At 72.3% G+C, this 56,411-nt stretch carries 50 protein-coding genes and 1 riboswitch (1 of these 51 running past the window's edge); of the genes, 33 read left to right on the top strand and 17 right to left on the bottom strand.

What is annotated here, in order from left to right:
* Positions 1–261 carry the 5' portion of a hypothetical protein gene (locus PJ985_RS06395; protein WP_271682593.1) on the bottom strand. 1,341 nt of this gene lie to the left of the window's left edge, so only the first 261 of its 1,602 coding nucleotides appear in the window; it begins with the start codon at positions 259–261; the stop codon falls past the left edge of the window.
* Between the two features lie 194 nt (positions 262–455).
* Between PJ985_RS06395 and hutU the strand changes: the two genes are divergently transcribed.
* The 4 genes from hutU to hutI are packed head-to-tail and all read left to right on the top strand — an operon-like array spanning position 456 to position 6,052.
* Entirely contained in the window at positions 456–2,183 is a 1,728-nt protein-coding gene (gene hutU / locus PJ985_RS06390; RefSeq protein WP_271682592.1) for a urocanate hydratase, read from the top strand.
* A 32-nt stretch (positions 2,184–2,215) separates the two neighbouring features.
* Complete coding sequence (locus PJ985_RS06385; protein WP_271682881.1) at positions 2,216–3,403, top strand: allantoate amidohydrolase; 1,188 nt, start codon at positions 2,216–2,218, stop codon at positions 3,401–3,403.
* Positions 3,391–4,752, top strand: coding sequence for a formimidoylglutamate deiminase (locus tag PJ985_RS06380; protein WP_271682591.1), 1,362 nt, complete (start codon positions 3,391–3,393; stop codon positions 4,750–4,752). Before PJ985_RS06385 ends, PJ985_RS06380 begins: the two co-directional genes overlap by 13 nt.
* A 40-nt stretch (positions 4,753–4,792) precedes the next feature.
* The gene (gene hutI / locus PJ985_RS06375) at positions 4,793–6,052 is read left to right on the top strand and encodes an imidazolonepropionase (protein ID WP_271682590.1); all 1,260 of its coding nucleotides are present in this window, start codon (positions 4,793–4,795) and stop codon (positions 6,050–6,052) included.
* A gap of 90 nt (positions 6,053–6,142) precedes the next feature.
* Here hutI and PJ985_RS06370 read toward each other — a convergent pair whose 3' ends face one another.
* Both PJ985_RS06370 and PJ985_RS06365 read right to left on the bottom strand, forming a co-directional pair.
* Positions 6,143–6,820 carry an MOSC domain-containing protein gene (locus PJ985_RS06370; protein ID WP_271682589.1) on the bottom strand — a complete coding sequence of 226 codons (678 nt, stop codon included), beginning with the start codon at positions 6,818–6,820 and terminating at the stop codon, positions 6,143–6,145.
* Positions 6,821–6,972: 152 nt separating this feature from the next.
* Positions 6,973–7,920 carry an RNA polymerase sigma factor SigF gene (locus PJ985_RS06365; RefSeq protein WP_271682588.1) on the bottom strand — a complete coding sequence of 316 codons (948 nt, stop codon included), beginning with the start codon at positions 7,918–7,920 and terminating at the stop codon, positions 6,973–6,975.
* 247 nt (positions 7,921–8,167) lie between these two features.
* On the opposite strand from PJ985_RS06365, the gene PJ985_RS06360 reads away from it, so the two are divergent.
* The 4 genes from PJ985_RS06360 to PJ985_RS06345 all read left to right on the top strand — a co-directional run bounded on the left by PJ985_RS06360 (position 8,168) and on the right by PJ985_RS06345 (position 11,361).
* Positions 8,168–8,548, top strand: coding sequence for an STAS domain-containing protein (locus tag PJ985_RS06360; RefSeq protein ID WP_271682587.1), 381 nt, complete (start codon positions 8,168–8,170; stop codon positions 8,546–8,548).
* Positions 8,549–8,724: 176 nt separating this feature from the next.
* Complete coding sequence (locus PJ985_RS06355) at positions 8,725–9,219, top strand: ATP-binding protein (protein ID WP_271682586.1); 495 nt, start codon at positions 8,725–8,727, stop codon at positions 9,217–9,219.
* Positions 9,220–9,353: 134 nt separating this feature from the next.
* Positions 9,354–10,031, top strand: a complete 678-nt coding sequence (locus PJ985_RS06350; protein ID WP_271682585.1) for a response regulator transcription factor — start codon at positions 9,354–9,356, stop codon at positions 10,029–10,031.
* 94 nt (positions 10,032–10,125) lie between these two features.
* Entirely contained in the window at positions 10,126–11,361 is a 1,236-nt protein-coding gene (locus PJ985_RS06345) for an ATP-binding protein (RefSeq protein WP_271682584.1), read from the top strand.
* 68 nt (positions 11,362–11,429) lie between these two features.
* Here PJ985_RS06345 and PJ985_RS06340 read toward each other — a convergent pair whose 3' ends face one another.
* Positions 11,430–11,969, bottom strand: a complete 540-nt coding sequence (locus PJ985_RS06340) for a GtrA family protein (protein WP_271682583.1) — start codon at positions 11,967–11,969, stop codon at positions 11,430–11,432.
* Positions 11,970–12,012: 43 nt separating this feature from the next.
* On the opposite strand from PJ985_RS06340, the gene PJ985_RS06335 reads away from it, so the two are divergent.
* From PJ985_RS06335 to PJ985_RS06320, 4 genes are all read left to right on the top strand, one after another.
* Positions 12,013–13,284, top strand: coding sequence for a 5-(carboxyamino)imidazole ribonucleotide synthase (locus tag PJ985_RS06335; protein ID WP_271682582.1), 1,272 nt, complete (start codon positions 12,013–12,015; stop codon positions 13,282–13,284).
* Positions 13,281–13,811 carry a 5-(carboxyamino)imidazole ribonucleotide mutase gene (gene purE / locus PJ985_RS06330; RefSeq protein ID WP_271682581.1) on the top strand — a complete coding sequence of 177 codons (531 nt, stop codon included), beginning with the start codon at positions 13,281–13,283 and terminating at the stop codon, positions 13,809–13,811. Before PJ985_RS06335 ends, purE begins: the two co-directional genes overlap by 4 nt.
* 409 nt (positions 13,812–14,220) lie before the next feature.
* Positions 14,221–14,430, top strand: a riboswitch (cyclic di-AMP (ydaO/yuaA leader).
* A gap of 3 nt (positions 14,431–14,433) precedes the next feature.
* Positions 14,434–15,513 carry a M23 family metallopeptidase gene (locus PJ985_RS06325; protein ID WP_271682580.1) on the top strand — a complete coding sequence of 360 codons (1,080 nt, stop codon included), beginning with the start codon at positions 14,434–14,436 and terminating at the stop codon, positions 15,511–15,513.
* Between the two features lie 114 nt (positions 15,514–15,627).
* Positions 15,628–16,827: a CapA family protein gene (locus PJ985_RS06320; protein WP_271682579.1), complete on the top strand. Its 1,200-nt coding sequence runs from the start codon at positions 15,628–15,630 to the stop codon at positions 16,825–16,827.
* A gap of 66 nt (positions 16,828–16,893) precedes the next feature.
* Here the strand turns inward: PJ985_RS06320 and PJ985_RS06315 are convergent, their stop codons facing one another.
* A complete protein-coding gene (locus PJ985_RS06315; protein ID WP_271682578.1) occupies positions 16,894–17,730 on the bottom strand; it encodes an ABC transporter permease in 837 nt (278 codons plus the stop codon).
* The gene (locus PJ985_RS06310) at positions 17,727–18,692 is read right to left on the bottom strand and encodes an ATP-binding cassette domain-containing protein (protein ID WP_271682577.1); all 966 of its coding nucleotides are present in this window, start codon (positions 18,690–18,692) and stop codon (positions 17,727–17,729) included. Before PJ985_RS06310 ends, PJ985_RS06315 begins: the two co-directional genes overlap by 4 nt.
* Before the next feature lie 109 nt (positions 18,693–18,801).
* Here PJ985_RS06310 and PJ985_RS06305 point away from each other — a divergent pair, with 109 nt between their 5' ends.
* Positions 18,802–19,560, top strand: coding sequence for a TetR/AcrR family transcriptional regulator (locus PJ985_RS06305; RefSeq protein WP_271682576.1), 759 nt, complete (start codon positions 18,802–18,804; stop codon positions 19,558–19,560).
* 493 nt (positions 19,561–20,053) lie between these two features.
* A complete protein-coding gene (locus PJ985_RS06300; RefSeq protein ID WP_271682575.1) occupies positions 20,054–20,224 on the top strand; it encodes a hydrophobic protein in 171 nt (56 codons plus the stop codon).
* Between the two features lie 128 nt (positions 20,225–20,352).
* On the opposite strand, the gene PJ985_RS06295 is transcribed toward PJ985_RS06300, so the two are convergent.
* On the bottom strand, positions 20,353–21,510 hold the full coding sequence (locus PJ985_RS06295) for an acyl-CoA dehydrogenase family protein (RefSeq protein WP_271682574.1): 1,158 nt from the start codon (positions 21,508–21,510) through the stop codon (positions 20,353–20,355).
* A gap of 180 nt (positions 21,511–21,690) precedes the next feature.
* Here PJ985_RS06295 and PJ985_RS06290 point away from each other — a divergent pair, with 180 nt between their 5' ends.
* Positions 21,691–23,031 (top strand): UDP-glucose dehydrogenase family protein, encoded by a 1,341-nt coding sequence (locus PJ985_RS06290; RefSeq protein WP_271682573.1) that lies wholly within the window; start codon positions 21,691–21,693, stop codon positions 23,029–23,031.
* 118 nt (positions 23,032–23,149) lie between these two features.
* Here PJ985_RS06290 and PJ985_RS06285 read toward each other — a convergent pair whose 3' ends face one another.
* On the bottom strand, positions 23,150–23,692 hold the full coding sequence (locus PJ985_RS06285; RefSeq protein WP_271682572.1) for a CGNR zinc finger domain-containing protein: 543 nt from the start codon (positions 23,690–23,692) through the stop codon (positions 23,150–23,152).
* 88 nt (positions 23,693–23,780) lie between these two features.
* On the opposite strand from PJ985_RS06285, the gene PJ985_RS06280 reads away from it, so the two are divergent.
* On the top strand, positions 23,781–24,134 hold the full coding sequence (locus PJ985_RS06280; RefSeq protein ID WP_271682571.1) for a VOC family protein: 354 nt from the start codon (positions 23,781–23,783) through the stop codon (positions 24,132–24,134).
* 218 nt (positions 24,135–24,352) lie between these two features.
* Here PJ985_RS06280 and PJ985_RS06275 read toward each other — a convergent pair whose 3' ends face one another.
* On the bottom strand, positions 24,353–25,600 hold the full coding sequence (locus tag PJ985_RS06275; protein WP_271682570.1) for an LCP family protein: 1,248 nt from the start codon (positions 25,598–25,600) through the stop codon (positions 24,353–24,355).
* A 127-nt stretch (positions 25,601–25,727) separates the two neighbouring features.
* Here PJ985_RS06275 and PJ985_RS06270 point away from each other — a divergent pair, with 127 nt between their 5' ends.
* Positions 25,728–26,279: an acyl-CoA thioesterase gene (locus PJ985_RS06270; RefSeq protein WP_271682569.1), complete on the top strand. Its 552-nt coding sequence runs from the start codon at positions 25,728–25,730 to the stop codon at positions 26,277–26,279.
* 57 nt (positions 26,280–26,336) lie between these two features.
* On the opposite strand, the gene PJ985_RS06265 is transcribed toward PJ985_RS06270, so the two are convergent.
* On the bottom strand, positions 26,337–27,242 hold the full coding sequence (locus PJ985_RS06265) for a DNA-3-methyladenine glycosylase family protein (protein ID WP_271682568.1): 906 nt from the start codon (positions 27,240–27,242) through the stop codon (positions 26,337–26,339).
* 33 nt (positions 27,243–27,275) lie between these two features.
* Positions 27,276–28,724 (bottom strand): peptidoglycan recognition protein family protein, encoded by a 1,449-nt coding sequence (locus tag PJ985_RS06260; RefSeq protein ID WP_271682567.1) that lies wholly within the window; start codon positions 28,722–28,724, stop codon positions 27,276–27,278.
* Positions 28,725–28,862: 138 nt separating this feature from the next.
* On the opposite strand from PJ985_RS06260, the gene PJ985_RS06255 reads away from it, so the two are divergent.
* The 4 genes from PJ985_RS06255 to PJ985_RS06240 all read left to right on the top strand — a co-directional run bounded on the left by PJ985_RS06255 (position 28,863) and on the right by PJ985_RS06240 (position 34,607).
* Positions 28,863–29,615 (top strand): TIGR03089 family protein, encoded by a 753-nt coding sequence (locus PJ985_RS06255; RefSeq protein ID WP_271682566.1) that lies wholly within the window; start codon positions 28,863–28,865, stop codon positions 29,613–29,615.
* Between the two features lie 39 nt (positions 29,616–29,654).
* Positions 29,655–30,839, top strand: a complete 1,185-nt coding sequence (locus PJ985_RS06250; protein WP_271682565.1) for an LCP family protein — start codon at positions 29,655–29,657, stop codon at positions 30,837–30,839.
* A gap of 527 nt (positions 30,840–31,366) precedes the next feature.
* Positions 31,367–32,785 (top strand): LCP family protein, encoded by a 1,419-nt coding sequence (locus tag PJ985_RS06245; RefSeq protein WP_333909835.1) that lies wholly within the window; start codon positions 31,367–31,369, stop codon positions 32,783–32,785.
* 52 nt (positions 32,786–32,837) lie between these two features.
* The gene (locus PJ985_RS06240; protein WP_271682563.1) at positions 32,838–34,607 is read left to right on the top strand and encodes an LCP family protein; all 1,770 of its coding nucleotides are present in this window, start codon (positions 32,838–32,840) and stop codon (positions 34,605–34,607) included.
* A gap of 56 nt (positions 34,608–34,663) precedes the next feature.
* Here PJ985_RS06240 and PJ985_RS06235 read toward each other — a convergent pair whose 3' ends face one another.
* Positions 34,664–35,677 (bottom strand): glycosyltransferase family 2 protein, encoded by a 1,014-nt coding sequence (locus tag PJ985_RS06235; protein ID WP_271682562.1) that lies wholly within the window; start codon positions 35,675–35,677, stop codon positions 34,664–34,666.
* A 146-nt stretch (positions 35,678–35,823) separates the two neighbouring features.
* Here PJ985_RS06235 and PJ985_RS06230 point away from each other — a divergent pair, with 146 nt between their 5' ends.
* A complete protein-coding gene (locus tag PJ985_RS06230; protein ID WP_271682561.1) occupies positions 35,824–37,269 on the top strand; it encodes an LCP family protein in 1,446 nt (481 codons plus the stop codon).
* 24 nt (positions 37,270–37,293) lie between these two features.
* On the opposite strand, the gene PJ985_RS06225 is transcribed toward PJ985_RS06230, so the two are convergent.
* From PJ985_RS06225 to PJ985_RS06215, 3 genes are read right to left on the bottom strand one after another with little or no spacing between them, the layout of a single operon-like run.
* A complete protein-coding gene (locus tag PJ985_RS06225; protein ID WP_271682560.1) occupies positions 37,294–38,664 on the bottom strand; it encodes a coenzyme F420-0:L-glutamate ligase in 1,371 nt (456 codons plus the stop codon).
* Positions 38,661–39,626, bottom strand: coding sequence for a 2-phospho-L-lactate transferase (cofD, locus tag PJ985_RS06220; protein ID WP_271682559.1), 966 nt, complete (start codon positions 39,624–39,626; stop codon positions 38,661–38,663). The genes PJ985_RS06225 and cofD overlap by 4 nt, the downstream gene beginning before the upstream one ends.
* A gap of 12 nt (positions 39,627–39,638) precedes the next feature.
* The gene (locus PJ985_RS06215; RefSeq protein WP_271682880.1) at positions 39,639–40,166 is read right to left on the bottom strand and encodes a cysteine dioxygenase; all 528 of its coding nucleotides are present in this window, start codon (positions 40,164–40,166) and stop codon (positions 39,639–39,641) included.
* Between the two features lie 516 nt (positions 40,167–40,682).
* On the opposite strand from PJ985_RS06215, the gene PJ985_RS06210 reads away from it, so the two are divergent.
* From PJ985_RS06210 to PJ985_RS06200, 3 genes are all read left to right on the top strand, one after another.
* The gene (locus PJ985_RS06210; protein WP_004952403.1) at positions 40,683–40,946 is read left to right on the top strand and encodes a WhiB family transcriptional regulator; all 264 of its coding nucleotides are present in this window, start codon (positions 40,683–40,685) and stop codon (positions 40,944–40,946) included.
* Positions 40,947–41,027: 81 nt separating this feature from the next.
* A complete protein-coding gene (locus tag PJ985_RS06205) occupies positions 41,028–44,651 on the top strand; it encodes a glycosyltransferase family 2 protein (protein WP_271682558.1) in 3,624 nt (1,207 codons plus the stop codon).
* Entirely contained in the window at positions 44,648–46,258 is a 1,611-nt protein-coding gene (locus PJ985_RS06200) for a DUF5719 family protein (RefSeq protein ID WP_271682557.1), read from the top strand. Before PJ985_RS06205 ends, PJ985_RS06200 begins: the two co-directional genes overlap by 4 nt.
* Positions 46,259–46,318: 60 nt before the next feature.
* Here the strand turns inward: PJ985_RS06200 and PJ985_RS06195 are convergent, their stop codons facing one another.
* Positions 46,319–46,774 (bottom strand): metallopeptidase family protein, encoded by a 456-nt coding sequence (locus PJ985_RS06195; RefSeq protein WP_271682556.1) that lies wholly within the window; start codon positions 46,772–46,774, stop codon positions 46,319–46,321.
* A 146-nt stretch (positions 46,775–46,920) separates the two neighbouring features.
* Here PJ985_RS06195 and PJ985_RS06190 point away from each other — a divergent pair, with 146 nt between their 5' ends.
* From PJ985_RS06190 to PJ985_RS06160, 7 genes are all read left to right on the top strand, one after another.
* Positions 46,921–47,307 carry a DUF3499 domain-containing protein gene (locus tag PJ985_RS06190; RefSeq protein WP_443033426.1) on the top strand — a complete coding sequence of 129 codons (387 nt, stop codon included), beginning with the start codon at positions 46,921–46,923 and terminating at the stop codon, positions 47,305–47,307.
* 72 nt (positions 47,308–47,379) lie between these two features.
* Positions 47,380–48,735, top strand: coding sequence for a phosphomannomutase/phosphoglucomutase (locus tag PJ985_RS06185; RefSeq protein ID WP_271682554.1), 1,356 nt, complete (start codon positions 47,380–47,382; stop codon positions 48,733–48,735).
* A gap of 209 nt (positions 48,736–48,944) precedes the next feature.
* Entirely contained in the window at positions 48,945–49,124 is a 180-nt protein-coding gene (locus PJ985_RS06180) for a Trm112 family protein (protein ID WP_271682553.1), read from the top strand.
* A gap of 32 nt (positions 49,125–49,156) precedes the next feature.
* A complete protein-coding gene (locus tag PJ985_RS06175) occupies positions 49,157–50,311 on the top strand; it encodes an SIS domain-containing protein (protein WP_271682552.1) in 1,155 nt (384 codons plus the stop codon).
* Between the two features lie 100 nt (positions 50,312–50,411).
* Positions 50,412–51,623: a mannose-6-phosphate isomerase, class I gene (gene manA / locus PJ985_RS06170; RefSeq protein WP_271682551.1), complete on the top strand. Its 1,212-nt coding sequence runs from the start codon at positions 50,412–50,414 to the stop codon at positions 51,621–51,623.
* A 316-nt stretch (positions 51,624–51,939) separates the two neighbouring features.
* On the top strand, positions 51,940–53,394 hold the full coding sequence (gene ahcY, locus PJ985_RS06165; protein ID WP_271682550.1) for an adenosylhomocysteinase: 1,455 nt from the start codon (positions 51,940–51,942) through the stop codon (positions 53,392–53,394).
* A 124-nt stretch (positions 53,395–53,518) separates the two neighbouring features.
* Positions 53,519–54,142, top strand: coding sequence for a hypothetical protein (locus PJ985_RS06160; RefSeq protein ID WP_271682549.1), 624 nt, complete (start codon positions 53,519–53,521; stop codon positions 54,140–54,142).
* Here the strand turns inward: PJ985_RS06160 and PJ985_RS06155 are convergent.
* Positions 54,126–55,085, bottom strand: a complete 960-nt coding sequence (locus tag PJ985_RS06155) for an RDD family protein (RefSeq protein ID WP_271682548.1) — start codon at positions 55,083–55,085, stop codon at positions 54,126–54,128. The two genes, PJ985_RS06160 and PJ985_RS06155, sit on opposite strands and share 17 nt — an antisense overlap.
* Positions 55,086–55,205: 120 nt before the next feature.
* On the opposite strand from PJ985_RS06155, the gene PJ985_RS06150 reads away from it, so the two are divergent.
* Positions 55,206–56,213 (top strand): stage II sporulation protein M, encoded by a 1,008-nt coding sequence (locus tag PJ985_RS06150; RefSeq protein ID WP_271682547.1) that lies wholly within the window; start codon positions 55,206–55,208, stop codon positions 56,211–56,213.
* Positions 56,214–56,411 lie beyond the last annotated feature (198 nt).

Here is a 56,411-nt window from a genome sequence, read left to right as displayed (position 1 = left end):
CAGGGCGACGAAGGCGGGGACCGACGGCGCGCGGGTCAGCAGGACCCGCAGGTCTGCATGGAGGTCGGCGGGGGGCAGCGCCACGAAGTGCGGCAGCCCCGGCCACTGGGGCAGGGCCCCGGCGAGCGCGAGCAGCACCACGACCACGGAGACCGCGGCGAGTGGCCACAGCTGAGGGGTGTCCCGCTCCTCCCGCGCGCCGGCGAGGCCACGTCCGAGCTTGGTCGTCAGGTCCACCTCGGTGGGGTAGCCGTCCGGCACCGGGCGAAACTCCCGGCCGAGGCGCCCGGCCCGCGGCGGCGGCTTGTTGACTGAAGATATTCAGTCCGTACAGTGAGTGAATACGAGCCGGTCAGTCCGGTCAGCCGGTCCTCGTGCGGCGCCTCCGTCGCGCGGTGCCCGGGCCGTCGTACAGATCCGTCGTACCGAGTCGTTCAGAGTGGAAGGCAGCGGCCATGTCAGGACCCCGCCCCGTGCGCGCGCCGCGCGGCAGCGAGCTCAGCGCCCAGGGATGGCCGCAGGAAGCGGCGCTGCGGATGCTGCAGAACAACCTCGACCCGGAGGTCGCCGAGCACCCCGACCAGCTGGTGGTCTACGGCGGCACCGGCAAGGCGGCCCGCGACTGGCAGTCCTTCGACGCGATGGTGCGCACCCTGCGGACGCTCCGTGGCGACGAGACGATGCTCGTCCAGTCCGGCCGCCCGGTCGGCGTCATGACCACCCACGAGTGGGCGCCGCGGGTGCTGATCGCCAACTCCCACCTGGTCGGTGACTGGGCCAACTGGGAGGAGTTCCGGCGCCTGGAGCAGCTGGGTCTGACCATGTACGGGCAGATGACGGCCGGCTCCTGGATCTACATCGGCACCCAGGGCATCCTGCAGGGCACCTACGAGACCTTCGCCGCGGTGGCCGAGAAGCGGTTCGGCGGCTCCCTGGCCGGAACCGTCACGCTGACCGCCGGGCTCGGCGGCATGGGCGGCGCCCAGCCGCTGGCCGTCACGATGAACGGCGGCGTGGCCCTGTGCATCGACTGCGACCCGCGGGCCATCGAGCGCCGCATCGCCCACGGCTACCTGGACGTGCGGGCCGACTCGCCGGAGCACGCGCTGCGGCTGGCCGCCGAGGCCCGGCAGCAGCGCCGGCCGCTCTCCATCGGCGTGCTGGGCAACGCGGCCGACCTGGTGCCCCGCCTGCTGGAACAGAACGCCCCCGTCGACATCGTCACCGACCAGACCAGCGCCCACGACCCCCTGGCCTACCTCCCCCTGGGCGTCGACTTCGCCGACATGGCCGCCTTCGCGACGAAGGACCCCGCCGGCTTCACCCTGCGGGCCCGCGAGTCGATGGCCCGGCACGTCGAGGCCATGGTCGGCTTCCAGGACGCCGGAGCGGAAGTCTTCGACTACGGCAACTCGATCCGCGGCGAGGCACAGCTGGCCGGGTACGGACGGGCCTTCGACTTCCCCGGCTTCGTGCCCGCCTACATCCGGCCGCTGTTCTGCGAGGGCAAGGGCCCGTTCCGCTGGGCGGCACTCAGCGGGGACCCACGCGACATCGCCACCACCGACCGGGAGATCCGGAAGCTCTTCCCGGAGAACGAGTCGCTGGCCCGCTGGATCGCGCTGGCCGGCGAGCGGGTGCGATTCCAGGGCCTGCCCGCCCGGATCTGCTGGCTCGGCCAGGGCGAACGGGCCGTGGCGGGCGAGCGGTTCAACGACCTGGTGGCGAGCGGTGAGCTCGCCGCCCCGCTGGCCATCGGCCGCGACCACCTGGACTGCGGCTCGGTCGCCTCGCCCTACCGGGAGACCGAGGGCATGCGGGACGGGTCGGACGCCATCGCCGACTGGCCGCTGCTCAACGCCATGGTCAATGTGGCCTCCGGCGCCTCCTGGGTGTCCCTCCATCACGGGGGAGGGGTCGGCATGGGCCGCTCCCTGCACGCCGGGCAGGTGTCCGTGGCGGACGGCACCGCGCTCGCCGGGCAGAAGCTCCACCGGGTGCTGACCAACGACCCCGGCACGGGCGTCATCCGGCACGTGGACGCGGGATACGAGCGGGCGGAGGAGGTCGCCACCGAGCACGGCGTGCGGATCCCCATGCGGGAGGATGCCGCCGCAGCGTCCGGAGCCGACGGGGCCGACCCGGTCCGCGGAGCCGGCGGCGCCTCGGGAGCGCGGGAGTGACCGCCGCCCGCCCGCCCGCCTCCTTCCAGGAAATGTGGCGGGAGCTGAGCCCGGTCGGCCGCACCTCCGGCGGCGGCTGCCGGAGATTCGCCTGGACCCCGGCTGATGCCGAGTGCCGGGACTGGTTCCGGGAGCAGGCCGCCGCCCGCGGTCTCACCCACGAGGTGGACCGCAATGGCAACCAGTGGGCCTGGCTCGGCGACCCGGACGCCGGAGACGCCGTGGTCACCGGCTCCCACCTGGACTCGGTGCCGGACGGCGGCGCGTTCGACGGGCCGCTCGGGGTGGTCTCCGCCTTCGCCGCGCTGGACGAGCTGCTGGCCCGCGGCGCCCGGCCCGTCCGGCCGCTCGCGGTCGTCAACTTCGTCGACGAGGAGGGAGCCCGGTTCGGACTGGCCTGCGTCGGGTCCCGGCTCACCGCCGGCCGGCTCACCCCCGCGCACGCGCGCGCCCTGCGGGACGCCGACGGCGTCACGCTGGCCCGCGCCATGGAGCTGGCCGGCCACGACCCCGCGGCACTCGGCCCCGACCCCGCGCGGCTGGCCGGAATCAAAGCCTTCGTGGAGCTGCACATCGAGCAGGGGCGCGCGCTGGCCGGCACCGCCCACCCGGTCGGCGTGGCCTCGGTGATCTGGCCGCACGGCCGCTGGCGCTTCGACTTCCGCGGCGAGGCCAACCACGCGGGCACCACCGCGCTGGAGGACCGCCGGGACCCGATGCTGACCTACGCCAACACGGTGCTCGCCGCCCGCAAGAAAGCCCGGCTCGCCGGGGCGCTCGCCACCTTCGGGAAGGTGGCCGTCGAGCCGAACGGCGTCAACGCCGTGCCCTCCCTGGTACAGGGCTGGCTCGACTCCCGCGCCGCCGACCAGGAGACCCTGGACAGCGTGGTTGCCGAGATCGAGCGGGCCGCCGCCGAGCGCGGCGCCCGCGACGGCGTGCGGGTGGCCGTGGAGCGGGAGTCCTTCACCCCCGTCGTGGAGTTCGCGCACGCCCTGCGCGACCGGATCGGCGGCCTTCTCGGGGACGTGCCGCTGCTGCCCACCGGCGCGGGGCACGACGCCGGGATCCTGTCCGCCTCGGTGCCCACCGCCATGCTCTACGTGCGCAACCCCACCGGCGTTTCCCACTCGCCCGCCGAGTTCGCCGAGGAGGACGACTGCGTGGCCGGAGTGAGCGCACTCGCCGACGTCCTGGAGGACCTGGCGTGCCGCCCGTGACCGGCGGCCCGGTCGGCCCCGCCTACTGGGCCGAGTACGCCTGGATCGACGGCATCGTCGAGGCCGGAGTGGCCCTGGAGACGGCGGACGGCCGGCTCTCCGCCGTCCGCACCGGCGTGCCCGCTCCGCCCGCCGGCAGCGTCACGCTGCGCGGACTGACCGTGCCCGGCCTGGCCAACACCCACTCGCACGCCTTCCACCGCGCGCTGCGCGGTGCCGTCCAGGTCGGCGGCGGCACCTTCTGGACCTGGCGCGAGCTGATGTACCGGGTGGCGTCCAAGCTCACCCCCGACACGTACTTCGCGCTCGCCCGCGCCGTCTACGCCGAGATGGCCCTGGCCGGAATCACCGCCGTCGGGGAGTTCCACTACCTGCACCACGGCCCCGGCGGCACCCGCTACGACGACCCCAACGCCATGGGCCACGCGCTCCTCGCCGCCGCCGCCGAAGCCGGCATCCGGATCACCCTGCTGGACACCTGCTACCTGTCCGCCGGCTTCGGGGATCCCCCCACCCCGCCCCAGCGGCGCTTCAGCGACGGCACCGCCGACGCCTGGGCGGAACGCGCGGGCGCCCTGCGGGAGGGCCCCGGGGTGCGCATCGGCGCCGCCGTCCACTCGGTGCGCGCGGTGCCCGCGGACGCGCTGGCCACCGTCGCCCGGTGGGCCCGGGAACGACAGGCGCCACTGCACGTCCACCTGTCCGAGCAGCCGGCCGAGAACGACGCCTGCCGGGCCGCCCACGGCCGCACGCCCACCCGGCTGCTCGCCGACCACGGGGTGCTCGGCCCCGGCACCACCGCCGTGCACGCCACCCACCTCACCGCGGAGGACGTCCGGCTGCTCGGCGGCGCCGCCACCGGCGTCTGCATGTGCCCCACCACCGAACGGGACCTGGCCGACGGCATCGGCCCCGCCGCCCGCGTGCAGCAGGCGGGCAGCCCGCTCTCCCTGGGCAGCGACAGCCACGCCGTCATCGACCTGTTCGAGGAGGCCCGGGCACTGGAGCTGAACGAGCGGCTGCGCACCCGCAGCCGCGGCCACTGGACCGGCTCCCAGCTGCTGCGCGCCGCCACCGAGACCGGCCACGCGGCGCTGGGCCGGCCCGATGCCGGGCGGCTGGAGGCCGGGCTGCTCGCCGACTTCACCACCGTCGCCCTGGACTCCGTGCGCACCGCGGGCCCGCCGCCCCGGCTGGCCGTCGAGGCGGCGGTGTTCGCGGCGACCGGCGCGGACGTCCGGCACACCGTGGTCGGCGGCCGGCACCTCGTCCGCGACGGCACCCACCGGCTGATCCCCGACGTACCGCGCGCCCTGGCCGAGACCATCGCCGCCACCGGCGGCCCCTGACCGCCCGGCCGGAATCCCGGCCGGGCAAGGAGAACACCCCGTGACGACGCCGCCCACCGCCACACCTCCCGCCACCACCACCCTCCTCACCGACATCGGGCACCTGGTCACCAACGATCCGTCCCTCGGTGCGGGCCCGCTCGGCGTGCTGCGGAACGCCGCGGTGGTCCTCGACGGTGACCGCGTCGCCTGGACCGGCCCCGCACGGGACGCGCCCGCCGCCGACCGGCATCAGGACGCGGCGGGCCGGGCCGTCATCCCCGGCTTCGTCGACCCGCACTCCCACCTGCTGTTCGCCGGGGACCGCACCGAGGAGTTCAGCGCCCGGATGTCCGGCCGGCCCTACACCGCGGGCGGCATCCGGACCACCGTCTCGGCCACCCGCGCGGCCACCGACGAGCAGCTGGCCGCCGGCCTCGCCGCCCACCTGCGGGAGATGCTCCGGCAGGGCACCACCACCGTGGAGACCAAGTCCGGCTACGGCCTGACCGTCCGGGACGAGGCCCGGGCCCTGCGGGTGGCCGCCGCGCAGACCGAGGAGGTCACCTACCTGGGGGCGCACATCGTCGCCCCCGAGTACGCCGCCGACCCCGCCGGCTACGTGGACCTGGTCACCGGCCCGATGCTGGACGCGTGCGCCCCCCACGCCCGCTGGATCGACGTCTTCTGCGAGCGCGGTGCCTTCGACGGCGACCAGGCCCGGGCGGTGCTGACCGCCGGGCAGGCCCGCGGCCTCACCGCCCGCGTGCACGCCAACCAGCTCGGCCCCGGCCCCGGTGTGCGGCTGGCCGTCGAACTCGGCGCTGCCTCCGCCGACCACTGCACGCATCTCACCGACGCCGACGTGGACGCCCTCGCCCAGTCCGCCGGGACCACGGTCGCCACCCTGCTGCCGGGATGCGAGTTCTCCACGCGGTCCCCGTACCCCGATGCCCGCCGGCTGCTGGACGCCGGTGTCACCGTCGCGCTGTCCACGGACTGCAACCCCGGCTCGTCCTACACCAGCTCCCTGCCGTTCTGCATCGCCGTGGCGGTCCGCGAGATGGGCATGACCCCCGGAGAAGCCCTGTGGTCCGCCACCGCCGGGGCCGCCGCGGCCCTGCGCCGCCCGGACCTCGGCCGTATCGCCCCCGGCGCCCGCGCCGACCTGGTGCTGCTCGACGCGCCCTCGCCCGTCCACCTCGCCTACCGGCCCGGCGTGCCGCTCGTCACGGATGTCTGGCAGCGCGGCCGGCATGTGGTGGGGAGCGCGGGCCCGGGAACCGCGCACCCCGCCCCGGCCGGCCGCATGCCGCAGTGACCCGGCGGGTCCGCCGGGTCACCCCGCCGCAGTGCCCGCCGCCCGGAGGGCTCGTGCCGCAGGACCGGCGGCCGTCTGCCGGGCACGGGGTCAGGAACCCTCGGCTGCCCACTTCCGGGCCTGTTCCCGCGCCTCCACGTGCAGTGCCGAGCCCGCCGCGCCGACCCTGGGCCGCAGCTCCGGCGCGGTGGTGACAGCTCGGAAGAAGAACGCCACCGACACCTCGTGGTCCGGGCGGTGCACCACCTCCAGTGCGTCACCGGCGGCGATCCGGCCCGGCGTGAGCACCCGGAAGTACGCTCCGGGGGCCGCGTCCTGGGTGAACCGCCTGACCCAGCCCCGCTCACCGAGCCATCCGGCGAACGTCCGGCACGGGATGCGCGGTGAGGTGGCCTCGATCACCAGGTCCGGCCCGATCCGCCAGCGCTCCCCGATCCGGGCGTCGTTGACGTCGACACCCGCGGTGGTCAGGTTCTCGCCGAACGCGCCGGCCGGCAGCTCCCGGCCGAGCACCTCCGCCCAGCGGTCCAGGTCCTCCCGGGCGAAGGCGTAGACGGCCTGGTCGTCACCGCCGTGATGGACCTTGTCACCGATGAAGTCCCCCTCGAGCCCGCTGTCCGCGGTGCCCTTCGGGCCCGGGGCGGCGACCCGCACCGGGCCGGCGGCCGGGCGCTTGTCGATGCCGGTCCGGAAGCCCGCGGACTTGGTGTACTCCGGTTCCACGCGCGGGCGGGCGAGGTTCACGGACAGCACCTTCGCAGAAGACATGTGCGGCACCTTAACCGCCCGGGTGATGCCACGGCGCCCCCATTTCCGCCCGGCCCGGGACCTCCGGTCCGACGGCGCGCACGGCTGAGGGGCCGCCCGGTTGCGTGGGCAGCCCCTCAGCCGGACGCGACGTCCTCGGCGGCGCGTCCCCCTCACTCGTCGACCATCAGCCCCCGGCGGAGCTTGCTCAGCGTCCGGGCCAGCAGCCGCGACACGTGCATCTGGGAGATGCCGAGCTCCTCGCCGATCTCCGACTGCGTCATGTTCGCGACGAAGCGGAGCGAGAGTATCCGGCGGTCGCGCGGTGAGAGCTCTGCGATCAGCGGCTTGAGGGACTCCACGTACTCGATGCCCTCCAGCCCGTGGTCCTCGTAACCGATGCGGTCCGCGAGGGCGCCCTCGGTGTCGTCCTCCTCCGGCTGGGCGTCCAGCGAGCTGGCCGTGTAGGCGTTGGACGCGGCCATGCCCTCCACGACCTCCTCCGGGCTCAGGTCCAGCCGCTCGGCGAGCTCCGCGACGGTCGGGGCCCGGTCCAGGCGCTGGGCCAGCTCGTCACCCGCCTTCGCCAGGTCCAGCCGCAGCTCCTGCAGCCGGCGGGGCACCCGCACGGACCAGGAGGTGTCCCGGAAGAACCGCTTTATCTCGCCGACGATGGTCGGCATCGCAAAGGTGGGGAACTCCACACCGCGACCGGGCTCGAACCGGTCGATCGCCTTGATCAGCCCGATCGTGCCGACCTGGACGATGTCCTCCATCGGTTCGCTGCGGGAACGGAACCGGGCGGCCGCGAACCTCACCAGCGCGAGATTGAGCTCGACCAGGGTGTTGCGCACGTAGGCGAACTCGTGGGTGCCCTCGTCCAGGATCCGCATGCGTTCGAAGAGGCTCTTGGACAGGGCCCGTGCGTCCAGCGGCCCCATCTCGTCGAAGGGCGGGACCGTCGGCAGCAGCCCGATCGGGGCGTCGAGCGCGAGCGGCCCGGCTTCGGCGGGCTCTGCTCCGGGCTGCGCGTCCTGGAGCTCCGGCACGGCGGCCGGTGCCTCCCCGGCCGGGGCGTTCTGCGCGGCATGCGGATCGTCGGTGCGAGGGGCCGGTGACATGGTGTCCTCCGTTGGTTTCTCGGCGTATGGCTGCCGAAGCCGTGACGTGCACTGCCGTAGTGCGGCGCCTCCAAAGCCGGCGTGATGCGGTTGTCCCTCCTACGCCTACCGGTCGCCCGGCCGACATGGCAAGTTCCACTATGTCCGCTTCGGGGTGATTATCCGTCCGGTTCGGGTGTCCCGGCGGACCGTCCAGCGGCTAGGGTCGAACCTAGCCAGGAAGCCTTCCCAATCTGAAGGGGTCTGCATGGACCGCCGCAGGCCGGGCAGTGCTCACCGGCGTCAGTTCACGGTGGAGGTGCGTCGTCTCGGCGCGAGTGCGGTGGTGGCGCCACAGGGCGAGCTCGATCATCACAGCGCGGAAAAGCTGGGTGCCGCACTCACCGAGTGCGTCGCAGAGGGATGTGCCCGGATCGTTATCGATTGTTCGGGTCTGACGTTCTGTGACTCGATGGGTCTCAACGTTCTCCTCGCCGCCCGGATCGAGGCCTCGCAGGCCGGCGGAGAGGTTCAGCTCGCCGCGCTGCCGCCGATGGTCGCCCGGGTCTTCGAGATCACCGGGGCAGGGGCCGTCTTCACCGTGCACGACGACCTGAAGACCGCCCTGGCCTCGCTGCCCGTCGACTGAGGGCACCCGTCCTGTACGGAGCGGCGTAGCACGGGTCACACTATTGACGGGGAACGGTGGGTGTTCCCGGCGCGCGGCAGGGCAGGAGATCTGTCACGCCGGAAGAGCGCAGGGACGGATCCGGCGTCTACCAGAACATGCCAGCGGCGTGGTGATTGCGGTGAGGGAGGCGGTGCATGGCAACGGCCCGGCCGTATCCGGCAGGAGACTGCGGACCCGAGGCGCACGGCCCGGTGACCGGGGCGGAGCAGGTGCGGCAGGTACGAAGACTCCGGCTGGTCGGGATCAGCGGGACCGTAGGCCGGGCACGCGAGTTCACCCGGCGGGCGCTCCATGACTGGGGCTGGCTGCCCGCGGCCACCGCGGAACAGCAGGCCGCGGCGGAGGACGCCCTGCTGGTCGTCTCCGAGCTGGTGACCAACGCCTGCCTGCACGCCGAAGGCCCCGAGGAGCTGCGCATCGGCTGCGGCCCCAAGCTGCTGCGCATAGAGGTTGTCGACCCCGGCGGTGGCTCGCCCGCCCCCCGGGCCACCCGCCGCCCCGGCCGTCCCGGCGGTCACGGCATGTTCATCGTCCAGCGGCTGAGCCTGGACTGGGGCGTGGCCCATGACCCGGACAGCAACGGCAAGACCGTCTGGGCCGAGCTCGCCGCACCGCCCGCCCTGCCCTGAGCCCTCTGCCACGGGCCCCGCCCCGGGACCCTCGCCCGGCCCCGGCTCCGTGCCCTCCACCCCCGGCCGGCTGCCCTCCCGGCGGAACACCGGGACAGCCGGACCCCGCACGCCCGGAGGTCTACGATCGGCGCATGACCCGAGTACTGCTCGCCGAGGACGATGCGTCCATCTCGGAGCCGCTGGCCCGAGCGCTGCGACGCGAGGGATACGAGGTGGAGGTCTGTGAGGACGGCCCGGGGGCGCTGCGTGCCGGGCTGGCCGGCGACATCGACGTGGTCGTCCTCGACCTCGGGCTTCCCGGGATGGACGGCCTGGAAGTGTGCCGCCGGCTGCGCACCGAAGGGCTGAGCCTGCCGGTGCTGGTCCTCACCGCCCGGGCCGACGAGGTGGACACCGTGGTCGGCCTCGACGCCGGCGCGGACGACTACGTCACCAAACCCTTCCGCCTCGCCGAGCTGCTGGCCCGGGTCCGGGCCCTGCTCCGGCGCGGCACCGCGGAGCCCGTTCCCGCCCCGGTCGTGCACGGCATCCGGATCGACATCGAGTCCCACCGTGCCTGGATGGGCGAGGAGGAGCTCCACCTGACGGCCAAGGAGTTCGATCTGCTGCGCGTCCTGGTGCGGGACGCGGGCCGTGTCGTCACCCGCGAGCAGCTGATGCGTGAGGTCTGGGACACCACCTGGTGGTCCTCCACCAAGACCCTCGACATGCACATCTCCTGGCTCCGGAAGAAACTCGGCGACGACGCCGGGAACCCCCGCTACATCGCGACCGTGCGCGGGGTGGGCTTCCGCTTCGAGAGAAGCTGAGACCCCCGGGCGCGGGGCGGGGCCGCTCCGCGGCCCGCGTGCCGCGGCGGCCGGTCCGCTCCGTCCCCACCTGTACTGCTGCCCGGAGGGCCTTGTGCGCCGCCGCCTGATCAACTCCACGCTCGCCGTGGTGCTCGTCGTCATCGCCGTCTTCGGCCTGTCCCTCGTCGTCGTCGAGACCCGTTCCATCGAGGCCACCGCCCAGGACCGGCTGCAGTCCGAGGCAGCCCGGCTGGTGGCCGTGGTGGAGAGCCGGCTCGTCGCCGGGGAGTCGGTCACCGCCGAGACGATGCGCACCTCGGTGCCCGGCGAGCGGTACGTGCTCATCCAGCTGGCGGGGGAGGACCTCTTCACGCTCGGCAATGAGCCCGAGGGCGATGTCGTGGCGGCGACCGAGACCGGAGGCCACGGCGAGACCGTCACCGTCCAGCAGGCCCGCAGCGCACTGTGGGACGAGGTCAGCCGGACCCTCGCGATCATCACCGCCGTCGCGCTGCTGGCCATCGCCGCCGCTGTCCTGCTCGCCGTGCGCCAGGCCCGCCGGGTCTCCGCCCCGCTCACCGACCTGGCCGAGACCGCCGAGCGGCTCGGCCGCGGCGACCCCCGGCCCCGGAACCGGCGCTACGGCGTGGCGGAGCTCGACCGGGTGGCCGACGTGCTGGAGTCCAGCGCCGAGCGCATCGCCCGGATGATCACCGCGGAGCGCCGACTGGCGGCGGACGCCTCGCACCAGCTGCGCACCCCGCTGACCGCGCTGTCCATGCGGCTCGAGGAGATCATCGAGACGGAGGATCCGGAGACCGTCAAGGAGGAGGCGGCGATCGCGCTGGCCCAGGTGGAACGCCTCACCGACGTGGTGCAGCGGCTGCTCACCAACTCCCGTGACCCGTTTCTCGGCTCGGCCGTCGGCTTCGACCTGGACGAGGTCGTTCTCCAGCAGATGGAGGAGTGGCGACCGGCCTACCGGGCGGAGGGCCGGCCCCTCGTGCACTCCGGCAAGCCCGGGCTGCGCGCCGTCGGCACGCCGGGAGCGGTCGCCCAAGTGCTGGCGACCCTGGTCGAGAACTCCCTCATGCACGGCGACGGCGCGGTCGCCCTGCGCACCCGCACCGCGGGAAACCAGGTGGTGGTGGAGGTCACCGACGGCGGGAAGGGCGTACCGCCGGAGCTCGGCTCCCGGGTTTTCGAACGGGCGGTCAGCGGCCGGAACTCCACCGGCCTCGGCCTGGCCGTGGCCCGGGACCTGGCCGAGGCCGACGGCGGCCGGCTCGAACTGCTCCAGCTGGTCCCCCCGGTCTTCGCCCTCTTCCTCAGCCGCGAAGCCGACTAGGGCCGTGCCGGTCCGGACGTGACGTGCCGGGCACGCCGCGATGTTCGGTGCGGTGCCTCCTGGCGGGCTCAGTGGCGGAGGTGTTTCGGGGCGCGTGCGCCGTCCGGCCGGCTCGGGGGCACGGTACGGGACGGGGGTGCGCCTCCGCCCGGGGGAGCGGGTGCGCCCGTGGAGCGGGCGCCGCGGAAGACCCAGGTGCGATAGGACCAGAAGCGGAACAGCGAGGCGGCGCCCAGGCCGATGACGTTCTTCGCGATGTTGTCGGCGAGGGGGGAGGTGAGATCCAGACCGTAGTGGGAGATGGCGAGCGCCCCGTTCTCGATGACCATGCCGACCCCCGAGAACAGCAGGAACAGGCTCGCCTCCCGGCGCCTGCGGGTCTTGTCCGCGTGCAGGTAGGTCCAGTACCGGTTGCCCAGGTAGTTGGTGCAGATGGCCGTCGAGGTGGCGATCACTCCGGAGCGGACCGGTGCGAGCCCGAAGCCCTGGGTGCACACGTTGAAGACGATCACGTTCACCAGGACGCCGAAGGCGCCCACGGTGCCGAACTTGGCGGCCTCCCGGACGAGCCGGCGCAGCCGGACCCGCAGAGTGGGCCGATCGCTCATGGTCGCCTTCCGGTTCCCTTCCGTGCAGGGATGGTCCTCCGCCATGTTAACGAGGCCCGGGCGCCGTGCGGCCCGGGTTCGCGAAGCCGGGCCGCACGGCGCCCGGGGCCGATGCGGCGGCGTTCGCGGCCCCCCGGACCGATATCCTGGCCGAGTGACATTTCCCGTAGTCGGCATGGTCGGCGGCGGTCAGCTCGCCCGCATGACCCACGAGGCGGCCATCCCGCTCGGCATCAGCTTCAAGCTCCTCAGCGGCACCCCACAGGACTCCGCGGCCCGGGTGGTCGCCGACGTCGTCGTGGGCGACCACCGTGATCTCGCGACCCTCCGCGCGTTCGCCAGGCGGTGCGACGTGCTCACCTTCGACCACGAGCATGTGCCCACCGAGCACCTGCGCGCACTGGAGGACGAGGGGGTGCTGGTGCGCCCCGGGGCGGACGCCCTGGTGCACGCCCAGGACAAGGGGGTGATGCGCGCCCGGCTGGACACGCTGGGGGTGCCCTGCCCCCGGCACCGCATCGTCGGCAGCCCGGCCGATGTCCGCCGCTTCGCCGAGGAGGCACCCGGCGCGGGGGAGCCGGGCAGCGGCTTCCCGGTCGTCCTGAAGACCGTCCGCGGCGGCTACGACGGCAAGGGGGTGTGGGTGGTGCACTCGGAGGCCGAGGCCGCCGAGCCCTTCCTGGCCGGTGTGCCGGTGCTTGCCGAGGAGAAGGTCGACTATGTCCGGGAGCTGGCCGCCAACGTGGTGCGCTCCCCGCACGGTCAGGCGGTGGCCTATCCGGTCGTGGAGTCGATCCAGGTCGGCGGGGTCTGCGACACGGTGATCGCTCCTGCTCCCGGGCTGCCTGCCGAACGGGCCCTGCAGGCTCAGGAACTGGCGTTGACCATTGCCCGGGAGCTCGGGGTCGTCGGCCATCTCGCGGTGGAGCTCTTCGAGGCCACCGACGGCCGGATCCTCGTCAATGAGCTGGCGATGCGCCCGCACAACTCCGGGCACTGGACCCAGGACGGCGCCATCACCTCGCAGTTCGCCAATCATGTGCGAGCCGTCCTCGACCTTCCGCTGGGCGATCCCCGGCCGCGGGCGCCGTGGACCGTGATGGCGAACGTGCTCGGCGGGGACTACCCCGACATGTACTCGGCCTTCCTGCACTGCATGGCCCGTGACCCCGAGCTGAAGATCCACATGTACGGCAAGGACGTGAAGCACGGCCGCAAGGTCGGGCACGTCAACACCTACGGAACGGACCTGGCCGAGGTGCGGGAGCGCGCCCGGCACGCCGCCGACTATCTGCGAGGAACGATCACCCGATGAACAGCCCCACTCCCTCCGTCGGCATTGTCATGGGCTCCGACAGCGACTGGCCGGTGATGGAGGCCGCGGCGAAGGCCCTCAGCGAGTTCGAGGTTCCGCACGAGGTCGACGTCGTGTCCGCCCACCGGATGCCGCGCGAGATGATCGCCTACGGCGAGCAGGCGGCCGGACGCGGGCTGAAGGTGATCATCGCCGGAGCGGGCGGTGCCGCTCACCTGCCCGGCATGCTGGCCTCGGTGACCGAACTGCCGGTGATCGGGGTGCCCGTGCCGCTGAAGCACCTGGACGGCATGGACTCCCTGCTCTCCATCGTGCAGATGCCGGCCGGCGTGCCGGTCGCCACGGTCTCGGTCGCAGGGGCGCGCAACGCCGGGCTGCTGGCCGTCCGCATCCTCGCCGCCCACGACCCGGCGCTGGCGGAGGCCATGCGTGACTTCCAGGAGCGGCTGAACGAACAGGCGACGGAGAAGGGCCGGCGGCTGCGGGGGAAGGTATCGGGTTCGGGCTTCGGGTTCGGCGGCAGCTGACAGCCGCGCGCGGGGCGGGTGCCGGGCGATGCCGCGGCGGTCGTCCCCGCCCCTCAGCGAGCTGAAGAGCTGAGGGTCCGCCACCCCGCGTCTCAAAGCGGACATTAGGCACAAGACTTGTCATGATGGCGCATAGTCGCGGTGTTACGTGACCGACATCACTTTGTGACCCAGCTGTCTGATCCACTTCTTCGCGCGGCAGCTGCCTCTATTTCAAATGCGCACCCCGGTGAGGTAGTTGGCGACATCTTCGGGTAGGCGGTGCCTCACCTACGGTGACCGACGGCCGCGCCCGGTGGTGGGAGAGGTGTCCGGTTGCTCCTGATCATGAACCGGACGTCCCCCGTTTCTTGTGTTGGTCGATTTAACAGGTTTACCGTTCTGGCCGCGCCGCATCCCGTGGCGTGCCACCGTCGGAACGCCGAATCCTGTCACCGACGGAGGCTCGAGCAGCACATCCGCATGACAGGAGCGGGGGACCCACTTTTTGCCGGCCACCCACCGGCTTGGGGTGAAGCCGCTTGCCGAGTTCAGGGCTTGAAACTGAACTCGCTCGCGGCCGGGCAACCTTCCGGCCCGAACCCGACAGCTGACCTCGCAGGCGTCGGAGAGGAGCACCCCTATGTCCGCACGCGGACGCCACCGTCGCCCGGCCAAGAGCCGGATCTCTCGCTTTTCCCTGATGCTCACCGCCGGCAGTGCAGGTGTGGCCATGCCGTTCATGGTCGCCGGCAGTGCCCAGGCCGCACCGGCACCGGTGCAGAGCACCGCCGTCACCCCGGCGGGAGCCACCACCCTTTCCGCACCGGCTCTCGGCGTGTCGCAGGGCGTCGTCCAGACCGGGGCGCCCGCCTCGCACAGCGGCAAGAGCAAGGCCGCCAAGAGCTCCCGGGCCACCTCGGGGGACCAGGAGGCCGCCCACACCGTCGTCAGCGGTGACACCCTGTCCCGGATCGCCACCGCGCACGAGGTGCAGGGCGGTTGGGAAGGGCTGTACGAGCGCAACCGTGAGGTCGTCGGCAGCAACCCCAACCTGATCTTCCCCGGTCAGAAGCTGTCGCTGAGCTCGGGTCAGGCGGCCCAGGCCCCCGCTCCGGCGGAGAAGCAGGCTGCGCCCAAGGCACCGAAGACCGAACAGCCGGCTGCTCCGAAGGCCGAGCCGAAGGCCGAGAAGTCCTCCGGCAAGCACGCCGCACCCAAGGCGGAGAAGAAGGCCGAGCCGAAGGCCGCTCCCCGGGCCGAGAAGCCCGCCGAGAAGAAGGCCGCGCCGGCGGCCCAGGCTGCCGCTCCGGCCGCTTCCGGCTTCAGTGTCCCGGTCCACGCTGCCCCGAGCACCCGGTACGGCATGGCGGGCAACCTGTGGTCCAGCGGCTACCACACCGGGGCCGACTTCGCCGCCTCCACCGGCACCAAGGTGATGGCCGTCTCCACCGGCACGGTCGTCTCCGCCGGCTGGGCGGGCGCCTACGGCAACGAGGTCGTCATCCGGCACAGCGACGGGCGCTACAGCCAGTACGCCCATCTGTCGGCGCTCTCGGTGAGCTCCGGTCAGTCGGTCCAGGCCGGCCAGCAGATAGGCCTGGTCGGGTCCACCGGCAACAGCACCGGCCCGCACCTGCACTTCGAGGTGCGCACCGGTCCCGGCTACGGCTCGGACATCGACCCCCTGGCCTACCTGCGGGCCAACGGCGTCAGCCTCTGACCCAGGCTGCTCATCAGCACAGGGCCCTGTCCCCGGGAGCACCGCTCCCGGGGACAGGGCCCTTTTGGCGTGCCGTGAGTTGCCGATCACGAACCGTTAAGTTGTGCTACTAATATGAAGATTCCAGCGCAAAAGGCACGTCTCGTTTCACTGTCCCTGGCTGTCACGGTGTCACTGCTGGCCGGCTGCGGCAGCGGTACGGACCGGGGCTCCGGACCCGGCTCCGAAAGCCTCTCCCGGCACTCCGCCGCGCAGGACGCACAGCCGCGCGAGTTCACCCTCGTCGCCACCGGCGACATCCTGCTCCACGAGCGTCTGTGGAACCAGGCCCGCCAGGACGCCTCGCGCACCGGCGAGGGCCCCGAGGACTTCGCCCCGCAACTCGAGAGCATCGCCCCCGTGGTCTCCGGCGCGGGACTGGCGATCTGTCATCTGGAGACGCCACTGGCACCCGAGGGCGGCCCGTACCGCGGCTACCCGGCGTTCTCCAGCCCGCCCACCATCGTCCCCGCACTGGCCCGGACGGGTTACGACGCCTGCACCACCGCCTCCAACCACACCTTCGACGCCGGAGCCGACGGCGTCGACCGCACGCTCGACCGGCTCGACGAGGCCGGCCTCGCCCATGCCGGTTCGGCCCGCAGCAAGGAGGAGGCCGAGACCCCCACCCTCATCGACGTCGACACCGACGAGGGCGCCGTCAGGGTCGGCCTGCTCTCCTACACCTACGGCTTCAACGGCATCCCCCACCCCGGCGGCGACACCTGGCGCGGCAACGAGATCGACGAGGACCGCATCCTGGCGGAGGCCGCCGCCGCCCGCGAGGCCGGTGCCGAGTTCGTCGTCGTGGCCATGCACTGGGGAGACGAATACGCCCACGAGCCGAACGCCCAGCAGCTCGAAGGCGCCCCCCGGCTGCTCGCCTCCCCCGACATCGACCTGCTGCTCGGCCACCACGCCCACGTCGTCCAGCCGGTGGAGCGGATCGACGGCCAGTGGGTCGTCTACGGGCTGGGCAACCTGATGGCCGCCCACCGCACCCCGGGCCAGCCGCGGCAGGAGGGCCTCCTGATGCGCTTCACCATCACCGAGGACCCCGCGCAGGACACCTTCACCACCACCGGCGCCGAGTACCTTCCGCTGCTTCAGACGGACGACCCGCCGGTCCGGGTGGTGAACGTCCCCGGGGCACTGGCCGGTGGTGAAGCCGCCTCCGCGGCACCGGACGCCCTGCAGACGGCCATGGACCGCACCACCGAGATCGTCCTGCGGCGGGGCGCCGCCGAGGACGGACTCACCCTCCTGGACGACTGACCCCCCGGTGCGGCCCGCCGCCCGGTGGGGGGACGCCCCGGACAGGAGGGTCCGGCCGCGCACCGCTCAGTTGCCGAGCCGCTGGTACCGCCGCACCGCCAGCGGGGCGAACACGGCAGTGATCAGCACCGGCCACACCACCGCCATGAGAACCGCGTTCTCCGTGACCCAGGAGCCGCTCCCCAACCCGGGATTGCCGAACAGCTCACGGCTCGCCGCCACCGTCGCCGACAAGGGATTCCACTCGGCCACCGTTCCCACCGGGCCCGGCATGAGCTCCGGCGCCACGAAGACACTGGACACCGCCGTCAACGGGAAGGCCAGCGGGAACACGAGGAGGCTGACCGTGTCCGCGTTCCGCACCACCAGCGCCAGCCAGATCGCCACCCAGGTGACCGCCACCCGCAGCATCAGCACCAGCGCCAGCGCCAGCAGCGCGTACCCGATGCCGCGATGCCACTGCCAGCCCACTAGAAGCCCGCAGCCGACCAGTACCGCCATCTCCAGCAGTGCGCGAAGGAGGTCGGCGGTGCTGCGTCCGGTCAGCAGTGCGGAGCGCGCCACCGGCATGGTCCGGAAACGGTCCACCACGCCCCGCGCCACATCCGTCGCCACGGCCGTGCCGGTGGCCCCCATCCCGTAGAGCATCGTCATGGCGAACACGCCCGGAAGCAGGAACTCCCGGTAGGCACCGTCGCCGGGCACGGCCATCGCGTTGCCGAAGATGTAGCCGAAAACCAGGACGAACACGATCGGCAGCGTGAAATAGAGGACGATCTGCTCCGGCGCGCGGATCACGTGCGCCATGTTGCGCCCGGTCATCGTCCAGCCGTCGGAAACTGCCCGGGACACCCGGGACACCCGGGACGCCGCGTCGCTGCCGGAGGTGAGGTTGCTGCTCATGCCGGGATCTCCTGTTCCGTGCGGCGACCGGTGAGCTGGAGGAACACTTCTTCGAGGGTGGGGCGCCGGGTGCCGAGATCCTCCACCGCGACCCCCGCGGAGTGCAGAGCCCGCGCGACCTCGCTCAGCGCGGTCACCGGGTCGGTGACCGGGGCGCTGGCCCGGCGGGTGTCCGGGTCGGTCTCCGGAGGGCCCGTGCCCGCCCCCCGGAGGATCTCGGCCACCGTGCCCAGTTCGGCCGCATACCGGACGACCACCTCGATCCGGTAGCCACCGGTCCTCGCCTTGAGTTCGTCCGGAGTGCCCTCGGCCACCACCCGTCCGTCGTCCAGCACGGAAACGGTGTCGGCGAGCTGGTCGGCCTCCTCCAGATACTGGGTGGTGAGGAGCACTGTGGTGCCGCCCGCGACCAGGGAGCGCACTGCTTCCCAGACCTGGTTGCGGCTGCGCGGGTCGAGGCCGGTGGTCGGTTCGTCCAGGAACAGCACCCGGGGAGTGAGGATCAGGCCGGCCGCCAGGTCCAGACGGCGGCGCATGCCACCCGAGTAGTGCTCCGGCGATCTGTTGGCCGCGTCGGTCAGGCTGAACTGCGTGAGCAGTTCGTCCGCCCGCCGCCGGGCGGCCCGGCGGCTCAGCTGGAACAGCCGTCCGAACAGGACGAGGTTCTGCCGTCCGCTGAGGATCTCGTCGACGGCCGCGTTCTGGCCGGTCAGCCCGATCATGTCGCGCACCCGGGCCGGCTCGCGGGCCACGTCCGCCCCGCACACCGTGGCCCGGCCCTCGTCGTACCGGAGCAGGGTCGCCAGCGCGCGGACCGCGGTGGTCTTCCCCGACCCGTTCGGTCCCAGCAGGCCGTGCACGGTGCCGGCCCGGACCCGTAGCCCGAGCCCGTCGAGCGCCAGGGTGCCCCCGTACCACTTGCGCAGCCCTTCGGCCTCGATCGCGTGCGGTGTGCCCGGCATGGCTCATCCCCCCTCAAGTGTACGCCGTAAACTTACGTGTACACCATACACGGTTCTAGGATGTCCGTGGTCAGGGCCGGAGGGCCCACCGGACGAGCAGAGGAGCGGTATGGCAGCCGAGCGATCCGGGCGGCGCGACATGGAGGAGATGCTCGCTCTCCTCTGGCGCACCGGACAGCCGGGGAGCCGAGGGCCGCGCGGCACCCTCAGCGTCGACCGCATCGTCACGGCCGCCGTCGACATCGCCGACGCAGACGGCATCGCGGGGGTCTCGATGCGCCGGGTGGCCGAGCGCCTGGGCGTCACGACCATGGCGCTCTACCGGCACGTCCCCGGCAAGGACGACCTCCTGGACCTGATGTTCGAGGCGGCCGGCGGGCTGCCCGACACCGAGAAGTGGCCGGAACCCTGGCGGCCCCGGCTCGAGGCCTTCGCCCGAAGCTTCCGGGACCGTCTCCGTGCACGGCCCTGGATGCTGGACATCCCCATCAGCGGCCCCCCGATGGGCCCGAACAATCTCGCCTGGATGGAGGCGGCGCTGGCCGCCATGGCCGGAACCGGACTGAGCGAGGACGACAAGATGGGCGTGCTCACCCTCCTCAGCGGCTATGCCCACAACGAGGCACGGCAGGAGCTGTCCATCGCCCGCGCCGCGCCGCGCACCGGCCTCGGCTACGAGGAGTGGGGCCCGGCCTACGGCACGCTGCTGGCCCGGATCGTCTCCGACGGCCGTTACCCCGCCCTGTCACGCCTGGTGCGCGCAGGTGTCTTCGACAGTGCCGCGGCGGACCCCGACGACGACTTCGAGCACGGCCTGGCCTTTCTGCTCGACGGAGTTGAAGCCCTCATCCACAACCGCCGGCGCTGAAGTCCTCGGTGCCCGAGTGCTGTTGTCCGCTCAGGCTCCGGCCGGTGCCCGGCGGAGCGGCAGTGAAGCGCGGGACGTTCCCGAGAGGCGGGCTCCGGGACGGGTGTTGACCGGGCAGGGCCCCGTCCTGTCCGGCCCGTCGGACGTTCACCCCGCCCGGCGCGTAGCTGGAGTGCCCCTGATGTCTTCCTCCGTGGCGCCCACTTGGGCGGAGCGGAGCGTGATGCGTGGGTCACTGGGCGGGGTTGGTGTGATCCCGTGCCGGGGCAGCTGGGACCGCAGCTGACGGACACCGGCGCGACAGAGCGAACAAAGGCGGCATACGGGTCAGTTGCGTGCGGTCACCGCGCGTCGCTCTGTGCGGCCACCTGGGCAAAATGCCCTGGAAGAGGGTGACTTGCGAAGCCGTCGAGGTCAGTCTCCGAAGAAAATGACCATGGAGAAAGGGTTAGTCCACCGAAGCTGGGCACTCGGCGTCCAGGAGGTGGAAACAATGGGTCCATTGTTGCTCGTACTACTGCTGGCTCTGATTCTCTTCGGAGTTGGTTTCGCCGTCGAGGTCCTTTGGTGGGTCGCGATCGCCGTCCTGGTGGTCTGGGCACTGGGTTTCGTATTCCGTGCCGCAGACGCGGGCGGAGGCCGCAGCCGCTGGTACCGATGGTAGCCACCAGCTGACTGTCCGCACCGAGGGAGGGCCCCGCCACTGGCGGGGCCCTCCCTCCCGCATGCCCGGCAGCCGGCCCGGCTCACCGGCCCGGCAGCCGGCCCGACGCGCGTCAGTCCTGAACGGTGCTACGGCAGGTTGCGCGCCATGACGATCCGCTGCACCTGGTTGGTGCCCTCGTAGATCTGGGTGATCTTGGCGTCCCGCATCATCCGCTCCACCGGGTAGTCCCGGGTGTAGCCGTAGCCGCCGAGCAGCTGCACCGCGTCCGTGGTGATGTCCATGGCGGCGTCCGAGGCGTAGCACTTCGCCGCGGCGCCGAAGAACGTCAGGTCGCTGTCCACGCGCTGCGACTTCGCGGCAGCCGCGTAGGTCAGCTGGCGGGCCGCCTCCAGCTTCATGGCCATGTCGGCCAGCATGAACTGCACGCCCTGGAACTCGCCGATCGGCTTGCCGAACTGCTTGCGCTCCTGCACGTAGCCCTTGGCGTAGTCCAGTGCGCCCTGGGCGATCCCGATCGCCTGCGCGGCGATCGTGATGCGGGTGTGGTCCAGGGTCTGCATCGCGGTGGCGAAGCCGGTGCCCTCCGCGCCGATCATCCGGTCGGCCGGGATCCGCACGTTGTCCAGGTAGACCTCCCGGGTCGGGGAGCCCTTGATGCCGAGCTTCTTCTCCGGAGCGCCGAACGAGACCCCCGGGTCGTTCTTCTCCACGACGAAGGCGGAGATGCCCCTGGTGCGTTTCTCCGGGTCGGTGACGGCCATCACGGTGTAGTAATCGGAGACGCCCGCGTTGGTGATCCAGCGCTTCACCCCGTTGAGAACGTACGTATCGCCGTCCCGCACCGCCCGGGTCTTCATGCCGCCCGCGTCGGAGCCCGCGTCCGGCTCGGAGAGGCAGTAGGAGAACATCGCCTCACCCCTGGCCAGTGGCGCCAGGTACCTGGCCTGGAGCTCCGGGGAGCCGGAGAGCATCACCGGGAGCGAACCCAGCTTGTTCACCGCCGGGATGAGGGAGGAGGAGGCACAGACCCGGGCCACCTCCTCGATCACGATGACGCTGGCCAGCGCGTCGGCACCGGCGCCCCCGAACTCCTCCGGCACATGAACGGCGTGCAGGTCGTTGGCCACCAGCGCGTCGTGGGCCTCCTGAGGAAAACGTGCGTCCTCGTCCACCTCGGCGGCATGCGGGGCGATCTTCGCCTCAGCGAGCGCGCGGACCGAATCGCGGAGCATGTCGTGCTCCTCGGCCGGCCGGTACAGGTCGAAGTCTGCGGCTCCTGCCACGTGTCTCACTCCCTGAGAACAGTCAGTGTCTGTCGGTGTCTGTCAGTACGGAATTCTGCTAATGACTGTTAAGTAACTTGATTCTAGGAGCGCGGGGGCCCTCAGGGATACGTGAGGTTGCCGACAGCTCTCCGGATATGCTCGAACACCGCACTGCCGCCCGCACTCACAGGAGCCCGCATGGCCCCCAAGGTCACCGTCATCGGCACCGGCTACCTCGGTGCCACCCACGCCGCGGCCATGGCGGACCTCGGTTTCGAGGTGCTGGGTCTCGATGTGGTCCAGGAGAAGATTGACATGCTCTCCCAGGGCCGCGTCCCGATGTTCGAGCCCGGCCTCGAAGAGGTGCTGCGCCGGAACGTGGCGGGGTTCGAGGGCTCCAGCGGGCGGCTGCGCTTCACCACCTCCTACGCCGAGGCCGCGGAATTCGGTGACGTCCACTTCCTGTGCGTCAACACCCCCCAGCGGCACGGCGAGTACGCCTGCGACATGAGCTACGTGGACAGCGCCGTCGAGTCCCTCGCCCCGCACCTGACCCGCCCTGCCCTGGTCGTCGGCAAGTCCACGGTCCCTGTCGGCAGCGCCGCCCGCCTGGCAGCCAGGATCGCCGAGCTGGCCCCGGCCGGTGACGAGGCCCAGCTGGCCTGGAACCCCGAATTCCTCCGCGAGGGCTTCGCCGTCCAGGACACCATGCACCCCGACCGCATCGTCGTGGGCGTCACCAGCGAGTGGGCGGAGGAGCTGCTCCGCGAGGTGTACGCCACGCCGGTCGCCGAGGGCACTCCGTTCCTGGTCACCGACCTGCCGACCGCGGAGCTGGTCAAGACCGCGGCCAACGCCTTCCTCTCCACCAAGATCTCCTTCATCAACGCGATGGCGGAGGTCTGCGAAGCCGCGGACGGTGACGTGGTGAAGCTGGCGGAGGCCATCGGTCACGACGACCGGATCGGCAAGAAATTCCTGCGTGCCGGCATCGGCTTCGGCGGCGGCTGCCTGCCCAAGGACATCCGCGCCTTCATGGCCCGGGCGGGTGAGCTGGGCGCCGCCGAGGCACTCTCCTTCCTGCGCGAGATCGACTCGATCAACATGCGCCGCCGCGTCCACATGGTCGAGCTGACCCGGGAAGCCGTCGGCGGCAGTTTCCTCGGCGCCCGGGTCGCGGTGCTCGGCGCGACCTTCAAGCCGGACTCCGACGACGTCCGCGACTCGCCCGCCCTCAACATCGCCGGGCAGATCCACCTCCAGGGCGGCCAGGTCACCGTCTACGACCCCAAGGGCATGGAGAACGCCCGCGCCCTGTTCCCCACTCTCAGTTACGCACCCACCGCGCAGGAGGCGGTGCGCGGCGCGGACGTCGTGCTGCACCTCACGGAATGGCGCGAGTTCGGTGAGCTCGACCCCGCCCAGCTGGCCGAGACCGTCACTCACCGGCGCATCCTGGACGGCCGCAACACCCTCGACCCCCAGCTCTGGCGCAAGGCCGGCTGGACCTACCGGGCCCTCGGCCGCCCCAACGCCTGACCCGCGGCGCGGGCCGGTCTCCCTCGCGCCCGGCGGGCACGTTCCCACGTGCCGAGCGGCCCTTCTGACGTGGAGAAGCGCCCGGTCCCACCAGGCCACCCAAGGTGCGGTCCGTGGGTTACTGCTGCTGCTTCTTCCGGCGGTAGGTCCGCATCTTGGCCCGGCTGCCGCAGACCTGCATCGAACACCAACGGCGCCGGCCGGCCGGGCTGCGGTCGTAGTACGCCCACAGGCAGTCGTGCGTCTCGCACGCCTTGAGCCGCTGCCAGGTGCCCTCGGCCTCGGCCACCGCGACCGCCACCGCGACCCGTCCCAGGAGTCCCCGCACGCCCGTCGCCTCGACGGCCGGGCGCAGGGAGGCCCGTCCCGCGTCGTCGAAGGACACCACCAGCGCTGCTGTACCGAACAGCCGCTCCAGCTCACCGGCCCGTTCCTCGGGCAGCGTGGCCCCGGCGTGTGCCAGGCACACCGCACGCAGCGCCTCGCGCAGCTCCCGCACCTCCGCCACGTCCGCCGGTCCGAGTTTCAGGCCGTGCGTCCGGGAGAACTCGGCCGGTCCGTCCGGCCCGGCCAGAGCGTCGTGGCCGGACTCGACGTCCAGCGTGTTCACCAGGTCCCGCACCAGAGCAAGACCCGACGGCGGTTCTTCTTCGTCTCCCACGCTTGTGACGTTACCGGCAATGGACCATCATGAAGTAACTGTTACCTGTTGAAGCCTTTAAGTGGTAACCGTAGGAGAGGGAGAGAACATGGCCATCGCCACCATGAACGTCACCGTCCTGGACTGCCCGGACCCCAAGGCGCTCGCCGAGTTCTACGCAGGAGTGCTCGGCGGCACGGTGGACGGCGAGGCGGGCTGGTACACCTTGACCACTGAGGGCGGCGCCAAGCTGGCGTTCCAGGAGGCCCCGGACCATGTCCCGCCGCAGTGGCCCAGCCCCGACGCCCCGCAGCAGCTCCACCTCGACTTCGACGTCGCCGACCTCGAGGCGTCCCGCGAACCCACCCTGGCCCTCGGCGCCCGACTTCTCGACGACTCGCACGAGCTGTTCCATGTCTACGCCGACCCCGCAGGCCACCCCTTCTGCCTCTGTGTCGGCTGACCTGTTCCCGGCCGGAACGCGGGGCCCCTCCCACGCGTGCGAGGGGGACGACACCTCAGGAAGCTGCGGATGCGGCGGCCGCCGGACGTGCCGGTGGCCCCGCCGATCCGTCGATCGCGGGGCCACTGACGCGAGATTCGGCGCAGGAGTGGGTTTCCGCTCACCCGGTGGGTGGCCGAGATGGGCCGCGGGCCACGGGGAAGGCGGGTACCGGCTGGTCAGTCGGCGGCGGTGATCTTGTCGCCGTCCTTGAGCTGCTTCATCAGCGTGGCGGCGGCCTCCTCGTCCCACAGCACGGCGGAGCCCTTGTCGGTGGAGAAACCGGGGTTGGCGACGGGGACGTTCATCTGGGTACCGTTCTCACCCTGGACGCCGCGCAGCGCCAGGAACATCCGGCCCAACTGCCACACGCTCATGTCCTCGTCAACAATGAGGGAGTCGAGGCTGGCGCCCATCGTGGGGTACAGACGGAACGGGTTCAGCAGCGTGGTGGGCTTGGCCACCTGGTCGCCGAGTGCGCCGAGGAACTTCTGCTGGTTCTTCGTGCGCCCCAGGTCGCCCATGGCCTCCTGGTAGCGCTGCCGGACGAAGGCGAGAGAGTCGGGACCGTCGAGGTCCTGGCAGCCGGCCGCGAAGTCGGCCCCGGAATTCTTGTCCTTGACCGGCTCGTCGAAGCACATCTCGACCCCGCCCAGGGCATCCACCACGCCGGCGAATCCGCCGAAGCCGATCTCGGCGTAGTGGTCGATGCGCAAGCCGGTGTTGTGCTCCACGGTGCGGGTCAGGAGCTCCGGGCCCTCCATCGCATAGGCCGCGTTGAGCTTGTTCTGCTGCTCCCCGATGCGGTTGCCCGACTCGGAGCCGGTGAACTCGGGGATGGTCACCCAGGAGTCACGCGGCAGGCTGATCAGGGCGTTCCCGTTGTCGCTGACGTTGAGCAGCATGATCGTGTCGGCGCGGGCGCCGGAGGCGGTGCCGGTGCGCATGTCGCGCCGTTCCTCCGCGGTCAGCCCTTCCCGGCTGTCGGTGCCGACGATGAGGTAGGTGGTGCCCGCGTTGCCGGTCGGCCGTTCCTCGACCTGGCTCAGGTCCACCTCGCGGCGCAGCTTGGAGTCGGCCCAGAAGTAGGTGCCCACCCCGGTGACGAGCAGCACGAGCACCAGGGCGATCAGGAGGGTCTTGAGCCGGCGGCCGAAGCCGGGGCGCTCGTGGCCGTAGTCGCCGGGGTAGGCATCCGGAGGCGGCCCCTGGTGGTGACCGTGGCCGGGCGGGGGCGGCCCCTGGCGGTGGTGGCGGTCGGCGTACGGGTCGGCCTGGCCGGGGACGTACGGGGCGGGGCCGCCGCGCTGCTGCGGCGGGGCCGGGCGGCGCAGGTGCGGCATGACCTGGGCGCCTTCCGGGTGCGGGGCGCCACGCCCGTAACCGTCCTGCGCGTCATCGGTCCATCCCTGCGGCCAGTTGTTCATAACCGAGAAGTGTGCCCGGTCACCCGCTGTGGCAACAGGGGCGGGTGGCCCTCCCCCGGTGACTGTGGCAGAGCTGATGCATTTCGCCTCGGGAAACGCCTGCTCCGGGCCCGCTTAAGGTGGACGCATGACCGAATCCGTCACCGTCCCTCCGGGGAGTGGGCTTCCCGGCAAGCCCACCTCCGCTTCTCGCACCACTCTGTCGCACATCATGACGCACAGTGACACCAACCTGCTGGGGACCGTGCACGGTGGCGTGATCATGAAGCTGGTGGACGACGCGGCGGGTGCTGTGGCCGGGCGGCACTCCGAGGGTCCTGCGGTGACGGCCTCGATGGACGAGATGGTCTTCCTCGAGCCGGTGCGGGTGGGGGACCTGGTGCATGTGCGGGCGCAGGTGAACTGGACGGGCCGGTCCTCGATGGAGGTCGGGGTGCGGGTGCTTGCCGAGCGGTGGAACAAGTCGGAGCCGCCGACCCAGGTGGGTACGGCATACCTGGTGTTCGCGGCGGTGGACGGGGACGGCAGGATCCGGCCGGTGCCGCCGGTGATCGCGGAGAACGAGCGGGACCGGCGCCGCCACCAGGAGGCGCAGATCCGCCGGACCCACCGGCTGGCCCGCCGTCGCGCGATCAAGGAGCTGCGCGAGCAGCGCTCGGCCGAGGGCATGAGCGACTGACGCAGGGCCGCGTCCCGGCGCCCCCGCGTGGCGGGGCGGGGCGTGGCGGGTGGCGACTCACAGGCGGGCGATGTCCCAGCGGGGCATGCCGGGGGTGCGACGGGCCGGGATACGGCCGGACAGCAGGATGAGGCGGGTGGCGCGGTACCGCTGGCCCGCGTAGGGCTCCAGCAGCTCCAGCATGCGAGTGTCGTCGGCGCCGCGCAGCCCGGTCAGCGCGTAGCCGACGATGCCGGGCAGGTGGAGGTCGCCGACCGTGACGGCGTCGGCCGCGCCATTGCTGCGCTGCAGGGTCTCGGCCGCGGTCCAGGGACCGACGCCGGGGATGAGCCGGAGCCGGGCAGTGGCCTCGGGGAGCGGCATCCGTGCCGCTTCCTCGAGCCGGCCGGCGACCCGGGCGGCGCGCAGGACGGCTGTGGAGCGTTTGCTGTCCACTCCCGCCCGGTGCCATTCCCAGGACGGTATCCGGCACCAGCCGCGCGGTTCGGGCATGACGAACAGGCCGGCAACCGGTCCGGGGGCCGGGTCGCCGTGCCGCCGGAGCAGCATCCGCCAGGCCCGGTGGGCCTCCTGCGCGGTGACCTTCTGTTCCAGCACGGTGGGTATCAGCGATTCCAGGACGAGGCCGGTGCGGACCAGCCGCAGTCCGCGGTGTCGTCGCCGGACCTCGGCGAGGAGGCGGTGGCGGGGGACGAACGCGTCGGGGTCGTCGGTGGCCCCGAGCAGTTCGGGGAGCCGGTCCAGGACCCAGGCGGCCCCGGGACCCCAGGCGGTGGCCCGGATGCGGGAACCGGGAACGAGGCGCAGGGTGGCCGGCCCGCAGGGAGTCCGGGTGGCGCGCCAGACCGTCCCGTCGGCGTCCCGGCGGTAGGCGGGGTCGTGCGGCCCCCGTCCCAGCACGCCGAGGCTGCGGGGAAGGTCGTAGGGTTCCGGAGGCGTCCAGCTGCGGTCCTGTTCGGCCATGGCCCGGCCCAGGCTACCGACCCTCCGGGGGGATCAGCTGTTCTGGAGCCGGGCGGCCTGGTCGCGGACGGCGGGCAGCTGCCGGTAGAGGTGTGCGCCGGGGCACTCGGTGGAGAAGCCGTCCCGGTGCCCGGAGATGTTGTGCAGGTCCACGACGGTGCCCTTGGGGTACTTGCCCCCGGTGGAGGCCCGCTTCCAGGTGCCCTTCGCGTCGCGGCCGTCCAGGCCGAGTTTCCAAGCGCTCAACTCGGCGAGGGCGCGCACCGATGCACCGGTCGGCTCCGCACCGCCGAAGCTGCCGAGGAGGGCCACGCCGGCGCTGTTGTGGTTGAAACCGAGGGTGTGGGCGCCCGTGACGGGCCGGTCGGTGCCGCCGGCCCTGCCCTCGTAGACGGTGCCGCAGCGGTCGATGAGGAAGTTGTAGCCGATGTCACGCCAGCCCTGGCTGTCCACGTGATACCGGTGGATGCCCCGGATGATCGAGGGCGCCTCTTCGCAGCTGTACTGATTGCTCATGGCGGTGTGGTGCACGAAGACCGTCTTCACGCTGTCGCCATAGGGGGCATCGGGCCGGGTCCGGCTCTCGTCGGCGCCCCAGCCGGAGCGGGTGGTGATGGCCGGACGGGGGGCGCTGCCCTCCTGAGCGGAACGCATGGCCCCCGGTGCCTCGTCGTCAGGGGTCTCCGCGTCCGGTGCGGTGCGGTGCGCAGCGGGTGTCGCGGGCCGCAGGAAATCACGCAGCTCGACGAACGGCCGGTCTGCGGGGACCTGGTCCGCCGCCGCCGTACCTGTCCGCGCCGCACGGTCCTCCTCCGCACGGTCCACTGCCGTACCGTTCGCGGTCTCCTCGTTCCGCGCCTGCCCGGGCGAATCGCCGCTTTCGGGGGAGTCACCGGGGTCGGGGGAGTCACCGGGGTCGATCAGTTCCAGCCGCAGTCCGTCGGGCAGCTCCACGCGCTCCTCCGGGCCGGGGGGCGACCAGGGTCTCAAGCGGACCTCGACACCTTCCGAGGGTCCGACCCACACGGGGGCGGTGCCGCCGCGGACCTCCCCTCCCAGGTACTCGGCCGATTGCCGGTCGGGCCCGTGCTCGCCGTGGTCATCGAGGTCCAGCCACCCGGTCCACTCCTCACCGCCGGCTCTCCGGGTCCGGACCTGCGCAGTGCCCGGCAGCTCGTCCGAAGGGTTCGTCCAGACGATGCCCAGAAGGGAGAAGGGGGTGAGGTCCTGGTCCGGGAGTTCGAGGGGGACGCCGGAGTCGCCGCGGCCCCCTGCCCATGGCGTGAGGCCGGCCTTCAGCGGGAGGGACTGCGTACCGCCGGCCGGGACGGCCGTGGTGCCGGGCACGGGTGCGGGCGGCGCTCCGGCGACGGGACCAAGCGCATGGGCCGTTCCGGCCGGCAGGCTCGTCGGAATGACGAGGAGGGCCGAACAGGCCGCGCCGATCGTGGAAGTGACGAGGGCACGAACGAGTACACGCATGCCAATGATCATGAACATATGCATATGAACCTGTCCATTCGGCATCTGAGGGACCGTGAGCCGCGTCGTGGCGTGTCTCCCCCCGGAACCCGCCGTGCGGCGCTGCGCGGAAGGGCCCGGCGGCGTACCCTGGCGCCGATGAACTCCACTGACCGCACCCCTGCCGACCTGCTGCGTTCCGCCCTCCGCGCCGACGGGGCACGTCCCCTGGTGACCTACTACGACGATTCCACCGGGGAGCGGGTGGAACTCTCCGTCGCCACCTTCGCCAACTGGGTGGCGAAGACCGCCAATCTGCTCCAGGACGAGCTGAACGCCGAGCCCGGTGACCGGCTGGCCCTGTTGCTGCCCGCCCACTGGCAGACCGCGGTCTGGCTGCTGGCCTGTGCCTCCACCGGGGTGGTGGCCGAGGTCGATGGTGACCCGGCCGCCGCCGACCTGGTGGTCACCGGCCCGGGAGGGCTGACGGGGGCGCGTGCCTGCCCGGGGGAGCGAATCGCCCTGAGCCTCCGCCCGATGGGTGCCCGCTTTCCCCAGCCGCCCGAAGGCTTCACCGACTACGCCGTGGCCGTCCCTGGCCAGGACGATACGTTCACGGCCTACGCGCCACCCGGGCCTGACGACCCGGCACTCGTGGTCGACGGTGCGGAGTACTCCGCCGGCCGGATCGTCGAGGCGGCCCGGGCCGATGCCCGGACCCGCCGCCTGGAGCCCGGTGACCGGCTGATGTCCCGCCTCGACTACTCCGGTTGGGCAGGTCTGTCGGCGGGGCTGTTCGCTCCGTTGGCCGCCGGTGCCTCCGTCGTGCTCAGCCGCCCCGCAGACGGCCTGGACGAGGCCCGGCTCACCGCACGCCTGGAGAGTGAACGCATCACCCACACCGCCGAATGACGGTGGCCGGAGCGATGCGCAGGCCGCAGGATCGGTGGCATGACATCGGCAGATCCTCCGGACCCGTCCGCTCCGGGCCGCTTCCGCTTCTGGTTCGGCGCGCGCGCCGAACCAGAAGCGGAAGCGGGGAGGCGGCGCCGGCTGCGCCTGGTGGCCCTCGGGCTCACGGGGCTGCTTCTGGTCACCGGAGCGGCGGGCTGGGGTCTCTACCGCAAGCTCGACGGGAACATCTCCACGGACCTGAGCGCCGTCGAGGAGCTGGAACGGTACGAGGCGGAGCGCCCGCCGCCCGGGCCCGGCCGGGCGAGGAACGTCCTGATCATCGGGTCCGACGCGAACGCCGACGGCCCCGCGCACTCCGACACCGTGATCCTTCTGCACCTGGCCGGTGACCGCCGCAGCGCGGCGGCGGTGAGCTTCCCCCGGGACCTGCTGGTGGACATCCCGCGCTGCACCGGCACCGACGGCAGGGTGTCCGAGGCGCAGAACGCCCAGCTCAACTGGGCCTACGGGTTCGGTGGTGCCGGCTGCACCATTCGCACACTGGAGCGGCTCACCGCGATCCGCATCGACCACCATCTGATCATCGACTTCGCGGGTTTCGAGGACCTCGTCGATGCCGTCGGGGGAGTGGAGATGCGCTTCCCGGCCCCCGTGCGGGACCGTGCCGCCCGGCTCGACCTGCCGGCGGGCACCCACAACCTCAACGGCGCCGACGCCCTGGCGTATGTGCGGGCCCGCAAGGAGATGGGGGACGGCAGCGACACCGGGCGCATCGCGCGGCAGCAGGAGTTCCTCAGCGCGTTGACGAGGAAGCTGCACAGTACCGGTGTGCTGCTCAATCCGACCCGGCTGTACCCGGTGCTGGACACCGCGACTTCGTCGATCACCGTCGACGCCGGCCTCGGCTCGCTCACCCGGCTGTACGACCTGATCCGGGAGGTGCGCACCGTCCCGGAAGGCCGGACGCTCTTCCTGACCGTCCCCCGGGAGGCCCATGCCCCCGATGCCCAGCGCGATGTCCTGGCCCAGCCGCAGGCCGACGAGCTGTTCGAGCAACTGCGACGGGACCTGCCCGTCACCCTGCCCCCGGCGGAGACCGCCGCCGGGGACGGCGGCGGCAGGAGGGATGACGGCCCGTCCGGACCCGCCTTCCGGTCGTCCTCCGCGCACCGGGTGTCCCCGCTCCGGGGTACGGACGTCGTCGGCGACACCCGCGGCTGATCCTCTCGCGAGCAAACCGGGAGGAAGCCGGAGCTATCATCGCTACGGGGGTGCCGGTAACCGGTGTTTTACGCCACCGCCATCGCCTTTGACGGAACCGCCGGGCTAATGTGTGCCGTCCGATCCTCGTAAGCACACGGAGGGCGCACGGTCACGTGGACGCGCAGGGGCGAGGGAACGCGGGAGAGGTCGATCCCGCGGATCAATGGGTTTACAACCCGGGGACCGGCAGTTATGAACTGCGGGTTCCCGGTGTGCAGCATGCCCCTGCCGGCGGATACCCGAAACCTGATTCCGCTGCGGGTTCTGCCACCCGTACCGTACCGCCGCGTCCCGGCCGCGTGCAGAGCGGCCCCGCCCGCCGAGCCCCCGCGGAGGCTCGCCCCCTGGATCCCGCGGCAGGCCCCGGCCGGGCCGCCCGCCGCGGTTCCGGTACAAGGGCCGGGCACCGGGAGGTCCCCGGGCAGCGCGACCGCAGGGCGGGCAGCCGCCGCAAGCAGAAGGAACGGGCCGCGCGCCGGAGGAAGGTGCTGCTGTGGACCGGCGGCAGCTTCGCGCTCGTCCTGCTGCTCATCGGCGCCACGGCCTGGTACGCCCTGGACCGGCTGAACGGCAACCTCGACAAGGTGGCCGTCCCTTACGACAACCCCGCCACCAGCGGTGCGCCGGTCAACCTCCTCTTCATCGGTACCGATCAGCGGCTGGGCGCGGGCAACGAGGGTTACGGGGACGCGGAGAGCGCGGGGCACGCCGACACCACGGTGCTCCTGCACTTCTCCGCGGACCGCAGCCACGCCACCGCGCTGAGCATCCCGCGCGACCTGATCGTGGACATCCCGGACTGCGAGACGCAGCAGAAGGACGGCTCGGTTCTGACCGTCCCCGGCGCCACCGGCGTACGGTTCAACGAGAGCTACGGAGTCAACGGACGCGACCCGGGCTGCACATGGAGCACGGTGGAGCAGCTCACCGGGCTGGAGATCAACCACTTCATGCTGGCCGACTTCAACGCGGTCAAGGACCTGTCCACCGCTGTCGGCGGTGTGGAGGTCTGTGTGGCCAAGGACATCGACGACCGGAAGTCCCACCTGCAGCTGGCGGCGGGCCGGCACGTCATCGAGGGGGAGCAGGCACTCGCGTTCGTCCGGACCCGGGACTCCGTCGGGCACGGCAGCGACCTCAGCCGCATCGAGCTGCAGCAGCAGTTCCTCGGCTCGATGGCCCGCTCGCTGAAGTCCGGGGACACGCTCACCAGTCCGACGAAGCTGTGGGATCTGGCCGAGGCCGCCACCAACGCGCTGACGGTGGACACCGGGATAGGGGACATCCGCAAGCTGAGCGATCTCGCCCGGGACCTGTCCCAGGTCCCCGTCCCGGACATCAGCTTCGTGATGCTGCCCGTGCTGGACAACCCGGACGAGACGGTCAGGGCCACCGTCGTGCTGGACGAGGCCAACGCTCTGCCGTTGTTCCGGATGCTCCAGGAGGGCAAGTCGCTCACCGGGCCGGGGGCCGAGCAGGCTGCCGACACCGACGACGGGAAGAACGGCGGCAAGAAGCCGGAACCCGCCCCCGCAGCCGAGGTGCGGGTCGATGTGTACAACGGCGGCACCAAGATCGGTGCGGCTCAGGAAACCCTCACCTGGCTTCAGACCAGCCATGGCATGCACCTGGCCAGCAACGCCGGCAACGCGGCGGAAAGTCAGGCAACTACCGTGCTGGAGTTCGGTGCTGACCAGTCCGGACAGGCGGCTACGCTGAAGAAGCTGATGGGCCTGCCGGACAACGCGCTCCAGGAGCAGGCATTCGATGCCGGGGAAACTCCGATGAAGCTTGTTCTCGGCGACGACTTCCGGGCCGCGGGCAAACCCATCGAGATCCCGGCGGAGAAGCCGCAGGATCTCCAGGCCGTGACGGCGGACGACGAGGACGTCTGCGCCTCCTGACACCCGTCCGGCGCGGGCGGTCACCACTGAAAGCGACGAACAGGGAGTGCGCGTGCGCCGGAACGGCATACGTGACGAGGACGCGGGCGGCTCGGTCACCGCTGAGGATCGTGGCCGGGACGACAGCCTGCGCGACGAAGCACCGTCAGCCGCTTCCGGGCCCCACGACCTCGGCGGGTCCGAGGGCGCCGACATGCGCGACGGGTCCGGTCCGGGCGGTGACGGCCCGGGGGAGCCGCCCGGGACCGGGGGAGAGCCGGAAGAGGCGGAGCCGCCGGGGACGGAGGAGCCGGAGGAGCCGGAGGAAGGGAAGACGAAGCGGCCGGGCTGGGTACGTGCGCTGCGGATCACCGCCGGCGTCCTGTCCCTGACGATCCTGGTCGCGGGTGCGGCCGGGGCTCTGTACGTGCGGCACCTCAACAACAACCTCACCAAGGCGGATCTCAACCTCAGCGACCGCCCGCTCGACAAACCCTTGCCCAACGCCGCGGGGCAGACGCCGCTGAACATCCTCCTCCTCGGATCCGACGCCCGTGACTCCGAGGAGAACCTGCGGCTCGGCGGGTCCCGGGCGGATGCCGGCCGCAAGCCGTTGGCCGACTCGCAGATGCTGCTGCACGTGGCCGCCGACCGCAGTCACATCACCGCGGTCAGCATCCCGCGGGACACCCGCGTCAGTACCCCGCAGTGCACCGATCCCAGCGACGGCTCGGTGTATCCCGAGACCGAGAGCGCGACCATCAACCGCTCGCTGCAGAACGGCGGACCGGGCTGCACCGTCGCGGTGTGGGAGCGGCTGACCGGTATTCCGGTGGACCACTTCATGCTGGTCGACTTCGCCGGCGTGGTGAGCATGGCGGACGCGGTCGGGGGCGTTCCCGTCTGCGTGGACGAGAACATCGACGACCACCGCTCGGGGCTGAGGCTGCCCGCGGGCACCACCACCGTCCAGGGCACCGACGCGCTGGCCTGGCTGCGCACCCGCTACGGATTCGGCGACGGCAGCGACGTGGGACGTGCCAAGGCTCATCAGCTCTACTTCACCTCCATGTTCCGGCAGTTGCAGGACGGCAGTGGTCTCAGCGACCCGGCACAGCTGACCAGGCTGGCCGAGGCCGCGACCAAGGCGCTCACCGTGGACCCCGGGCTGGGCACCGTCAACAAGCTTTTCGACCTCGGCGAGGAGATCCGGCAGGTGCCGAGCGAGAGCATCACCATGGTCACCATGCCCTGGGTACCCGACCCGAGAAATCCCCGCGCCCACGTCGTGCCCGACGAGCGAGCCGCGGAGCGAATATTCTCCGCGATCCGCAACGACGTGCCGCTGGACGACGCCGCCGCGCAGGCGGAGGCCGAGGAGGCGGAAGAAGCCGCGGCCGTCGAGGCCGGGGCCTCCCCCCGGGAGCAGATACCCGTGCTGGTCCGCAACGGCACCGGCGCCTCGGCCGGGCCCCCGGTCACCGACCGGGCGGCCGACATCAGCGAGGCCCTGCAGGACCTCGGCTGGACCGGGTCGGACACCGACGGCGTTTCCGGCTCGCAGGCGGACACCACGCTGAGCATGCCCGATGAGGAACACCGAGCCGACGCACAACTGCTGGCCGGGGAACTCAGCCTCCCCGAAACGGCCCTGCGGGTCACCCCGGAGGTTTCCCAGCTGCTGCTGGTGATCGGTGACGACTGGCGGGAGGGCACCCGCTACCCGGCGCCCCCAGGCGGGGACGACGACGCCGCGGAGGATGCCATCCTGGACAGCACCGAGGCAGTCACCGGCAAGGACCGCGCGGCCTGCATGTCGGTGAACCCGCGCTACACCTGGTGAATCTCCGGTGGTGACCGCTCCGGCGGCGGCCCCGGAAGCCGCAGCCGCTCAGCCGCTCAGGAGGGGACCGCCTCCCGGCGGCTGGCCCGGACCTGCTCCGCGAGCTTCCGCGGGCTGGTCAGAAAGCCCCAGCCCCAGGCCATGTGCATGGTGGCCAGCGCCACCGGGATGCGCAGCCGCGCGGAGAGCGGCAGGCCTCGGCCCGCGGGGACGGACCCCGAGGTGATCGCCGCCAGATAACCGGCCGGGACCACGAAGCCCCACGGCGTGAGCAACGCACCCACCACGGTCCCCGCCGCGATGGCGAGCAGCGCGGCGGGCGGCGCCAGATAGCGCGGGTTGATCGACCCGGAGTGGTAGCGCGCCACCACATGCCGCCAACGGCCGTAGTTGCGGTACTGCTTGGCCAGGGCCCGGACGCTCGGCCGCGGCCGGTAGGACACCAGCAGCTCGGGCGAGAACCAGATCAGCCCGCCGGCCTGCCGGATGCGGAAGTTCAGCTCCCAGTCCTGCGCCCGGATGAACTCCTCGTTGTAACCGCCCTGCTGCTCCAGGACCTCACGCCGGAAGACTCCCAGGTAGACGGTGTCCGCGGCACCGGCCTCGCCGCCGGTGTGGAACGCCGCGTTGCCCACCCCGATCCGGGACGTCATGGCGGCGGCCACCGCCTGCTCCCAGGCGTTCTCCCCCTCGGCGTGCATGATGCCGCCGACGTTGGCAGCACCGGTCTCCGCCAACAGCCGCACCGCGGTGCGGATGTAGCCGGGAGAGAGCATCCCGTGGCCGTCCACCCGCACCACCACCGGGTGCCGGGAGGCACGGATCGCGGCGTTGAGCCCGGCGGGGGTACGGCCCGTCGGGTTCGGCACGGTGCGTACCCGCGGGTCCTCGGAGACCAGTTCGGCGGCAATCTCGTCCGTGCGGTCCTCGGACGGGCCCAGGGCGATCACCACCTCCAGCTCACCGGGGTGGTCCTGCTGGAGGATGTGGCGCACCGCCTCACGCAGGTGCCGCTCCTCGTTGAGCACCGGCATGATCACGGACACGGCGGGAGTGGGGTCGCTGCTCACCGCCTCACGGTACCGCGAACGGGGGAGGGCCCCGCGCGCGCGGGTGGTCCCGAAGGGGCCACGGCGGGTCGTGGCACCGGCACGTTCCGGTATGCCTAGCGTGAAACCCCGTTGTCCGATTGTCTCCATGCAGCAGAGGTGTCGCCGTGCGCCCACCGGCCAGCCCGTCGCTCTCCCGTCACCCCCGGTGGGGGCTGCGGATCGCCGCTGCCACCGCCGCCCTCGTCCTGGGGGTCAGCGGCGTGGGCCACGCCGTGGTCACCACGCTCGACGACGGGGTGCAGCGCGTGGATGCCTTCGACGGCCTCGACAGCCGGCCGGACCCCGGCCGGGGGCTGAACCTCCTGCTCATCGGGGACGACACCCGGGACGGGATCACCGAGGAGGAGCGGCGCGCGTTCCACCTGGGCGGTTCCCCCTGCAACTGCGCCGACACCCTCATGCTCGTGCACCTGTCCGAGGCCCGGGACCGGGCCGCCGTCGTGAGCCTGCCCCGGGACACCTACACCGAGCCCGCCGGTGCCCCGGCCAAGCTGAACACCGTGCTGTCCCGGGGCGGCCCGCAGCAGCTGGTCGGCACGGTCGAGGAGATGACCGGGGTACGCATCGACCACTACCTCGAGGTGAACTTCGTCAGCTTCATGCGCGGCGTCGACGAGGTCGGCGGCGTCGACGTCTGCACCGTGAAGCCGCTCAAGGACGACAGGAGCGGGCTGGACCTGCCGCCCGGCATCAGCACCCTGAACGGCGGTCAGGCTCTCCAGTACGTCCGCGCACGCTCCTTGGACGGCACGGCCGACTTCGGCCGGATGCAGCGCCAGCAGCGGTTCCTCGCCTCGTTCATCGACAAGGTCACCGGCGGCGACGTGCTCCTCAGCCCGGCCCGGCTCAACCGGACCGCCGAGGCCCTGCTCGACTCCGTCCGCGCCGACCCCGGCTTCGGCACCGCGGAACTCATCGAGCTCGCCGGAGCACTGAACGGCATCTCCCCCTCTTCCGTGGAGTTCACCTCGGTGCCGATCGACACCATCGGCCGGCCCCTGCCCGACGGTGGCTCCGCCGTCACCTGGGACGAAGCGGCTGCCGGCCGGCTGTTCACCGCCCTCCGCGAGGACCGGCCGCTGGTCCCCCGGCCGGTACCGCCGGCCGACGGCGCGGAAGCGGGGACGGACGGCCCGCAGGGCGAGCCGCAGCACCGGGCGGTACCGGTGGACGTCCCGCCGGAGGAGATCCGGGTCCAGGTGGAGAACGCCGCCGGCCGGGAAGGGCTCGGCGCCGAGGTCGACGCCGCGCTGCGGGCGTCCGGGTTCGCCACCACCGGTGCCCCGCGCGATGCCGACGACACGGCCCAGAGCCGCAGCACCATCACCCACGGCCCGGACCGCAAGGCCTCGGCCGCCGCGCTGCGCACGGCGGTCCCCGGCGCGCAGCTGCGGGAAGCGGAGGGCCACGGGCCGGAGCTGCTGCTCTCGGTGGGCCAGGACTTCGGGCAGGTCCAGCGGGTCCGCGACGCCGCCCGCCCGATGCGTGCCGAGGAATGGGAGGGCGGCGGTTACGCCGCCGCCACCGGCGATCAGATCACCTGCGCCTGACCCCGCCTGCTGGGGCCGGGCGGGTCAGCGGACTGTGAGGAAGGCGGCCGGGTCGCGTGGCGGGCGGGCTTTCGCCGGGGCGGCGGGGTGGCCCACGGCGACGGCGCCCATCGGGTCCCAGGTGTCGGGCAGGTCCAGCGTCTCGCGGACCACATCGCGGCAGAACATGGTGGAGGAGACCCAGGCCGAGCCCAGCTGTTCGCCGGCCAGGGCGACCAGGAAGTTCTGTACGCCGGCGCCGGTGGCGACCACGAACATCTCGCGCTCGGCGCTGGAGCGGCGGGCGTCCGGGTAGTCGTGCGCGCCGTCAGCGACCAGGCAGGGGATCACCAGGCAGGGGGCGTTGCGCAGCACGTCGCCGCGCCGGACCCGCTTGGCGATGCTCTCCTCGGGCTTGCCGTCCGCGCGCAGGTCGGCGATCCAGGCGTCCCGCATGGCGTCCAGCAGCTTGACGCGGGACTCGGGAGACTCCAGCAGGACGAAACGCCACGGCGTGGTGTGGTGCGGTGCGGGGGCGGTGACGGCGGCGGCCACGGCGCGGCGGACCGCTTCCGGGTCGACCGGCTCCGGGGTGAACTCCCGGACGGTGCGGCGCTGGGTGACGGCCTCCCGCAGCGCTTCGGAGGTGCCGAGCCGGAACATGTCCTGGGCGGCGTCACGGACCAGCAGGCGGGCGTCGCCCGGCTCGCCGACGTGCCGGGAAAGGCCGCGGATCACCGCGACGGGGCGGCCGTCGGTCTTGCCCTTGACCAGCTCCCCCGCGCCCGCCAGTTCGTCCGCGACGGCGGTGACGGTGACGCCGAGCGGGTTGCCGTGCGGGTCGAGGCCGCCGCGCAGGTCGTCCAGGACCCGCACTCCGGCGGCGCCGATGGCGACGTCGGTCTGTCCTTCGCGCCAGGGCCGGCCGAAGGTGTCGGTGATGATGACACCGACGTCGATGGAGAGCAGCTCGCGCAGCCGCTCCCGGATGCGACGGGCCGAGGCGTCGGGGTCCTCCGGCAGGAGCAGCACGGTGCCGGGCGGAGTGTTGGAGGCGTCGACACCCGCCGCCGCCATGACGAAGCCGTGCCGGGACTCCACGATGCGGGCCGGGCCGCGGCGGGCGACCACGCGCACGGTCTCCGCCTCGATCGCGGCCTCGCGGTCGGCGGCCCGGAGGATGCGGCCCTCCGCCTTGCTGATGATCTTCGAGGTGACGACGAGGATGTCGCCGTCGGCGAGGCCGGGTCCGGGCTCTTCGGTGTCCCCGGCGGTCCGGCCCGTGGCGGGAGAGCCTTCGGGTCCGGTGCCCGCGGACCGGGCGGCTTCGGCTATCAGGCCGGCCGGCTCGTCCCCGGGCCTGACCTCGGGGATGCCCGGCAGGGCCCACACCCGGTAGGCGGCGGAACGGCTCATGCGGCCCGGACCTCCCCGGCGAGCGTGAGGGCTTCCCGGGCCATGGCCGCGGTGGTGCCCGGGCCGGTCATGAGCAGAGGGACGGCGCGGCAGCGGATGCCGTCCGCCTCGACCGCGCCGACGGCGTCGGCGTCGACCGTGTCGACGAGCCAGCCGTCGAGCAGTCCGGAGCCGTAGTGCTGGGCGACGGCTGCCGCGGTGGACTCCACCCCGATCGCGGCCAGGACCTTGTCGGCCATTCCGTGCACCGGGCCGCCGCCGATGAGCGGCGAGAGGCCCACCACGGGTACGCCGGCCTCGGCGATGGCCTCCCTGATGCCGGGCACGGCGAGAATGGTGCCGATGCTGACGACCGGGTTCGACGGCGGGAAGAGGATGACGTCGGCTTCGGCGATGGCCTCCAGGACGCCGGGGGCCGGAGTGGCCTTGTCGGCGCCGACGGGGACCACGGCGTGTGCCGGGACGCCGGCCCGCAGCCGCACCCAGTACTCCTGGAAGTGCACGGCGCGGCGGCCGTCCTCCTCGGTGTCGATGAGGACGTGGGTCTCGACCCGGTCGTCGGTCATCGGCAGCAGCCGCACGCCGGGCTGCCAGCGCCGGCACAGCGCCTCGGTGACCGCGCTGAGCGGGTAGCCCGCGCTGATCATCTGGGTGCGGACGATGTGGGTGGCGAAGTCCCGGTCGCCGAGGCCGAACCACTCCGGGCCCACCCCGTAGGCGGCCAGCTCCTCCTTGACCGCGAAGGTTTCGTCCGCTCGGCCCCAGCCCTGTTGCTCGTGGATGCCGCCGCCCAGTGTGTACATCACTGTGTCGAGGTCGGGACAGACCTTCAGGCCGAAGAGATGGATGTCGTCGCCGGTGTTGCCGATGACGGTGACGTCCGCCTCCGGCGCGGCCTGTTGCAGACCGCGCAGGAAACGGGCGCCGCCGGTACCGCCGGCCAGAACCACGATGCGCTGCATGTGCTCAGTCTGTCAGCAGGAGGCGGCGCTCCGGTCGCAGGGCTCGGCCAGACCCCCGCCTCGCTCTTCGAACACCCGTGCGTGCTGTGGCATCTCGGTCAGGCCCGGGAAGTAGATGTGCAGGCTGACTGCGGGTGCCAGTGCCGAGTTGACGACTTCGTGGACATATCCGGGCGGACGCACCTCTACTGATCCGGGGGCGAGAATCCGGGGGTGTGGACTCGCGATCCCCGGGTACTCCGTCAACTCGCCGTCAAGGACGGTGAACACTCCGCTGGACGGACCGTGGTCATGCCGGCCGCTGCCCTGTCCGGGGACCCAGCTCAGGAGCCAGGCCTCGTATCCCGGGCCGGTCCGCAGCCGGTGGTACCAGCGACTGGCCGCGTCGTACCGGATGTGTGGCGCCCAGGCCGCACGGTCGCTCGCTAGCGCAGTGGCGAGCCCGGCGAACTGGGCGAGGGTGGACGGGTGCTCGGGGGCAGGCCGCAGCAGGTGCGGCAAAGCCAGCGGATCACCGGCGATTTCGTTGTCGTGCGACATGAGAGACATGAAGGAGTTGCGCCTTGAGAGGAGGGGGCCGGGGAGCCAGGGGATCGGGTGGGCAGGTCGGCTGTCAACCGAATGATGCGTTCGGCCGCATTGTTTCACCACATCCGGTTGCGCTGCTTGGCGAAAGGTTTGTGCGCTCACCCAGCGGACAAGTGGCGCATCAACCACACCATCAAACGCCGTTGCGGTTCCGTGATCCCACTGTGATCCATGTCGCCCTCCGGTGCGTGTGCGGAACGCCGCCGGTGTGCGGCGCGTCTCCTCTGGTGGAGGCCGAGGAGAACGGAGGAAAGAGGTGCGACGAGGGGCGAAGCAGCAAGGGGCGCAAGCGTTGTCATGATTTGAACACTATCGGTGCGCCTGTGGTGCCGCAGGGTGAATCACCAGGGCAATAGCAGATCGCGGCTTGACTGGCCCGGATCACGTACTTGTAATTTCACACGTGTCGTTCGACCGGAACCGGTAACGGCAGCATCACGGGGAAGCAAAGAAGGCGAGGGGCGCGACATGACCGAGCTGTTCCAACAACTGCTGGTCGAGGAAGCGGACGAAGAGCTCGGCTGGCAGGAGCGCGCACTGTGCGCCCAGACCGATCCTGAGTCGTTCTTCCCCGAAAAGGGAGGGTCGACCCGCGAGGCCAAGAAGGTCTGCCTCGCATGCGAGGTGCGCTCCGAGTGCCTCGAATACGCCCTGGCCAACGACGAGCGCTTCGGCATCTGGGGCGGCCTGTCCGAGCGCGAGCGCCGCCGGCTGAAGAAGGCCGCTGTCTGAGCGGAGACACTCGGGGGGCTGCTTCTGGATTAGTGTGGGCCGCTGTCCGACGCCGTCCACCGAACCGGGGCCCGCACCTCGATGTCCGCCCACCCTGACTTTCCGCAGCACGTGGTCACCGCCGTGCTCGTCTCGCACGACGGCGCACGCTGGCTCCCCGACGTCCTGGCCGGACTCGTCGGCCAGGACCGCCCGGTCCAGGACGTCGTGGCCGCCGACACCGGCAGTGCCGACAACTCCGCCGCCCTGATGACCGAGGCCCTCGGGGCCGAGCGGGTACTGCACCTTGCCCGCCGCTCCGGCTTCGGCACCGCGGTGGCCGAGGCCGCGCGCACCGCACCGGTGCTGACCCCCGAAGAGCTGCCTTACCTGCGGCGCCCCGAGGCCTGGGACCCGGAAACCCGGACCTGGGACACCAGCACCTACGACCTGCCCGAACTGCCGCACGGCGAGCCCGTGCACTGGCTCTGGCTGCTGCACGACGACTCCGCCCCCGAGCCGGACGCGCTCGCCGAGCTGCTCCGGCATGCCTCCCACGACCCCTCCGCCGCGATCATCGGCGCAAAGCTGCGCGGCTGGTACGACCGCCGGCAACTCCTCGAGGTCGGCGTCTCGCTCGCCAACAGCGGACGCCGCTGGACCGCCCTCGACCGCCGCGAGCAGGACCAGGGACAGCACGACCACGTACGCGCCGTGCTGGCGGTCTCGACCGCGGGCATGCTCATCCGCCGTGATGTTTTCGAACAACTGGGCGGATTCGACCGTCGGCTGCCCCTCATGCGGGACGACGTCGACCTGTGCTGGCGTGCCCACGCAGCCGGCCACCGGGTCGTCGTCGCTCCGGGCGCCGTGCTGCGGCACGCCGAGGCATCCGCCCGGGAACGCCGCACCATCGACTGCGCGGGCCGCCTCGGCGCAAGCCCGCACCGCGTGGACAAGGCCGCAGCCGCCTACACCCTGCTCGTCAACGCCCGGGCCCGGAACCTGCTGTGGATCATGCCGCGGCTCATCCTCGGCACCCTGCTGCGCGTCCTCGCCTACCTCGTCGGCAAGATGCCCGGCCGGGCCCTCGACGAAGCCGCCGGGCTGCTCGCCACTCTGCTGCGCCCCGGCCGTATCCTGAGCGCCCGCCGGAGCCGGCGGCGCACCGCCGACCCCTCCGTGGACCCGGCAGACCTCCGGCCGCTCTTCCCGCCCCGCGGAGCCACCGTCAAAGCCACCGTCGAACAGGTGGTCAGCAACCTCTCAGGGCGGTCGGAACCCGCCTCCTCGTCCGGCGGACGGCACGGCGCGGTGGAGTCCGGGCCCGCCGACGACGACGCCGAGGACTTCGAGGTCGAGCAGTTCGTCCGGATCAAGCGGCTGGCCCGCAAGCCCGGCCCCGTGCTCTTCGTGCTGCTGCTGCTCCTCGCCTTCCTCGCCTCCCGGGAACTGATCGGCGGCGGGGCGCTGACCGGCGGCGCACTGCTGCCGGCTCCCGCCGACGCCGCTGCCCTGTGGTCCCGGTACCTGGAGACCTGGCAGCCACTCGGCACCGGCGGCACCGAGAGCGCCCCGCCCTACCTGGCCCTGCTCGCCCTGCTGTCCACCGGACTGCTCGGCAGCACCGGGCTCGCCCTGACCCTGCTCTTCGTGTGCGCCGTGCCGCTCGCCGGCCTCAGCGCCTACTTCGCCTCCAAGCCGCTCGTCCCCTCCAAGCTGCTGCGCGCCTGGGGCAGCGCCGCCTACGCCTTCCTGCCCGCCGTCACCGGAGCGCTGGCCTCCGGCCGCATCGGCACCGTCGTGCTGGCCGTACTGCTTCCCCTGCTCGCCCGCTGCGCGGTCGTCGCCGCCGGCCTGCCCAACGGCGGCAGAGGGCCGTGGCGCGCCGCCTGGGCAGGGGCTCTGCTGCTCACCGTCATCACTGCGTTCACCCCGGTGCTCTGGCCCCTGGCTCTCACCCTGGCCCTCGGTGCCGTGGCCCTTCCGCCGCGCCAGGACCTCGAACTGCGCAAGGCCAGGGCCGGACGGCTCGCCGTGCTGCTCCTCACCCCTGCGGTGCTGCTCAGTCCCTGGTCGTGGTCGGTGCTCACCAGCCCTTCGGCCTTCCTCACCGAAGCCGGCCTGATCTTCGACACCGCTCCGGCCACCGCCTCGCAACTGCTCACCTTCAGCCCTGGAGGGCCCGGGGCGCTCGGTGCCTGGCTGCTGACCGGGCTGCTGCTCGCCGCCCTCGCCGCGCTGCTGCGCCCGGACCGGCGGCAGGCCGTGATCACCGCCTGGGGCGTCGCGCTTGTCGCCCTGCTCTTCGCCGTCTGGGCGAACGCCTCGCACTGGGCAGGCCCGGCCACGCTGGTCTACGGCCTCGCGCTGCTGTCGGCCGCGGCGCTGGGTGCCGACGGCGCCCGGCACCGGGTGGCCACCCAGAACTTCGGCTGGCGCCAGCCGGTCGCCGTCGGTATCGCCGCCGCGGCCGCGATCGGCCCGCTGCTCGCCGCCGCCGGCTGGCTGCTGAGCGGAGCGGGCGACCCCCTGGAGAGGCGCAACCCCGTACAGGTGCCGGCCTTCGTGGCAGAGGAGAGCTCCTCGCAGGACCAGGCCCGTACGCTCATCCTGTCCGGCCGGGCACCCGCTGCCGGAGACGGCGCGCCCACCCGGCTCTCCTACACCCTGGTCCGCGGCTCCGGCGCCCGTCTCGGGGACGGGGACCTCGCCCGGCAGATGCCGGAGGACTCCTCCCTGCGCACCGCGGTCGCCGAGCTGGCCGCCGGCTCCGGAGCCGACCAGACGACGATCCTGGCCGACTACGCCGTGCGCTACGTCATCGTCCAGGACGGCACCCCCGAGGAGCTGCACCGCGTGCTGGACACCACCCCCGGCCTCAAGCGGCTCAGCCAGGAGGACGGCAGCGCGCTCTGGCGCGTGGAGCGGGACCTTGCCCGGGTCATGCTCCTCCCCGCGGAGGATGACGCGTCCGCTGCGCCGCAGCCGCTCCCGGCAGGGCCGGTCGAGGTGCGGACCGAGCTGCCCGACGGACCGGAAGGGCGCACCCTCCGCCTTGCCGACACCGCGGCGCCCGGCTGGTGGGCGACGCTCGACGGCCGGCCGCTCACGCCCGTCACCGTCAGCGGCTGGGCCCAGGGCTTCCAGCTCCCCGCCGGGGGCGGACAGCTCGAGGTCGGCCACGACTCCGCGGGCAGTCACACGCTGTGGGTGTGGGTCCAGGGCTTCCTGCTGCTGGTCCTCACGGTGCTGGCACTTCCGGGACGCCGAAGGGAGCTCGACGACGACCTGCCGGAGCCGGAGACCGTCGCGGCCGGTACCGGCGGACGCCGCCGGGCCGGCGACCGTCCGGCCCCGCCACCGCCTGCCGGTCCGGCGGCCGAAACGGCGGCCCCGGTGCCGGTGCCCGCGCAGCAGGGGTGGACCGAGGAGGCCCACCACGGAACGGACCCCGGCCCCGCGCACCGCGGGCAGCCCGCCCCGCCGGACGGGCAGCCCCGGCTGCCGGAGCAGCAGCAGGAGTCCTACCCGTACCAGGAGGGCCAGGACCAGGGCTATGGGTACGGGGACACCGGATATCCGCAGGAGACCTACCCGCAGGAGCCCTATTACAGCGACGGCCAGGGGGTCCCGCAGCAGAACTACGGTGACTGGGACGGCCAGAGCTACACCGCGCCGTACGAGTATCCGAGCGATTACGGTGACGGGAGCAACCAGCGATGAACCGGCCCACGATGTCCCTGCTGGCAGCCGGCGCGGCCCTCGCGGTGGTGACCGGCATCGCCTCCCTCGGCAGCGGCGCCGACGGCTCCGCCGCGGCCGGCCGGACCGCCTCCGCACCGGTGGAGCGCAGCTCCCTGGTGTGTCCGCCCGCAGCTTTCGGCGCCACCTCGGCGACCACCGTGTACACCGCCTTCACGCCCCCCGCCGAGGGCGCGGCCGGTGACCGGCTGCCCGGCAGCGCGGCCCTGCGGCCGGTGGCCGAGCACACGCCGGGCAGCGCCCGTGAGGACGACGAGGAATCGGAGGACCCGGAGGACCAGGACACCGACGAGGAGGACACCGAGGAGGAGGACACCGAGGACGAGGAGGACACCGAGGAGGGGCAGGAGGAGGACCCGGACCACGTGGTCCCCCTGGAGGAACTGGGCAGCCCCGTCTCCGTCAGCACGAAGGACACCGGCGCTCCCGCCCTGGCCGGCACGGCCGAGCACCGCTTCGCACCCGGCTGGAACGTGCAGCAGACCACCCTCGTGCCACGCGGCGACGGCCGGGGTCTTCTCGGCACCGGTTGCACCGCCCCGGACAGCGAATTCTGGTTCGCGGGTGCCAGCACGGTCGACAGCCGTCACGACTACCTCCACCTGACCAACCCCGACGACGCGGCGACCGTCGTCGACATCGAGCTGTACGGCCCCGAGGGCCGGCTGGAGTCGCTGAACGACGGGGAGGGCATCACGCTGCCCGGTGAGTCGACCGTCCCGGTCCGGCTCTCCACCCTCACCGAGGAGCCGGAGACCAACCTCGCGGTCCGCGTGATGGCCCGCACCGGCCGGATCGGGGCACAGGTGGAGGCCACCGACGAACAGCTCGGCACCGACTGGCTGGACCCGGCAGCAGCGCCGTCCGCCCACGAGGGCCCGCTGGTGCTGCCGGGCATCCCCGCTGACGCGGAGACCGTCCGGCTCGTCGCCCTCGCCCCGGGCGATGAGGACGTCAACCTGGCGATCGGCCTCGCCGGACCCGGCGGAACCATCACCCCCGCGGGCAACGAGTCCCTGTACCTGCAGGCCGGCATCCTGCACTCCGTCGACCTCGGGGACCTCACCCTGGGCGAGGCCGGATCCCTGGTCCTCACCCCTCCCGTGGACGCGGGGCCGGTGCCGCTGGTGGCCGGTCTGCGGGTCACCCGGGGCCAGGGGGACGAGCAGGAGATGGCGTTCATCCCCGCCACCGCGCCCGTCGAGGAACGGGCCGGCGTCACCGGCAACACCGTCAAGGGCACCGAGCTGTTCCTGACCGCCCCTGACGAAGCGGCAGAGGTGCGGGTCACCGTGTCCGCGGGCACCGAAGGCGGGCAGGAGGTCACCGGGACGTACACCGTGGAGGCCCGCACCACCCTGGCTCTCTCCCCCGAGCTCGACGACGACACCGAGGGCCTGTACGCCCTGACGGTCGAGCGGACCGGTGGCGGTGTGCTCCATGCCGCCCGCATGCTGTCGCGTACCCGGGACGACGTCCCGATGTTCACCATCCAGACGCTGCCCGACGACCGTTCGGCCGTCACCGTCCCGGAGACCGGCCAGGACTTCTCGCTCCTGGTCCGCTGACCGCCGCTCGGCCGTACGCCCCGGTCCCGGTCGCCCGTGACCGGGGCGTACCCGGCACCGTCAGTCCTGTCCGTACCGGGGGTCGACCGCCTCCGGCGTGAGCCCCAGCAGTTCGGCGGCCTGCTCCACCACCACCTCGTGCACCAGCAGCGCCCGCTCCTCACGGTCCCGGCTGCGCAGCTCGACCGGGCGCCGGTAGACCACGATCACATCCGGGTGCCCCGTGCGGGAGCGCACCACTCCGCCGAGCGGTACCGCCTCCCCGGCCGGCGCCTTCTCGCGGGCAGGGAGACGGGGCACTTCCTGCACTCCGAAGACCACCCCGGCGAGCTGCGGCAGCCGGCGTCTCAGCCGCTCCGCCGAATCGTGCACCAGGGCGTCGAAGGAGTCCGCGCGGGTGACCGCGAGCGGCACCTGCGGCGGGGCGAGAGGCCCGCGCATCCCGCGGCCGTGCCGGTCCCGGTGCCGGTGCCGCGGACCCGGGGGAGTGGGGGAAGCGCTGTCACGGTCGTTCATCGTCTCTGACCATAGAGGAACCCGCGGACCGGGCAGCCATGATCCGGACGAAAGCGCACGTCTCGCCCGCTTTGGAAGCGACACGGGCGGGTGAGCCCGGGGTGAGTCGTCGCGGCCCGCTCAGGAGTGCGGTACGGTCCAACATCGTGAGCCCCGTACGTCGCTGTTCGCGCACCGCGTGCGGCCGTCCCGCCGTGGCGACGCTGACGTATGTCTACGCGGACTCCACGGCCGTGCTCGGCCCGCTCGCCACCTACGCCGAGCCCCATTGCTACGACCTGTGCGCCGAGCACTCCGAACGGCTGACCGCCCCGCGTGGCTGGGAGGTCGTCCGGCTCGCCGTCGACCGCACCACCCCCCGGCACAGCGGCGACGATCTCGAGGCACTGGCCGACGCGGTCCGGGAGGCCGCGAGGCCCCCGGCTTCCGAAGGCCCGCCGCCGAAGCCGGCCAAGCCCACCACGGAGGGCATCGACCCCATGGAGGTCGCCCGCCGCGGGCACCTGCGGATCCTGCGCTCGCCCGACTCCTGAGGCGGCCCGGTAGATTGGAACACGCTCCCGATCGGACCGGATTCCAGCGAACTCACGGACAAGGGGTGGGCAGTGCCTGATCTGTCACAGATCGTGAAGGCTTACGACGTACGGGGTGTGGTCCCGGACCAGCTCGACGAACCACTGGCGGAGCTCTTCGGCGCTGCCTTCGCCGACGTCACCGAGGCCGCCGGAGCGGTCGTCGGACACGACATGCGGCCCTCCTCGCCGGGCCTGGCCCGGGCCTTCGCCCGGGGAGTGGCGAGCCGCGGCGCCGACGTCGTCGAGATCGGCCTGTGCTCCACCGACCAGCTGTACTACGCCAGCGGCGCCATGACACTGCCCGGCGCCATGTTCACGGCCAGCCACAACCCCGCCCAGTACAACGGCATCAAGATGTGCCGGGCCGGGGCTGCGCCCGTCGGCCAGGACAGTGGCCTGGCCGACATACGGGCCCTGGTCGAGCGGTGGACCGAAGAGGGGGTGCCGGAGACGGCCACGACGTTCGGCAGGCTCTCCCAGCAGGACACCCTGCGGGGCTACGCGGACCACCTGCGCGGCCTCGTGCCGCTGGCCGGGATGCGCCCGCTGAAAGCGGTTGTGGACGCCGGCAACGGCATGGGCGGCCACACCGTGCCCACCGTGCTGGCCGGCCTGCCGGTCGAGCTCGACGCGCTGTACTTCGAGCTCGACGGCACCTTCCCGAACCACGAGGCGAACCCACTGGACCCGGCCAACATCGTGGACCTCCAGGCCCGGGTCCGGGAGACCGGCGCCGACCTCGGACTGGCCTTCGACGGCGATGCCGACCGCTGCTTCGTCGTCGACGAGCGCGGTGAGCCGGTGTCCCCGTCAGCGATCACCGCGCTGGTCGCCGCGCGTGAGCTGGCCAAGCATCCCGGTTCGGTCGTCATCCACAACCTGATCACCTCCTGGTCGGTGCCGGAGGTCGTCCGGGAGCACGGCGGCACCCCGGTGCGCACCCGGGTCGGCCACTCCTTCATCAAGGAGGAAATGGCCCGGCACGGCGCTGTCTTCGGCGGTGAACACTCCGCCCACTACTACTTCCGCGACTTCTGGAACGCCGACACCGGAATGCTTGCCGCACTGCACGTCCTCTCCGCTCTCGGCAGTCAGCAGGGCACCCTCTCGCAACTGGTCGCCGAGTACGACCGGTACGTGGCCTCGGGCGAGATCAACAGCACCGTCGAGGACCAGACCGGCCGGCTGGCAGCGGTCAAGTCCGCATGGGCCGACCGCCGTGCCGAGGTGGACGAGCTGGACGGCCTCACCGTCACCGCGGCCGACTGGTGGTTCAACCTCCGGGCCTCCAACACCGAACCCCTGCTCCGGCTCAATGTCGAGGCCCGCGACGCCGGCACCATGGAGAAGGTCCGCGACGAAGTCCTGTCCCTCATCCGCGCCTGAGCCTGCCCCTGCCCCTGCCCCCGACGCCCCGGGTGCACCCCTTGTCGGGAGCGCACCGGGCGCGGCGGGCCCGGTAGGCTGACCGGCAGGGCCGCACCCCGCGGCCCCGTGCGGCGCGCCCGCCCCGCCGTCCCGGCTCACCACGCCGCAGCCGGCTACGGCAGGCAGCGCCGCCCGACGCACCCGGTCACGTCTCCCGGAGGGACACCATGCCGCTCGTTGAAGCCGGACTCCTGGAGATCCTCGTCTGCCCCGCGTGTCACGCAGTCCTCCGCGAGGACGACGCGGCCCAGGAGCTGATCTGCACCGGCCCGGCCTGCGGACTGGCGTACCCGGTGCGCGACGGCATCCCCGTTCTCCTGGTGGACGAGGCCCGCACGCCTGCCTGAACACCTCACCCCGCCGGGCGATCGGAGTCCTCATGATCGACGAATCCTTGCTCGATGCCCCGGACGGCCTCGCCCGGGTGGACCTGCGGGGGCTGCTGCGGTCCGTCGCCGCATCGGGCGCCCAGGTGCGCACCGCGGCCCGTGGAGCCGCCGAGTCGGGTATCGCCGAGCTCCGGCCCGAGGGCCGCCCCGGCACCGTCCTGGTCGCCGGGCCGGGCCCCGAGGTGCCACTGGCCGCCGACCTGCTCGACGGCCTCACCGGCGGAGCAGTGCGGGTCACCCGGATTGTTCCCGAAGGGCCACTCGCCGACCCCGGAGCACTGCGCTGGCCGCTGCCCCGCTGGGCGGGCCCCCTGGACCTGCTGCTGCTCACCAGCACCGAAGGCGGCGAGGCCGGCCTCACCGACCTCCTCGAACGGGCCTACCGCCGCGGCTGCAGCGTCGTGAGCGTCGCCCCCGCCGGTACGCCCCTGGCCGAGAGCAGTGCCCGCCGCAACTGCCTCACAGTGCCGCTCACCCGTGTCCCGCACGAGCAGCTCCCGGAACACCCCGCGGCCCCCGGCCCGCAGTGGGCGCTGCTGACCCCTCTGCTGTTCCTCGGCGACCGGCTCGGCCTGTGGGAGGCGGGCACCGACGCCCTGCACGCCCTGGCCGACCGGCTCGACCGCGTCGCGGAACGCTGCGGCCCGGCCGAGGCGTTGCTCGGCAACCCGGCCAAGACCATGGCCATCGAGTTCACCGGCTCCCTCCCGCTGCTCTGGAGCGAAGGTCCGCTGGCCCGGGCAGCCGCCCGGCACGGGGCCGCCACGCTCACCGCCCTGCCGGGCGTCCCCGCGCTCACCGCAGAGCTGCCCGAAGCGCTCACGGCCCACGGGCCACTCCTCACCGGCAACCTCGCCCCGGCCGGGGACAACGACCCCGACGACTTCTTCCGCGACCGCGTGGACGAGACCCCGGCCCTGCACGCCCGTGTCGTGCTGCTCGGTGACCCGCTGGCGGAGAACGGCGGCCCGGCGGGCCGCAGCGCCCTCCCGGCGGCCCGGCACCTCGCCGAGGAACAGGGGACCGCCGTGACCGAGCTCGCCGCAACAGAAGGAGCCACCGCCCTGGAAGCCGCCGCGGAGTTCCTCGCGCAGCTCGACTTCACGGCCGTGTACCTGACCATCACGCAGCTGCCGCGCCCGTAGCAGGCATGCCGGAGCACCGGTTCCGGCGGGCCGTCCCTCCTCGTGCCCACGCGGGCACCCGACTCCTGCCCCATCACCCGAGAACGTCTGGAACAGCCCGATGGACCGCCTCGTCAACACCGTTCGCCCCTACGCATGGGGTTCCCCCACCGCCATCCCCGAACTTCTCGGCACCGAGCCGACCGGGGAGCCGCAGGCCGAGCTCTGGATGGGAGCCCACCCCGCCGCCCCCTCCCTGATCGACCGCGGGGCCGGTTCGGTCCCCCTCCCGGAGATCATCGCCGCGGACCCGGAAGGTGAGCTCGGTGCCGCCTCGGTCAGCGCCTTCGGCCCCCGGCTGCCCTTCCTGCTCAAGATCCTGGCCGCCGCCGCACCGCTCTCTCTCCAGGTGCATCCCGACGCCGCACAGGCCCGGGCGGGCTTCGCGGACGAGGAGGCCCGCGGGGTCCCGCTGGACGCCCCGCACCGGACCTACAAGGACGCCGGTCACAAGCCCGAACTCCTCTGCGCGCTCAGCACCTTCGACGGGCTCTGCGGCTTCCGCCCCGCGCCGGAGGCAGCTGAGCTCCTCGAAGGGCTCGGGGTCGACGAGCTCAAGCCCTACGTGGACATCCTGCGCGCCAGCCCGGAGAGCGACGCCCTGCGCGAGGTCCTGACCGCCGTGCTGACGGCCGACCGGGCGGCGATGCACGGCACCGTCCAGCGAGCGGCGGCATCCGCACAGCGGCTCGCCGGACAGGGCGGCCCGCACGCCGCCTCGTACGCCGTCCACGCCGGGATCGCCCGCGAGTACCCCGGCGACCCCGGGGTCGTGGCGGCGATGCTGCTCCGCCACGTCCGCCTCCAGCCCGGCGAGGCCCTTCACCTCGACGCCGGTGTTCCCCATGCCTACCTCCGTGGGCTGGGCGTGGAGATCATGGCCAACTCCGACAACGTGCTGCGCTGCGGGCTCACCCCCAAGCACGTGGACGTTCCCGAGCTGCTCCGCATCGTGCGGTTCGCCGGCGAGGACCCCGGCATCCTGCGGCCCGAGGCCGCCCCGGACGGGGAGGAGGTCTATCTCACCCCCGTCGAGGAGTTCCGCCTCTCCCGCTACGTGCTGGCACCGGGGGCGGAACCCGCGTCGCTGGCGCCGGGCCGTCCGCAGATCCTGCTCTGCACGGACGGCGCGGTGCGGCTGGCGGCCGAGGCGGGCCCTGCGGGGCCGGACTCCCTGGAGCTGGGGCGCGGGCAGTCCGCCTTCGTTGCCGCCGGCACCGCGGTGCAGGTGACCGGGCCCGGCACCCTCTTCCGTGCCACCACGCAGGTCTGACCAACCGGATCAGGACTGCCGGGCGGCAGGGCAACCCGTCCGCCTGTCAACGACGCCGAACCGGCCCGGCGGCACCGATTCCTGGCCGGACCCGCGGTCCGGCCACAGCCGGGCTGGGGTGACCCGGCCCGTCCGTTGTACATTCGGAGATGAAGTCAGACGTCGCTGCTGATGGCAGTCGGGTGGTCCGCGGGACCGGCCCGGCAGAGGGAAAGAAGGCCTCCGACGGACTGCGAAGCTCCGGCCACCGCCCAGCGCGGTGCCCGGTGCCCGCTCTGTCCATCTCCGTCCCTCCCAGCTATGAGGAGCACTATTCATGAGCAGTACTGTTGCCGCTGATTTCAAGGTCGCGGATCTGTCGCTGGCCGGGTTCGGCCGTAAGGAAATTGATCTGGCCGAGCATGAGATGCCGGGTCTGATGGCGATTCGGCGGGAGTTCGCCGGGGTGCGTCCGTTGGCGGGTGCGCGGATCATGGGGTCGTTGCACATGACGGTGCAGACGGCGGTGCTGATCGAGACGCTGGTGGCGCTCGGTGCGCAGGTGCGGTGGGCGTCGTGCAACATCTTCTCGACGCAGGATCATGCGGCTGCGGCGGTGGCGGTGGGTCCGGAGGGGACGCCGGAGGACCCGCGGGGGGTGCCGGTGTTCGCGTGGAAGGGGGAGACGCTGGAGGAGTACTGGTGGTGCACGGAGCAGGCGCTGACGTGGCCGGGGAGCTCCAGTGGTGGTCCGAACATGATTTTGGATGATGGGGGTGACGCGACGCTTCTGGTGCATCAGGGGGTGCAGTTCGAGAAGGCGGGTGCGGTGCCGGATCCGGAGTCGGCGGAGAATGATGAGCACCGGGTGGTGCTGGAGCTGCTGGGCCGGACGGTGCGGGAGGCGCCGGGGAAGTGGACGGAGTTGTCGTCGGAGATCCGTGGGGTGACGGAGGAGACGACGACGGGGGTGCATCGGCTGTATGAGATGTTCCGGGACGGGACGTTGCTGTTTCCGGCGATCAATGTCAATGACGCGGTGACGAAGTCGAAGTTCGACAACAAGTACGGGTGCCGGCATTCGTTGATCGATGGGATCAACCGGGCCACTGATGTGCTGATCGGTGGGAAGGTCGCGGTGGTGTGCGGTTACGGGGATGTGGGGAAGGGGTGTGCGGAGTCGCTGCGGGGGCAGGGCGCGCGGGTGATCGTCACGGAGATCGATCCGATCTGTGCGTTGCAGGCGGCGATGGACGGGTTCCAGGTGGCGACGCTGGATGATGTGGTGGAGAGCGGGGACATCTTCATCACCACCACGGGGAACAAGGACATCATCATGGCCGCGGACATGCGGCGGATGAAGCATCAGGCGATCGTGGGGAACATCGGTCATTTCGACAATGAGATCGATATGGCGGGTCTGGCGGCGATTGACGGGGTGGTGCGGGATCAGGTGAAGCCGCAGGTCCACACGTGGACGTTCCCCGGCGGGAAGAAGATCATTGTGCTGTCGGAGGGGCGGCTGCTGAATCTGGGCAATGCCACCGGTCATCCGTCGTTCGTGATGTCGAACAGTTTCGCGAACCAGACGATCGCGCAGATCGAGCTGTTCAGCAAGAACCAGGAGTACCCGATCGGTGTGCATGTGCTGCCCAAGCACCTGGACGAGAAGGTCGCCCGGCTCCACCTCGACGCCCTCGGTGCCCGGCTGACCACCCTGCGCCCGGACCAGGCGGCCTACATCGGTGTTCCCGTCGAAGGCCCGTACAAGCCCGACCACTACCGCTACTGAGCGGCACCTCGGGTTTCCGCGGCGCGTGATACCCGAGGTCTCCACGTGACGTGCCCCGCCGACCGTCCCGGCCCAGCCGGAGGCCGGCGGGGCACTGCCGCTCTCGGAAACGTAGTGTGCCCGCATGCCCCGCGGCCGATATGCGCTCCACGATCTCCACGACCACAGCCCGCTCGGGGAGGAACACTTCCAGTGTGCTCCCGGCCCCACCGGCTGGCGGTACGTCGCCCGGCGGCTCACCCCCGCCGGCGCGGAGCACGGCTCCCTCGACCTGGCCCTGGACGACCTGGGCCGACCGGTCCGGCTCGCCGTGCGGGCCGGGGACTGGCAGGTTCGCGGCGCGGCGCTGGACGGGGTGACGTGGGTCCGTACCGATCCCGCCGGCACCCATGCCCAGGAGGGCAACGTGCCCGCGCACTCCTTCACCGGTGCTTCCCCGGCGTTCCTCATCGCCACCGCCCGGCTGCTGCGCCTGACCCCCGGAGACCCCGCGCGCCGGGTGCGGCTGGTGGAGTTCTCCGATCCGGTGCTCGCGCCCCGCACCGTCGACCGGTCATGGGCACTGGTCGGCAGCGAGGTGCACGACTCCGGCGGTGGACCGCTCACCGTGGACACCTACCGGGTCGGCGATCTGGAGACCGGTGAACAGCACAGCGTTCACCTCGCAGGGGACGTCGTCCTGGCAGCCCCCGGGGTGGAGCTGGAGGACCTGGAGTCCCCGCCGTCCGACTTCAGGACGGCGGAGTGAACCCGCCGTCGTGCGGCTTCTCCGCTCCGGAGGTCTCCGTGCTGTCCGGCCCGGCCGGTGCGGGCCGGTGCGGAGGCGGGGAGGACGGCGGAGGAGGGGGCTGCTGAGCGTGCGGTGTCCCGGTGTCGGGCCGGGCCGGGAAGCCGGGCGGGGCCGGCTGCCCGGGGTACCACCCCGGTGCCGGGCCGTTCGCCGGGGAGCCGAACGTCCGCTCCGCATCCCGGCGCTGGCGCTCGCCGACCACCAGGGAGAGATACGCCGCCGGGTGGATGCCGGCGGGGGCCGGGGCACCGGTGTGCTCCACCATGTCGTCCGCCAGCCGCACCGCCATCGACCAGCTCACCTGCTGGTCCAGCTGCCCGGCCCGGGTCAGGTACTGCCGGACCGCGAGCCACAGACCGTCCGGGACGCGCGAGAGATCCAGCGCCGCGAACCGGCCGGCCAGCTGCGGCGGTGGAGGCGGCAGCGGAGTGGACGTGCCCGTGGGCAGACGTTCCCGCACCACGAGGGCGCCCGCGAAGACATCCCCCAGCCGCCGTCCGCGTTCCGACACCAGAGAGGCCACGCAGGCGAGGAAGCCGAAGGTCATCAGAATTTCGACCAGCCCGATCAGCCAGCGCACCAAGGCATGCCGGAAGCGGATCGGACCCCCGTCGTCCCGTACCACCCGCAGTCCACAGGCGAGCTTGCCCAGCGAGCGGCCCTGGCTGAGCGTCTCCACCGCGACGGGCACGCCCACCAGCAGCAGAAGGAACAACGCCACCTGCACGGCAGCGGCAGTGGCCGAACCGAGGTCGAGCACCGCCCCCAGCATGGTGAGCGACAGCAGCAGATAGCCACCGACGTACACCACGAGATCCATCGCGATGGCCAGCGCTCTGCTCGGAAGCTTGGCAGGCTGGATGCCGAGCACCACGGCATCGCCTGTGACGAGATGGCTCATCCGTTCGTCCCCCTCCGGTTCGTACGATGGCTGTCGCCGCCTGACTGCTGCCCAGTCTGCCGTGATCACGGCACCGGAACGGCTCCGCCCCGGTAGTTCCTGATCTGAGAGGGTTTCCGTATGGACCTCGACGTGTTCATAGCCGCACACCGGCACGAGTGGGACCGGCTGGAGGCGCTGCTGCGCCGACGCCGGCGGCTCACCGGTGCGGAGGCGGACGAACTCGTCACCCTCTATCAGCGCACCGCCGCCCAGCTCTCCCGTGTTCAGTCCTCCACCCCCGACCCGCAGCTGGTCAACCGGCTCACCACCCTGGTGGCCCGGGCCCGGAGCACGGTGGTCGGTGCACGCCGGTCGACCTGGCGGGACGCCGTCCACTACTTCACGGCCGGATTCCCGGCTGCCTGTTACCGGACCCGCTACTGGTGGGTGCCGACCGGCGTCGTGTTCACCCTGCTGGTGGTGGCCATCGGCTGGTGGATCGCCGCGAACCCCGAAGTGCAGGCCGCCATCGCCGCGCCCGAGGAGCTGCGCGAGATGACCCGGCCGGGCGGTGCCTACGAGACCTACTACACGGAAAGCCCGGCCGCGGCCTTCTCCGCCCAGGTCTGGACGAACAACGCCCAGGTCGCCGCGGTCTCGCTGGCGTTCGGAGCCCTGCTCGGCATCCCGGTGATCCTGGTGCTGCTGCTGAACGCCGTCAATGTCGGTACCGGACTGGGTCTGATGGCCGCCGCCGGCCGCCTCGACATCTTCCTCGGCCTGATCCTGCCGCACGGCCTTCTCGAGCTCACGGCGGTCTTCGTCGCCGCGGGGGTGGGGCTCCGGCTGGGCTGGACGGTGATCGACCCCGGTGGACGCAGCCGCCGGTCGGCGCTCGCCCAGGAGGGCCGGGCAGCCATCGGCATGGCCATCGGCCTGGCGGCGGTGTTGTTCGTGTCCGGGGTGATCGAGGGCTTCGTGACGCCCTCCGGGCTGCCGACCTGGGCGCGTATCACCCTGGGGGTGGTGGCCTGGGCGGGCTTCCTGGTCTATGTCTTCGTGGTGGGACGCCGCGCCTACCTGGCCGGCGAGACGGGGGACGTGGCGGAGGAGGACCGGCCGGTCGAGGCGCCGGTGGCGGCGTGACTCAACCGGCCCGCACCACTTGCGCCAGGGAGGTTGACATGCGTCCCCTCCGGCACTAGTGTTGTCCGAGCTGCCACAGTCCGGCTCGTTGTTCTGGGCTCGGATCTGCGGAGGCACCTCAGCCACCTGGAGTGGCACCCACTACGAGAAACTACCCGCGAGGGTCTGTTTTGGGCTTGCCTGAATACAGGAATCGCA

The sequence above is a fragment of the Streptomyces sp. ACA25 genome, assembly GCF_028200735.1.
Lineage (GTDB): Bacteria > Actinomycetota > Actinomycetes > Streptomycetales > Streptomycetaceae > Streptomyces.
The sequence above is the reverse complement of the archived record's forward strand: the minus strand, read 5'-3'. Positions and strand labels throughout refer to the sequence as shown.

What these genes read in the sequence shown, in the direction of transcription:
- hutU (WP_271682592.1), top strand. Translation starts at nt 456, where the DNA reads ATGTCAGGACCCCGCCCCGTGCGCGCGCCGCGCGGCAGCGAGCTCAGC.
- PJ985_RS06385 (WP_271682881.1), top strand. Translation starts at nt 2,216, where the DNA reads ATGTGGCGGGAGCTGAGCCCGGTCGGCCGCACCTCCGGCGGCGGCTGC.
- PJ985_RS06370 (WP_271682589.1), bottom strand. Translation starts at nt 6,820, where the DNA reads ATGTCTTCTGCGAAGGTGCTGTCCGTGAACCTCGCCCGCCCGCGCGTG.
- PJ985_RS06365 (WP_271682588.1), bottom strand. Translation starts at nt 7,920, where the DNA reads ATGTCACCGGCCCCTCGCACCGACGATCCGCATGCCGCGCAGAACGCC.
- PJ985_RS06360 (WP_271682587.1), top strand. Translation starts at nt 8,168, where the DNA reads ATGGACCGCCGCAGGCCGGGCAGTGCTCACCGGCGTCAGTTCACGGTG.
- PJ985_RS06355 (WP_271682586.1), top strand. Translation starts at nt 8,725, where the DNA reads ATGGCAACGGCCCGGCCGTATCCGGCAGGAGACTGCGGACCCGAGGCG.
- PJ985_RS06350 (WP_271682585.1), top strand. Translation starts at nt 9,354, where the DNA reads ATGACCCGAGTACTGCTCGCCGAGGACGATGCGTCCATCTCGGAGCCG.
- PJ985_RS06340 (WP_271682583.1), bottom strand. Translation starts at nt 11,969, where the DNA reads ATGAGCGATCGGCCCACTCTGCGGGTCCGGCTGCGCCGGCTCGTCCGG.
- PJ985_RS06335 (WP_271682582.1), top strand. Translation starts at nt 12,013, where the DNA reads ATGTTAACGAGGCCCGGGCGCCGTGCGGCCCGGGTTCGCGAAGCCGGG.
- purE (WP_271682581.1), top strand. Translation starts at nt 13,281, where the DNA reads ATGAACAGCCCCACTCCCTCCGTCGGCATTGTCATGGGCTCCGACAGC.
- PJ985_RS06325 (WP_271682580.1), top strand. Translation starts at nt 14,434, where the DNA reads ATGTCCGCACGCGGACGCCACCGTCGCCCGGCCAAGAGCCGGATCTCT.
- PJ985_RS06320 (WP_271682579.1), top strand. Translation starts at nt 15,628, where the DNA reads ATGAAGATTCCAGCGCAAAAGGCACGTCTCGTTTCACTGTCCCTGGCT.
- PJ985_RS06315 (WP_271682578.1), bottom strand. Translation starts at nt 17,730, where the DNA reads ATGAGCAGCAACCTCACCTCCGGCAGCGACGCGGCGTCCCGGGTGTCC.
- PJ985_RS06310 (WP_271682577.1), bottom strand. Translation starts at nt 18,692, where the DNA reads ATGCCGGGCACACCGCACGCGATCGAGGCCGAAGGGCTGCGCAAGTGG.
- PJ985_RS06305 (WP_271682576.1), top strand. Translation starts at nt 18,802, where the DNA reads ATGGCAGCCGAGCGATCCGGGCGGCGCGACATGGAGGAGATGCTCGCT.
- PJ985_RS06300 (WP_271682575.1), top strand. Translation starts at nt 20,054, where the DNA reads ATGGGTCCATTGTTGCTCGTACTACTGCTGGCTCTGATTCTCTTCGGA.
- PJ985_RS06290 (WP_271682573.1), top strand. Translation starts at nt 21,691, where the DNA reads ATGGCCCCCAAGGTCACCGTCATCGGCACCGGCTACCTCGGTGCCACC.
- PJ985_RS06280 (WP_271682571.1), top strand. Translation starts at nt 23,781, where the DNA reads ATGGCCATCGCCACCATGAACGTCACCGTCCTGGACTGCCCGGACCCC.
- PJ985_RS06275 (WP_271682570.1), bottom strand. Translation starts at nt 25,600, where the DNA reads ATGAACAACTGGCCGCAGGGATGGACCGATGACGCGCAGGACGGTTAC.
- PJ985_RS06270 (WP_271682569.1), top strand. Translation starts at nt 25,728, where the DNA reads ATGACCGAATCCGTCACCGTCCCTCCGGGGAGTGGGCTTCCCGGCAAG.
- PJ985_RS06265 (WP_271682568.1), bottom strand. Translation starts at nt 27,242, where the DNA reads ATGGCCGAACAGGACCGCAGCTGGACGCCTCCGGAACCCTACGACCTT.
- PJ985_RS06260 (WP_271682567.1), bottom strand. Translation starts at nt 28,724, where the DNA reads ATGCGTGTACTCGTTCGTGCCCTCGTCACTTCCACGATCGGCGCGGCC.
- PJ985_RS06255 (WP_271682566.1), top strand. Translation starts at nt 28,863, where the DNA reads ATGAACTCCACTGACCGCACCCCTGCCGACCTGCTGCGTTCCGCCCTC.
- PJ985_RS06250 (WP_271682565.1), top strand. Translation starts at nt 29,655, where the DNA reads ATGACATCGGCAGATCCTCCGGACCCGTCCGCTCCGGGCCGCTTCCGC.
- PJ985_RS06225 (WP_271682560.1), bottom strand. Translation starts at nt 38,664, where the DNA reads ATGAGCCGTTCCGCCGCCTACCGGGTGTGGGCCCTGCCGGGCATCCCC.
- cofD (WP_271682559.1), bottom strand. Translation starts at nt 39,626, where the DNA reads ATGCAGCGCATCGTGGTTCTGGCCGGCGGTACCGGCGGCGCCCGTTTC.
- PJ985_RS06215 (WP_271682880.1), bottom strand. Translation starts at nt 40,166, where the DNA reads ATGTCGCACGACAACGAAATCGCCGGTGATCCGCTGGCTTTGCCGCAC.
- PJ985_RS06210 (WP_004952403.1), top strand. Translation starts at nt 40,683, where the DNA reads ATGACCGAGCTGTTCCAACAACTGCTGGTCGAGGAAGCGGACGAAGAG.
- PJ985_RS06205 (WP_271682558.1), top strand. Translation starts at nt 41,028, where the DNA reads ATGTCCGCCCACCCTGACTTTCCGCAGCACGTGGTCACCGCCGTGCTC.
- PJ985_RS06200 (WP_271682557.1), top strand. Translation starts at nt 44,648, where the DNA reads ATGAACCGGCCCACGATGTCCCTGCTGGCAGCCGGCGCGGCCCTCGCG.
- PJ985_RS06195 (WP_271682556.1), bottom strand. Translation starts at nt 46,774, where the DNA reads ATGAACGACCGTGACAGCGCTTCCCCCACTCCCCCGGGTCCGCGGCAC.
- PJ985_RS06180 (WP_271682553.1), top strand. Translation starts at nt 48,945, where the DNA reads ATGCCGCTCGTTGAAGCCGGACTCCTGGAGATCCTCGTCTGCCCCGCG.
- PJ985_RS06175 (WP_271682552.1), top strand. Translation starts at nt 49,157, where the DNA reads ATGATCGACGAATCCTTGCTCGATGCCCCGGACGGCCTCGCCCGGGTG.
- manA (WP_271682551.1), top strand. Translation starts at nt 50,412, where the DNA reads ATGGACCGCCTCGTCAACACCGTTCGCCCCTACGCATGGGGTTCCCCC.
- ahcY (WP_271682550.1), top strand. Translation starts at nt 51,940, where the DNA reads ATGAGCAGTACTGTTGCCGCTGATTTCAAGGTCGCGGATCTGTCGCTG.
- PJ985_RS06160 (WP_271682549.1), top strand. Translation starts at nt 53,519, where the DNA reads ATGCCCCGCGGCCGATATGCGCTCCACGATCTCCACGACCACAGCCCG.
- PJ985_RS06155 (WP_271682548.1), bottom strand. Translation starts at nt 55,085, where the DNA reads ATGAGCCATCTCGTCACAGGCGATGCCGTGGTGCTCGGCATCCAGCCT.
- PJ985_RS06150 (WP_271682547.1), top strand. Translation starts at nt 55,206, where the DNA reads ATGGACCTCGACGTGTTCATAGCCGCACACCGGCACGAGTGGGACCGG.